This is a genomic window from Paenibacillus tritici (genome assembly GCF_013204885.1).
GTDB lineage: Bacteria > Bacillota > Bacilli > Paenibacillales > Paenibacillaceae > Paenibacillus_AQ > Paenibacillus_AQ tritici.
In genome coordinates this window covers 1-57,671 of the sequence record NZ_JABMKX010000020.1, presented here as the reverse complement: position 1 = coordinate 57,671, position 57,671 = coordinate 1, and the positions used below count along the sequence as shown (strand labels likewise).

The following is a 57,671-nucleotide window of genomic DNA, read 5'->3' as shown; positions in this document are numbered from 1 at the left end:
CAAGGGCAAAATAGCAACAGCGCTCAAAAGCGTGGATGCTGCAGCAGCGATCTGGCAGAAATTCCGCCCTTAATCTATTGTAATGAGATACGGCAGGGCTCATGCCGAGGGCAACTTCAGCTTATGAAAGGCGGGAACTTACATGAAAATGGTTATTCTCTTACTAAGTCTGCTGTCTCCCTTCATATCTGTACCGCCGCAAGATGAGACTATCCCTGCCGAACCTTATACTTCCGTGCAGCCCCCGGTAATGTTTGCCTTCGGGCATAACCTCAGTACCGATTCCTACATAAGCAGCTTCGATTCCTTGTCCGGCATCAGCTTATATATGCCGGAAGATTCGCTGCTGCGGACCAAAGGCACTCCGCTGCAGATTGCCCCCGATCCCTGGGCCGATTGCCTGGAGTATCAATATGCCGACGTCTCAGCGGGAGTCTGCGGCGGGGTTGTCCTCTATGTACATGCTTCACCCTCCCAGGCTGAGCAATATGGTCTGAAGCTCAATGACCGGCAGTTGAACCCGCAGACGATGAATGTGCAGGATATACTGGGGACTCCCGATTTTGAAGCCGAGGACGGCGATGTTTATATAAGAGGAACTGCTGCGCTCAAAATCTACCGCAATATGGATACTGGGGAATGGAACGGGCTCGATTTGTTTGACGGGAATTCCTTCTAGGGCTGTTTCAAGAGGGGCAGATCCGGTTAATGAATGCTCAGTCATCTTTCAACTGCTTTGCCCTCTTAAATTATAAGATCAAGGAGAGTGATTTCATGGATTCAACCGGTACACAGGCCTATGCCAAGCTGCTGGAGAATGGTGTTCAGGCCATAGAAGAAGTGAAACGGCTGCAGAGCAGCGGCTACACCAGAGATGATCTTTATGTGATCAGTCACGATGAAGACCGCGAAGGCCGTATCGTGGATGCTGCTGATGTCAATGAGGTCGGGTTAAGTGAAGAAGGGTTATTTGGCGCGATCGCGAATCTCTTCCGTTCCCGCGGCGATGCGCTGCGTTCCAAGATTACGTCGCTGGGCTTCAGCAGTGCAGAGGCGGCATTTTATGAGAAAGAGCTTGATTCAGGCAAGGTTCTGGTTATTGCCAAAAGAAACCCGCAGTAATTTCCGCTCAGCTTGTGTGAGCTCTATAGTCCAATAGCGTAACCTCCAGTCCCACTAGATGATAGTGGGGCTGGAGGTTACTTTGTTGAAGACGGGACCTGATTTGTTCCAATATCTAGTGAGTTGGTAACAGGCCGTTTAAATATCGTATGATAGATATATTAATTAGGTGAGGTGAGGAAGACTTGAGAATTCTAATCGTAGATGACAATCCTACCAATGTAATCATTATCCGTGAAATCCTCAAAAAAGAAGATTACCGAAACTTTATAACGGCTTCGTCCGCTAAAGATATGTTAAAACTGCTGGGTGTCAGTACAGAGGCTGGGGCAGAGCCGCCAAGGCCGTCCGATGTGGATCTGATTCTGCTTGATATGATGATGCCCGAGATGGATGGAATTGAAGCCTGCCGTGTGGTGCAGCAATACGAGCATCTCAAGGATATTCCTATCATTATGGTTACTGCCGTAGGAGACTCGAAGAAGCTTGCAGAGGCGCTGGATGCCGGAGCGGTCGATTATGTTACCAAACCGATTAACAAGGTCGAGCTGATGGCCCGTATCCGCCTGGCGCTGCGGCTCAAGCGCGAGAAGGACTGGCATAAGGAGCGGGATCAGCGTATCCAGGATGAATTGAAGCTGGCAGCCCTGGTACAGAATGCAGTGCTTAGTCTGCCGCTTACCGAGGACACCCTGGAGGTACATGCCATTTATCAGCCTTCCTTCGAGCTGGCCGGGGATCTGTATGCCTGGTATCCGCTCGGGGAAGGGCGTTATGCTGTTATCCTGCTGGATATGATGGGGCACGGCATTTCTTCCTCTTTATTTTGCATGTTCCTGGCCTCCGTCCTGAAGGATACCGTGACTACCTATGTTGAACCCGAGAAGGTAATTCAGGAGCTCAACAGGCGCTTTAACCAGCTATATATTGAGAAGCAGCTGGTCCAGTATTATTTCACGGCCATCTATCTGGTGATTGATACCCGGATGAAGCGGATTAACTATGTGAATGCCGGGCATCCGCCGGCACTGTTCTTTGAAGGAGAGGCTAAGACGCCCGTTCTGCTGGAGAGCAACTGCCACCCCGTTGGACTGTTTGACCGGATTGATATCCAGCAGCAGAGCCTGAGCTATGAAGAGGAAGGCCATTTGGTACTGTTTACGGATGGTCTCCTGGAGATGGTGGAGGGAGAGCAGGAGGACCAGCTGAGGTTCATGATCGGGCATCTGAATGCCACTCATGACTGGCAGGAAGAGGTTATGCGCGCTGCCTTCCTGAGCGAACCTGTCAATTCGGACCGTGATGATGATAAATGTCTGGTATGGATCTCTATGAAGAAAGGAACAGATAGGCAATGAAGATTAAGGCGAAACTGCTAATCGGGTTCAGTGCGATGCTGGCCATTATGCTGGCCCTTACCATGATCGGCTATGACAGGCTGCATTATATGAGCGGCCAGCTTGACAGCTACCAGGAGAGATACACCAAGGGACGCGCCTCCTCGGGGCTTCGCGGCGAAGTGAATGATATGGCCCGGATCTTGACGACCTCGATGCTTAACGCAGACACGGTGTCAGTGGAATCCCAGAAGGACCAAATTGAGAGTAAGGTTCTCAAGGCTGATGAGCATCTGGCGAACATTAAGAGCTCATTGAAGACTGCGGAGGAGCTGCAGATGTTATCACGCATCGAGAACTCCTATTCCGCTTATCTGAAATATCAGGATAAGGTCCTGGAGCTGCTGAGCGCAGGGTTCTTTCAGAATGCCAATTCCTACCGCAACACAGAAGGACAGGATATTCAGGACGAGGTGCTGAACAGTCTGAATGTCCTGTCAGATTACAATGCCTTCCGCATGACAGAAGAGACTGCCAATGCCCAGAGCGCTTCCGAAAGATCGATCCAAATGGTAACCCTGATTATGGTGCTGGGACTGCTGCTCGGGCTGGGTGTGATTCTGTGGGTGATCCCAAGTATCACGCGCGGCCTTAGCGTTGTCTCCATGATGATTACGAGCTTCGGCAACGGCAAAATGCGGGCCATCCGCCGGATCAAGGTGAAGTCCAAGGATGAGATTGGTGACGTAGCCCGGGTGTTCCAGCGGATGGCCGAAGATATCGAGCAGAAGCAGCAGCTCGAGCGGTCCTACGCCCAGGCCCAGAGCGATCAGGCCTGGCTGAATGCCAATATAGCCCGGGTCACGGAGCTGCTGCGCGGTGTCAGCTCGCTGGATCAGGTCTCCCAGACCTTTATCAGTGAATTCACTCCTGTGCTGGGAGCCCAGTATGGTGCCCTTTATCTGAAGAGTCAGGACAACCCGAACCTGCTGGTCAGCAGTGCATTCTATGCCGGTGAGGAAGGCGTTCATCCGAAGGAGAGCTTCGAGATCGGGCAGGGGCTGGTCGGCCAGGCCGCTTTGGATAAGCTGCCGATTAAGCTGACCGAGGCGCCGGATAACTATATTTCCGTGTCCTCGGGATTCGGGGAATCGCATCCGGGCTATATTTCTATCCATCCGCTGTTATTCGAGGATGAGCTGCTGGGTGTGGTTGAATTCGCTTCCTTCACCCCGTTCTCGGTGCTGCAGAATGAACTGCTGAATCAGCTGTCGAATAATCTGGGGATCATTCTGAACAATATCAGCCGCAGGCTTGTGGTTGAGGAATTGCTGCGGGAATCGCAGGCCCTCACCGAAGAATTACAGTGCCAGTCGGAGGAGCTGCAGACCCAGCAGGAGGAGCTGCGCCGTTCCAATGAGAATCTGGAGGAGCAGACAGATGCCCTGAAGCGCTCCGAGGAGCTGCTGCAGCGGCAGCAGGGAGAACTCGAGCACTACAACACAGAGCTGGTCTCCAAGACCCGTGCCCTGCAGGATCAGGTGCAGGAGGTTGAAGAGAAGAAGGATGAGATTGAACATGCCCGCGTCCAGCTTGAGAAGCAGGCGATGCAGCTTGCGGTGACCAGCAAATACAAATCCGAGTTCCTCGCCAACATGTCCCATGAGCTGCGGACCCCGCTTAACAGCCTGTTGATTCTTTCACAGCTCCTCACGGAGAATAAAGAAGGCAACCTGAGTGACAAGCAGGTAGAATTTGCCCATACCATCTACATGTCGGGTGCGGATCTGCTCAAGATGATTGATGAGATCCTAGATCTGTCCAAGGTGGATGCCGGCAAGATGGAGCTGAATCAAGAGGAGATTCCGCTGACAGAGCTGAAAACCTTCGTGAAGCAGAATTTCGCTCCGCTGGCCAGCCAAAAGGGGCTGTCTCTGCGCCTCTCGTTCGAAGAGCCGCTGCCTGACAATGTGTATACCGACGGCCACAGGCTGAAGCAGATCCTGCGTAATCTATTGTCCAACGCCTTCAAATTCACCAGCGAAGGTTATGTGGAATTCTCTGTCAGCCGTGCGGAGGGCAAATCTCTGCCCTCTTACCTGCCTCATGAATATGATTATATTGCGATATCAGTCAAAGACAGCGGAATTGGTATTCCGTCCGACAAGACCGATATTGTCTTCGAGGCCTTCCAGCAGGTTGACGGAACGACCAGCCGCAAATATGGCGGCACCGGGCTTGGGTTGTCGATCAGCCGCGAATTAGCCCGCTTAATGGGCGGAGCCATCGGACTGGAGTCCCGGGAAGGGCAAGGCAGCCAATTCACCTTGTACCTGCCAATCAAGGGGAACTTCAGCCTGCTGCCGGGAGCCATAGAAGCTGCGCCTGCCGGAGAGGCAGCGGCGCTTGAACAGTACAGGGAGGCGTTGCCATGGGAGGTGTCCGGAGATATCGCACCAACACCTCCGGTCCCTGTGATCGTCGAAGATGACCGTGAGTCACTGGAGAGCGGCGATAAGGTGCTGCTGATTATCGAAGATGATGAGAGCTTCGCCAAAATACTGCTGGGCATGGCCCGCGGGCGCGGCTTCAAAGCCCTGGTGGCCCTTCAGGGAGATATCGGCCTGCAAATGGCCAAGACCTATCTCCCGGACGCGATTATTCTCGACATTCAGCTGCCGGTCATCGACGGCTGGTCGATCCTCAGGGAACTGAAGAGCGCTTCCCACACCCGCCATATCCCTGTGCATGTGATTTCTGTGAATGACGAGATCAAGCAGGGGCTGATGATGGGGGCGATGGCTTATCTTAGAAAGCCTTCTTCCCGCGAAGCGCTGGACCGGGCCTTCTCGCAGATTGAGAATTATACGGCAAGCACCTTGAAGCATCTGCTGATCGTAGAGGATGACGACATTCAGCGCCGTTCCATCATGGAGCTTATCGGACATGATGATGTTGCTATTACCGCCGTTTCAACGGGCCATGAGGCTCTAAGCGAGCTGCGGAAGCAGAGGTATGACTGTATGGTCCTTGACCTCATGCTGGGTGATATGACCGGATTCGAGCTGCTGGACCAGATCCGTGATGATGAAGAGCTGAATGATCTGCCGATTATTATTTATACCGGTAAGGATCTGGACAGCAAAGAAGAAACACAACTCCGCAAATATGCAGAATCCATTATTATTAAGGATGTCCGCTCGCCGGAGCGGCTGCTGGATGAGACCACACTGTTCCTGCACCGGGTCGAAGCTAATCTGCCGGAGGATAAGCGTAAAATTCTGCAAAAGCTGCACAATAAGGAAGAGCTGTTCGACGGCAAGAAGATTCTGCTGGTCGATGACGATATCCGCAATGTCTTTGCCCTCTCCAGTGTGCTTGAAGGATACCAGATGGAAGTGAAGTTTGCCGAGAATGGCCGGGAGGCCATTGATATGCTTGTCGAGCGGAATGATTTCGATCTGGTGCTGATGGATATGATGATGCCGGAGATGGACGGGTATGAAGCCATGCGCCGTATCCGGCAGATGCCGCAGTACCAGAAATTGCCGATTATAGCCCTTACGGCCAAGGCGATGAAGGAGGACCGGGCGAAGTGTATTGAGGCCGGAGCCTCCGATTATATGAAGAAACCGATCAGTACGGATCAGCTTCTTTCGTTAATGCGGGTCTGGTTGTATTCGTAAGTGTGATTTCGGGGTAATAGCTATACAGTACCATTAAGACCTAGTCCTCAAAAAAGCATCAGGCAAGGGAGCATTGATAACCATGACAGCTATGGAACACGGATATGAGGAGCAGAGTACTCCGCCGGGAAGCAAACAGGAGCTTGAGCAGATTGAAATGGAACTGCTTCTTGACGGAGTGCACCGTCTATATGGGTATGACTTCAGAAATTATGCGCTGCCTTCCCTGAAACGGCGTATCTGGCATCATGTTCATGCTGAGAATGTGCCCACCATATCCGCGCTGCAGGAGAAAGTGCTGCATGACCGTGCCTGCTTCGAACGGTTTGTGTATAGCCTCTCGATTCCGGTGACGGAAATGTTCCGTGATCCCGGACTGTTCCTGACGTTCCGCCAGAAGGTGATTCCGCTCTTGCGGACCTATCCGTATATCAGGATCTGGCATGCAGGCTGTTCCACAGGCGAAGAGGTATACTCCATGGCTATCATGCTGCATGAGGAAGGTCTGTACGACAAGGCGAGGATCTATGCAACGGATATGAACGCCCGTTCTCTGCAGCAGGCCAAAGAAGGCGTGTACGAGATCGGCAAGATGAAGCAATATACGAAGAATTACCTTGAGGCAGGCGGCACGCGTGCTTTCTCGGAATATTATACAGCGAAGTATAATTCAGTGATTCTGCAGCCATACTTGCGCAAGAACATTATATTTGCCGAGCATAACCTGGCTACAGACACTTCATTTAATGAATTTAACGTTATTTTTTGCCGCAATGTAATGATCTACTTCAACGATGAGCTCCGCGATCATGTGCATGGGTTGTTCCATGAGAGCCTCAGCCGGTTCGGAGTGCTGGTCCTGGGTTCCAAGGAATCCATTCATTTCACACGGTACAGTGACAGCTATGAGCCTCTGGACAGGGTAGAAAAAATATACCGCAAGAATAAGTAGCGGGTAAGGAGGGGCCTATGGGGGTTCAGGAACCGATTCATATACTGCTGGTTGATGACCGTCCCGAGAATTTGCTGGCACTGGAAGCAGTGCTGGAGAGTCAGCATTATAAGCTTGTCAAAGCCAATTCTGGTGAAGAAGCACTGCGGTGCTTATTGAAATATGAGTTCGCCGTGATCGTTCTGGACGTTCAGATGCCGGGTATGGACGGTATCGAAACCGCCAAATTAATCAAAGCCAGAGAGAAAACCAAGGATATTCCGATCATTTTTATCTCTGCCAACAGCAAGGAGGCGGAGCATCTGTTCGCAGGTTATTCTGCCGGTGCCATTGATTATATGGTCAAACCCTTTATCCCGCAGATTCTGAAGTCCAAGATCGAAGGCTTTGTTAATTTGTATCTGACCAGCAAGAAGCAGCAGCTTCAAGCGATGCTCCTTCAGCAAAAGACACAGGAGCTTGAACGAATCAACGGGGAGCTGGTCAAGGCTAAGGAAGAGGCGGAGATTGCCGCCAACGCCAAAACCGAATTCCTTGCCATGATGAGTCATGAGATCCGTACACCGATGAACGGGGTAGTGGGCATGATTGATCTTCTGATGGAGACGGAGCTTGCTCCTGAGCAAAAGGAATATACGGAAATTATCCGTAAAAGTGCGGACACCCTGATTACGGTGATTAATGATATCCTTGATTTCACCAAGATGGAATCGGGCAAAATGGAAATGGAAGAACAGTTATTCGAGCTGCACACCACCATTCAGGAGGTTTTCAGCCTGTTTTCCGCCGAAGCCGGCAAAAAAAATCTGGAGCTGGCTTATTTCATCGACCAGAAGCTGCCCCGTCTTATCTATGGAGATATGGCCCGTCTGCGTCAGGTATTAATCAATCTGGTAGCCAATGCGGTGAAATTTACCAACCATGGCGGCGTATATTTAGTTGCGTCCAGTCTGCCTACCGCTGATAATAAACTGGTAGTGGAATTTACCGTGAAAGATACAGGCATTGGAATCTCACCGGAGAAATGTGACCGGCTGTTCCAGCCCTTCTCCCAGCTTGATTCATCTATGACCCGCAAATACGGGGGAACGGGACTCGGTCTCGCTATCTGCAAATCTCTGGTTGGCATGATGGGCGGAGATATCCGTGTGGAGTCGATGGAAGAGAAGGGGGCTACCTTTGTATTCACCATACAGGCTACTATGCCTGAGGATGAATTGGAGAGCAGCTGCCGGGAAGAGGACAGTACAGCGAAGGAGCCGGATGAGGAATGCCGGAGCAGAGTGCTTGTGGTGGATGACCATCCGATTAACCAGCGGCTGATGGTAAGTATGCTGGATAAGCTCGGGTATCATGCCGATGTTGCCGAGGATGGGCGCCAGGCCGTAGAGCTGGCCCGTCAATCACCGTATGATTTCATCTTCATGGATTTGCAGATGCCTGTGATGGATGGGCTTGAAGCCACTTCCCTAATCCGGGAGAACACTAGCGGCTCGCCTGACAAGACGGTGATTATAGCGATGACCGCCAATGTCATGGAAGGCATCCAGAACCGCTGCAGCGCTGCCGGGATGGACGGCTATATCAGCAAGCCGCTCAAGCTGAGCAGCATCAAACAAATTATCTCAAGATATTCAGGCCAGGATAACCCTGCTACCCAGCGGAATACCTCGCTTTTTAATGCCTGACCCAGTAATTCCCATGGCCGGAGAAGTCCTTTTCTTGTTTCAACAGTATACTATTAGGGTTATTGGTAAAGAAAACATTTATCAGGAGAGTTGTCTATGAATACACATAAAAGCGAAAAGTTCCACGCAAAAACCGAAACAGTAGGCACCGTATGCACCGTTTATCTGATTGGTGAGCTTGATTTATCTGTGGCTCCTGATTTCCGTTTGGTCATGGAACCTCTGGTGGGCGATACGGGGCTTGACCTTGTAATCAATCTTAAGGACCTGAGATACATTGACAGCACTGGTATCGGGATTTTGTTGTCGATCCTCAAAGCTAGACACGGAATGGACGTTAAATTTACCGTTGATGAAGTTCCTCCGCAAATACAGAAGCTGTTTGATATGACCGGTATTTCCAAATTTTTTGCCCCCCAAGAGAATTCCCACTAGGAAAGGATCGAACTAAGAATGAGTGATGACGTACAAAGAGTAGTTCTTCAGTTACCCGCCAGTGCAGAATATGTCGATATCGTCAGACTTAATTTATATGGCATTGCCTCCAAGATGGGTTTCACTTATGAGGACATTGAAGATATGAAGGTAGCGGTCTCGGAAGCTTGTAATAACTCCGTGCTGTATGCTTACGGGCAGGCAGACGGTGTGGTTGATGTAATCTTTGAGGTAGGATCAAGTGTCTTATCCATTACTGTCAAAGATGAGGGGGAGAGCTTTGACGGTTTGGATGCGTCCGGGGAACGTCTGACGCTTCATGACAAGGAGCTGAATGATGTTCAGGTAGGCGGACTCGGATTCTATCTAATGCAGGCGCTGATGGATGACGTTAGCGTCGTTAGTGAAGCAGGGAAAGGAACGGTCGTTACCCTGACTAAACGGCTCAATTTCAGCGAGGAGAAAGTATGAGTGACAAAGTGACTCCCCCAGAGTCCATGAATGAAGCAGTAAGCCTGATCTGGGAATACCAGCAGACGAAAGACAATGAAATTGCAACAGTGCTCATCCGCAAATATGAACCCATGGTGAAGATGGCTGCCGGCAAAATTGCCCGTAACCGTCCGGATCTCTATGAAGATCTGTATCAGGTGGGCCAAATGGCGCTGATCCGACTGCTGCAGCAATACGACATCAGCTTAGGAATTCCCTTCGAGCCTTACGCGATGAAAAGCATGATTGGACATATGAAAAACTTCCTGCGTGATAAGTCCTGGTACATACAGGTTCCGCGGCGGATTAAGGAAAAAGGTGCACTCGTTCAGCAGGCCATTGACGAACTGACCATTCGGCTCGAACGTTCTCCGGCGGTTGAAGAGATCGCCCATTACCTGGATCTGACCGTGGAAGAAACGGTGGAAGTACTGGCAGGCCGGGAATGTTATCATTATGTCTCCTTGGATTCACCGCTCTCCCAGGAAGAGAGCGGAGCTACGCTCGGTGAATTGATCAGCTCAGACGCCAATGACTATGAGACTGTGGAGAAGCGTATGGATCTCCAGCAGGCTCTGGGACAGCTGAAGGAGCAGGAGCAGCAGGTGCTGCTGCTGGCCTTCCAGGACGGGCAATCCCAGCGGGCGATCGCCCAGAAGCTGGGTGTCTCGCAGATGAGTGTCTCGCGCATTCAGAAGCGCGCCACCGAGAAGCTGAAGCAGATCATGGCTAATTCATCCTATTAAGGTTCAATGCCATTATATAATCAGGGCAAGCTCATTCCCTACCGGGAGTGAGCTTGCCCTATTTTGGTTCCAATGCAGCACAAATAGCAACATCCCTCCTACAGTCTATTCGGTAGGAGTAGGCTGCAGGAGGGATGCGCGGGAAATGGCATCAGCTGTTGGTATCAATATACTTTTTGATTTCTGCAAGATATTCCCCGATAACCGGCACATCGAGAAACAAACTGAGAATATAGCCAAGCAGACCGAGGATCACAAACGTACCCAAGGAAAGCCCGAGGCCTCTGGAGATCCCGGCCATAAGATTGGTAATGATCCGCTTCTTGGGGTCCGTATAATTCTCAAGGATGTCCTTGAATTCGGATTTCTCAAGCGAATCCGCGATCTTGTCGAGCCTCGCATTCAAGCGTTTGACCTCATGCCGCAGCTCGAAGGGATGCTCATCAACTTCATAAGCTTTGGTTCTGTTGTCCGCTTCTCCCATAAGGCGTACCTGCTTTCTGTAGCCTGAGACAGGCTGTATTAGAATATAAGACTGCATCAACGGTGGCATACATAAATAGAGAGCAGCCAGCTATGGAAGATCTGGCCGCTCTCTTGCTATCTATTCAGCCGGATACCCCAGAGCTTAATAGGAGGTTTTGTAAGCTGACTTAACGTCCTCTTTAGCGTCCTTAGCCTCATCAGCTACTTCTTTGGAAGCATCCTTCGCCTTGTCGGCTACCTCTTTGGAGGCATCCTTAGCTTCAACAGACACATCTTCAGAAGCATCTTTGACATGACCTGATATATCCTTTGAAGCGTCGCTTACGGTTTCGCCGATCTTTTTGCCCGTTTCCGACAGAGTGGCTGCAATTTGTTGTTTGCTGTCACTTACTGTAGTGAAGATGTCGGAGGCCTTGGCGGAGACAGTGCCAGCCAGATCGGTAGCTTTTTCACTGACGGTTGTAGCCAAACTCTTAGTCTTGTCAGTTACAGCTCCGGCCACTTCTCTGGTCTTATCCGTGGCAACGGTCAGCTTATCGGACAGATCACTGCGCATTTCCCGTCCAGGCTTCGGTGCGAATAACAATGCAGCCGCTGCTCCAAGCAGCCCCCCGATGAAAATCCCTTTAAGAAATGTGCCGCCGCTCTCAACCGGATATTCTTTCTCTGCTGTATTCATTATCAATCACTCCTCATTAGAATTGTCATTCACATTCAGGTTGGCCTGAAGTATCTTACTTCGTATATAAACGTTGGGCTATGAGCTGAAACAGTGGAGTAGCTTGGGAAAGATTGCCGGAGGATATGGGAGCATCCAGGTCAAAACGGGTCTTTTCTATACATATTTAAGAGAATTCGAGACTTTACAAAGTTGATTGATGAAGAAAAGAAGGGGGTAAGAGATAGTTAATTAAAGCGTCTACACACATCTCATATTAACAAGCACTCATTCCACATTAAGGATATGGATAGGTTTCCAACATCTATGGAGGTGCAAAATCATGATTAAAGTAGTTACAGCAGCTGAGCGACATACTTCGAATAGAGAATGGATACACAGTGAATTCAGCTTCTCCTTCGCCGATTACGATGATCCCAGCAATGCCCATTTCGGCGCACTGCTGGCTCATAACGACAATGAATTGAAGCCGGAGCAAGGAATGCATGAGCACCCGCATCATGATCTGGAGATTATCACCTATGTGATTTCCGGTGTGCTGAAGCATCAGGATGATCTGGGGAATCATGCAGATCTGCAGGCGGGCAGTGTACAGATGATGAGTGCAGGAACAGGGATTAACCATTCAGAGACGAATCCGTCGGCCCACACGAATGCCCGGTTCCTGCAGATCTGGCTCCTGCCCGACCGTCCCGGGAAGACGCCGAAATGGGATGCCCGCTTCTTCCCGCCAGAGCTTAAGCTCAACCACCTGCTGCCTGTCGCCTCGGGGGAAGGAACGCAAGGTGCGCTTCAATTGGGCGAGGATGTTAACATCTATTTGTCCCTTTTGCAGAAGAACCGGGAGCTGCGTTATCCGCAGCAGGAGGAGCGGCGCACCCACCTGTATGTGATCTCCGGGAACCTGGAGATCGCGTGCTCGGATGGTGTATTCCAGCTTCAGCAAGGGGATGCGGCGCGGATCCGCAAGAGCTGTGAGCTGACCCTTAAAGGCATAAGCAGCGAAGGCGATGCGGAATTCATCCTGATTGATCTTCCGTAAATACCGGGAGCAGAGCAGTCCTGAAGCAGAGAATGTACAGTACACAAAAGCCCTTCTTCTTCACCGTCCGCTTGCGGACAGGTGGAGAGAAGGGCTTTTTTAAAAGATAAGGATTTATTTCTTGCAGAAGCGGATACCGTTCTTGTGAAAGATGCCGTAGCCGGTTCTACTTGTACGGGCAGCTCTATTCTATTTTTTACGTAAACGTCCGAGCTCCGATACCAGTGCCTCCACCTGTGAGATACTGAGCCTGTCGCTGCCCATGGCAACCTCATACACATCCTGAATATCCTCGTATTGCTCCACCGAAAAAGCCGAGGCCTGCATCGCAGCGGCACTGGCCATTTTTAGCTTGTTTTTAATGCCTTCGATCATATATTCCACGTTCTCCTGGCTTGGTTTCGACAAATCCATTGGGTATCACCGTCCTCCCTTAGTCATAGTTCCAGTATTTTAACATGGTTGACCCGCAAAAGACCATTTTTTTGTCCGCATCCCGCAAACATGTTAAATTATAGGGAAACAATCCAGGCAGGTTAAGGAGGGGAGAAGGTCTTGGCCATTAGGGAAGAGGAGAGCAGAAAAAGACGTAAAATGGATGCCGTTGGGCTGGCTTCCTTCTTTCGGGAGATCGCAGAATTGTATTCCGCAGAGCAGTTGACCTTTCTCTGTATTGGAACGGACCGCTCTACAGGGGATGCTCTGGGACCCTTGACGGGAAGCCGTCTGCTGGAATACGGATTTCCGAATGTAACCGGAACGCTGCCATCGCCCTGTGATGCGGATAATCTGGTACAGCGGATAACGGAAATCCCGGAAGGGCAGATTATTATCGCTGTAGATGCGTGTCTGGGACCGCCTGCGGCACTGGGCTGTTATTTTGCGGCAGCTCAGCCGCTGCGTCCGGCACAATCTGTCGGGTTGCTGTTGCCGGCAGTAGGGAATTACAGCCTGGCAGCCATCGTTGATGTGAACAGTCCCCGTCCATACAGGACCCTGCAGACCACTCCGCTCTACCGGGTGATACTTATGGCTGACCAGATTGCCCAAGCTGCAGCACAGGGTTTCGGACTTACGGATTGAGAGCGTTTCAAATGTGCTGTTCTAGCTTATTAATATAGACGACTACATAAGAAAAGAGGGGGAAGCAGCCATGGAAAATGTTCGATGCGAAGGAAGCAACATTTGCTACAGTGATCAAGGCAAGGGTGAAGTAATAGTGCTGCTGCACGGATTCTGCGGGAGTGCTGAATACTGGGAGAAGGTTATTCCAGGCTTAACCGCCAATTACCGGGTCATTGCCCCTGATCTGCGAGGGCATGGGGCCTCGGATGCTCCGCTCGGGGCCTATACCATCGAGCAGATGGCCGATGATGTGCTGTCGCTGCTGAACGCCTTGGAGATTCCTGAATGCTATCTGTTAGGACATTCTCTGGGAGGCTATATTACCCTGTCGTTTGCCCAGCGTCATGCTTCCAGACTGAAGGGCTTCGGACTGATTCATTCCTCCGGCTATCCGGACAGTGAGGAAGCCAAGGAGAACCGGCTGAAGAGCGTCAGCATGATCCAGAACGATGGGATCTTTGCTTTTGTAGATCAGCTGGTGCCCGGACTCTTCGCTTCCGGAGCAGCGCCGCAGCTGCTGGAACGGGCCAAGGAGATCGGCTATAAGACCCCGCCGCAGGGCGCGGCAGGCGCCGCCATGGCTATGCGCGAGCGCCCGGACCGGCGTGATGTGATCTCGGCAACAGCGCTGCCTGTGCTGCTGGTGGCCGGAGCAGAGGATTCCAAGGTAACGCCAGAGCGGACCTTCACCTCGGATAACCGGAATATCACCAAGGCGACACTGCCGGGTGTAGGCCATATGAGTATGTATGAAGCGCCGGAGCAGCTGGCACAGATTATTAAGGATTTCGTGCACGCCCCTGTGCAGAAGTAATTCATATAAGCAGAAAGAGGCAGCACTTCCGCCATCGGGCGGGTGCTGTCTCTTTCTTTTTACCACACGGCGGCTTTATTGAAATTTACGGATAGCCGGAACACAGAGCACGAGAGCGACACAGGTCAGTCCCAGAGTGGAGAAAATAAGGATCGTCGGAACCCCGCCAATCAGGTCGGCCAGCCAGCCGACAAAGATGTAACCGGCCGGCAGCAGGGCGAAGGAGCCGAATAGATCCAGGCTGGCTACCCGTCCGAAGGCTTCCTTCGGGACCAGCTCCTGCAGGCTGATCTCCCAGATCAGGCCGAAGATCATCAGCCCGAAGCCTTCAAGGGCAAAGAAACCGATGGCTGCAGCAGGAGTACCCGCGAACGGCATGAGCAGCAGAGCCACACCACCCAGCATAGCACCGCTGTATGCCATAATGCCGCGGTTCTTCCATTTGGGCCGCAGTCCGAACAGCAAGCCTGCAATAATTGCGCCTACCCCGGAGAAAGTAACGGCAAGCCCGTAGACATAAGGAGGCCAGCCGTGATGGACCTTGAAGAGCCAGGGAAGCAGGACGGTGCTGATTCCCGCGTAGCAGATGTTGATGAAGCAGAAGGCCAGAATCGTAATCCACAGCCAGGGGTGGCTGCGCAGAACGGAGATCCCCTCGATGAAATCCTCTTTCCAGTTAGGAGTATCCTGGGCTTCAGTATCCGGCAGAACAGAGGCCGCGGCATCTGCGGCGGGTCTGGTCTGTAATTGGGCGATCAGCACTCTGCGCAGGTAGACAAGGCAGAACAGGGAGATCAGATAAGTGAAGGCATCCAGGCCGAACCCGACACCTGCGGACAGGTGAGTGATCAGCAGACCGCCCAGGGCGGGGCCGATCAGGCGTACGGACTGGGTAGTGATTTGGGTCAGCGAGTTCGCAGCCACGCGGATGTCGGGAGTGAATACTGTGGCCCGGACTGCAGCATAGGCAGGCTGGAATAGACCATCGAGCAGACCGTAGAAGGCTACCAGGATACAGAGCAGCGGAATGCTGAGTATTCCGGTCAGGGCTAAGACTGCTGTTATCATCATTACGGCAAAACGGGCAATATCCGCCAGCATCATAATCCGCACACGGTCGTAACGGTCCACGATATGTCCGGATACCGGAAGCATGATCACATTCGGCAGCATGTAAGCGGCCATGACCAGACCCATCGTGGTAGTTGATCCGGTCAGGGAATAGACGAGAACGGGCAGAATGACCATCGTCACTGAGCTGCCGAGGAATGAAATTAAATGTCCCAGCCACAGATAAGGGAAGGCGCGCGAGCGGACAAAAGGAGCAGCGAAACCCTGCAGCGGATTGTGCTTTTCCTGCCCGGAAGGGGCGGCGGTATTCATCTACTTCTGTACCTCCGAATCTGTATCCGGCTCAGTAGCAGGCTCTGCAGACTGCAGACGGCCCATCACGATTTCCACGCCATATTCGTCGCCGGCAGTAACTTTAGATTCCCAGGCGGTGATCAGCTCCATCATCTCCTGATGGAATTTCGCAAGCTCCCGGGGGGAAAGGGTGAGTCTGGTGATGAAATGCTCCACCTGGTCTTCTTGGCTGAAGTGAAAGCCGGTAAGCTGCTCCGAGCGGAACATAGTTCCCTTAGAGCGGTAGAATTTCTGAATGATGCCCCCCGCCGTTTCGGTGCGGACAAGCTCCAGAAGCCCGCCTTCATAGAGCTTGATGATGTGGTAGTGGATGTTCCCCGGTGTCTTGTTCAGCTTCCCGGCAACCTGTTTGGATGTGAGGGGTTCCCCCGACAGCGTATGCATGATCTTAATCCGCAAGGCACTTTCCAGCAGTTTATCCTGTTCCGGGGTTACCTTCAAAGGCTGGACGTTTTCTTCCAGTTGAGACTTGCTTGAAGCAGCAGCTTCCGGAGGGCTTTGCCCGGGGTCAGCAGGTTGTGGCATCACGTTTCCTCCTATAGTTCGATCTGTCTTACAGTACGATCTGTATTCCAGATCGGATATGTGTATTGTATGTGAGGCTGCTATTTTATGTCAAGAACAATCAGCAGCAGTGAACAGGAGTGTCTGCTGAGGAACGGGGTTGTGCACAGGTGGCGCAGGCAGGTGGAATGGTTTAAGATGATTTCAAAGGCGAAAGGGTGAGCAAACATGTTCCGGAGAGATTATATCGTGCGCATGATCGAGGATATGACGGCAATGGTAGCCAAGGTGCTGACCTTGAAGCAGGATAAAAAAACCACAGAAGCCCTGTGGGAAGTGGATGAGCTGCTGATGCGGCATTTTCGCCTGAATTCGCGTCTGCTCAATTCGCTGTCTGTAGAGGATATTATTGATATGTTTCGTCTCGGCGGGGTGCTGGAAGCGGATAAGCTGCAAGGGGTAGCCCGGCTGCTGAAAGAGGAAGGCGGAATCTACACGGCCAAAGGGGAGCAGGATCAGGCTTTGTTCAGGGCGATGCGCTCGCTCCACCTGTTTTTGTATGCGGATCTGCATGGTGCCGACCGGGAGCTGCTAAATATGACGGAAGAGATCAATGAGCTGCTGGAGGAAGTGGAGCCGTACCGCCTGCCGGCCAAAACAGAGCGGCTGCTGATGGCCTACCAGGAATCCATGGGACGGTATGCCAAAGCAGAGAACAGTCTGTACCGGCTCTGGGAGCATGGGGAGAATGTTGCAGAGGAGGGCAGGGAGCTGTACGGACGGCTGCTGCTGTTGAGTCCGGAGCAGTTAGCCGAGGGCGGTCTTCCTCTGGAGGAAGTGCAGCAGGGCGCGGAGGAATGGAGCAAGCTGACGGTTAGTGCTATAATATAACGATATTCAGGAGACACCGTGCTCTATTTTATAAACCCGAAAGTGGGATGTACCCAGTGGAAGCTTTGAAAGAATTGATCGAGCAAGTGATTACCGGCCGTACGCTGATTACAGCTACTTTAAGCCAGCTGCGCAGCAAGGGCGAGACCGCCTACAGTAAAGTACAGATCAAACCTGTTGAGTTAAAAGGGAAGCTGCATTATCAGTTTGCCTACTATATCGGCCCCAAGGTGGAACACCGCAACATTCCCGCAGAGAATGCCGCAGAAGAAATGCTGTCTTTGCTGCGGGAGACCTTCCGCCAAGGCCTGCTGTGTACCGCCAGTGCCGACTACCAGGTGCTGATCAGCAAAAAATACAAGGTGTCCATTCTGACCAAATCAGCCAGCAAACAGGAAGCTCCGGATCTGGCCCATAACCGCCGGAAGCAGTATGTACTGGACGAGGGCGAGCCGGTGCCGTTTCTGGTGGAGCTTGGCATTATGAACAGCGAAGGCAAGGTGCTGGCCAAGAAGTATGACAAGTTCCGCCAGATCAACCGGTTCCTGGAGATGGTCCAGGATGTGCTCGGCGATCTGCCGACAGGACGTCCGCTGACGATTGTTGATTTTGGCTGCGGCAAATCCTATTTGACCTTTGCCCTGTATCATTATCTGGCCGTCCGTGAGCAGCGGGAGCTGAATATAGTCGGTCTTGACCTGAAGGCGGACGTCATTGAGCATTGCGGTGCGCTCGCTGCCAAGCTGGGCTATGACCGTCTGCGTTTCCTGGTCGGTGACATCGCCGACTACAATGAACTCGATCAGGTCGACATGGTCGTAACTCTGCATGCCTGTGATACAGCAACAGATGCCGCTCTGGAGAAAGCGGTACGCTGGGGCGCATCGGTCATCCTCTCGGTGCCCTGCTGCCAGCATGAGTTGTTCGCGCAGGTGCAGAGTGATGTACTAAGTCCGCTGCTGTCACACGGCATCCTGAAGGAACGGTTCTCGGCCCTGGCTACGGATGCAATCCGGGCCAAGCTGCTGGACCTGATGGGCTACCGCAGCCAGCTGCTGGAATTCATCGACATGGAGCATACGCCGAAGAACATTCTGATACGTGCCGTGCGCAGCGACAGCGGCGACAACGCCGCCAAATGGCGCGAGTATACCGCTTTCCGCGATTTTCTTGGTGCCAAGCCTTATCTGGAGCGCGTCTGCTCTGATCTGCTGCCCGACGGGAAGACGGAGCTTAATTAACCAGCTTAATAGTTCAGTGTGTGACAGAACGGCTGCTCCCTATGGGGGCGGCTGTTTTTTTGTGTGAATGCTCAATGTGATGCTCAAATTAAAATCCTATTTAAAATTCTATTTGAAATCCTGCCTCAAATGCAGCATCTCCGTCATTACGCCGCCACCTGATCGGGATTGTTGCACAAAATGCAGCATTTCCTTCACTACGCCGCCCTCTGGTTGGGGTTGTTGCACAAAATGCAGCATTTCCACTCCCCTAAGCCGGTTTATGGAACTATTCTTGTATTTTGTGCAACAATCCATCTGGACACCCGGGTATATCTGAATCAAAGCTGCAATACTTGCAACATTTTGAATAGTCACGTTGACTTATCCTGCCTGACTACGAGTCCTTCTCTTAAGCGTTATCTCCCCCAATGTGTTTATCTCCCTTAAGCGTTTATTTCTCCAATCATAGACGCTTAAATGCGGTTTATATAGCCATTTTCTTTTGCATTGCTATAGATATGGGCAGACTGTAAGCAACAAGAGGAATAGGAGATTTAGGAATGCAGATCAATCGGTTTCGGCAATACGGGGGAATGGCGGTCACGCTGGGTTGCGGTTTGGCACTGATAGCAGCGGGGGCTGCGGCCTGTATGCTGCGGGGATTCTTTTTTGTAGGGGAAATGTATCTCTTCTTGACTGGATGGTATGCGCTGTGCGGAGTTCTTACCTTAGGAGGGCTTGTCCTCTATGCTGCCTCCAGCTGGGAAATGCGGAAGCTGAAGCTGAAGGGGAAGCTGGCAGGGAAGGGGGAGACCGTACGGGCACTGGCCGGAGGGAGTGTGAAGGGAGAGACTGGAGGTCCCGTAAAGAGGGGAATAGCTGAAGCTGAGAGGTTAGCCGGGAGTGGGCGGTTGGTGGCAGATCGTGCCGGGAGGGCCGCGATGACGCGGGCAGCAGTTGAGGCAGTGTCAGGGAGCGGGCGAGTGTTGGATGGCAGCGTGAGCAGAGTTAGGAGGTTAAAAGCGATTGTATGGTTGTTGCCGGGCTGCTGCATGGTCATCTGTATTCTATATGCAGTTCATGCTCTCCGTGGCCCCCTATCCTCGCAGGGAACATGGAATGAATTGCTGCGCTGGGGATTCTACGCCAGCTTTGCTCTATTCGCTGTACTTGCGGCGGGAACGCGTCGGGGAGGAGCTCTTCTTGCCGCGGTCTGGCATCTGCTGGGCCTCGTGATCAGCCTGTCTGCCTTATTGGCGGTATGTGGAGGACTACCGATTCCCTACTCTGTAGCCTACAGCCAGTCGCCGGAGGTCAGTGCTACCGGTGCCCGGCTGGCCGGGCTGCTCCAGTATCCGAATGCCTTTGGCGCGGTGATGGCTGTGTATCTGCTGGAAAGATTATTCGCTGCGGCGTATGGCTTCAGGCTGACGGGCCCTTCGGGAACCGTACGCAGAGAAGAGGGCACAGAGGGAGAGGACGGAGCATCCCGTGGAGCGGTAAGCAGAGTGGAGCAGGAGAACATAGCTAGCGGTGAAGCGGAGGGTGAAGCGGTAAGCAGCGCGGGTGAGACCGCTATAGCTGGCAGAGCGGAGCGCGCGTGGCGCCGGACCGCAGAGCTAATGCGGACAGCGGCGCGCCTGCTGCCGCTGTTCCCGTACGCCGCCGCGCTGCTGCTCAGCGAGTCGCGCGGCGCATGGCTGGCTGCGGCTGCCGCCGGTGCCGCAGCCCTTCTCTGGAAGCGGCAGCTGTTCGTGCCGCTTCTCATCACCGGCGCCGCGCCCGCGGCAGCGGCGGCGCTGCTCTACCGCCAGCTGGCCCGCTCCGGGCTGGCGGCAGAGCCAATGCCCGGCCTGCTGCTGCTGGCCGGGCTCTGGGCCGGCGCGTGGCTGGCCGGCCTATGGCTGCACCGCCGCGTCAGCCGCGCGGCGGGCAAGCACCCCGCCGCCCTGCTGGCGCTGGCGGCGGGGGCCTGGACGGCGGCGGGCAGCGCCGTCCTCCTGCTGGTACGCGCGCGGATTACCGGTTCGTCACCGACGGCTGACGCGCGCGCACTGTTCTACCGCGATGCCTGGAAGCTCGCGGCGGAGGCGCCCTGGCTGGGGCGCGGGGGTGAGACCTGGCGGCATTCGTACCTCGCCGCCCAGTCCCGCCCCTATGTAGGCAGCCAGGTGCACAGCGGCTATCTCGACATCCTGCTGAATCTGGGGATCGCAGGTCTGGCGGCCGTCCTCCTGCTGCTGCTGGCGGCAGGCTGGCTGGTAGTCAAGGCATCCCCGCGCCTGTTGCCGCCTCTGCTGGTTCTAATCCTGCATAGCGCAGTCGATTTCGACTGGAGTTATGGCCTGCTCTGGCTGCTGCTGTTCCTGCTGCCTGCACGGGCACTTGCAGAAGCAACAGGTAAGCCAGTCTACCCCGCTGATACGTTTGCTGCTGAACGGCCTGGTATGGAACCGGGAGTTCCAGATGCTTCTGTTTCATTCCAGGGCCGTTCCCTCAACCGGAATGCATATAACCTCTGCACACCCCTTGCCCGGCAACGAATGCTGCTGCAGCGGTCATGGACCTATGCAGGAATGACAGTTCTTTGCGGACTGGCCTTCATGTTCAGCAGCATTTCTTATCAGGGCTTTAGAGGAGAATCTTTGTACAAGCAGGCTATCCGCGCACATGGTCCCGCGTCACAACTAGCGCTGTTACAGCAATCGCTGAAGTGGAATCCCAGAGAGCCGATGACGGCTGTCACTTTATCACGGCTGCTCGGCCAGGAGCAGGGGATTGACCTGCTGCTGCACAGTTTGCAGTTCTCCCCGGGAGATGCAGCCCTTCACTGGGAGCTTGCCGCACGGTATTTGCAGGGCAGCGATCCGGGCGAGGCGCTGTACTGGGTCCGCCGCAGTTTGCAGGCGGATAAGTTCAATGCCGCCAAACGTCTGGCGGCATTGAAGGGCATGCTTAATCTGGGCGAGCGGAGCTTCGCGGAAGGGGACAGACACAGGGCGGCAGACAGCGCAACCGCCGGGCTGGAGCTGCTGCGGCAATACAGGCTGCTTGCCAGCCAGGAGTACAGCAGAGGGCAGCAGCATAATGACCGGAGCTTCGTAATCTATCCGCAAGCCGAAGCAGTATCCCTTCGGTTAAGGAGCCTGCAGCACTCACTAGAGATGAAGTTATGAGCAGGGCCTCAGGCCTTAATTCTCCGTGAGATCAGCCAAGAGTAACGGACACCCGTGAAGTAGTTGTCCCTGATCTTCGGCATGAACTTTCCGATCACGGACAGCAAGATTACAATCAGCGTGTCCTGCCATTTCCATTTGAAATCCTTCATCATGATTCACCCTCCGTGTCAGAGTGGGGTTCCCGTTTGCCCGTACCCGTCAATTCCAGAAACCAGCCGAGCACTCTTCAAGTACCGTGAAGCTCTAATGCTATTTCCCATAAGTAGAAGTCGTAAGCCTGCATATGCTAGAATAGGCTAGGAGAAGCTGGATACATAGAGCGGACGAGGCTTTGGATTCTGCCAGCAGAGTACCGGGCTGATTACGCAATACACGGGAGGAGAGCTGCAGTTGCATTTTATATCTGATATCATTTCGCAGTTGTTTGAATGGATTCAGTCCCTGGGTTACTTTGGGATTATGATCGGCCTGATGATCGAAGTCATTCCAAGTGAGATTGTGCTGGCTTTTGGCGGTTATTTGGTCTCCCAAGGCGATATTAATTATTTCGGCGCTGTTCTATTTGGTACAGTGGGGGGAGTCATTGCCCAGATCTTTGTCTATTGGATCGGCCGTTATGGCGGCAGGCCTGTGCTGGAGAAATACGGGAAGTATATTTTTATCTCCAAAAAACACATTGATCACTCCGAAGAATGGTTTCAAAAGTACGGGACCGGTGTAATCTTTACGGCCCGCTTTATTCCGGTTGTCCGCCATGCGATATCCGTTCCAGCCGGGATCTCCCGCATGCCGCTGGGTAAGTTCACTTTTTTGACTACACTTGCAGTGATTCCGTGGAGCGCATTGTTTGTATATCTGGGGTACACGCTCGGAGACAAGTGGAAGACCATTGATGAGGTCGCAGCCAAGTATACCCATGAGATTATTCTTGGCGCTATTGCGGTCATTGTTCTGTATTTCCTGTTCAAGTGGTACAAATCCAAGAAGAAGGGTAGTGCAGTATGAAGCAGAATGTAGCCTCCAAATTTGGCCAAGGCCTGACTCCGCGCCAGTTCGTGGAAGGCATGACGAAGAACCAGCAGGCCTTTGAATCCTGGTATGAGAAGTTCACCTGGGAAGACGAGAGTGACCGCGAATATTTCGAGAGCCTGAATCACCGGGATGATCTGCGTGTGCTGATTCTGGCTGCCGACTGGTGCGGAGATGTCGTCCGTAATGTCCCTGTTGTATTCCGGATTTTGGAGACGGCTGGCATGAAGACTGAAGTATTGATTCTGGAAGAAAACCTGGATCTGATGGACAACTTCCTGACCATGGGCGGACGTTCCGTGCCTGTTGTGATCTTTGCCGATACCGGCGGCTATGTGCTGGGCCATTGGGGACCGCGTCCCGAGCATGTGCAGTCACTGATGAGAGAATTCAAACGGGAGAACCCGGACCGTGAAGCTGCGGATTATGACAGCAAAATTACCGAAGTGCGCAAAGCTATGGGGCAAGCCTACGGAGAAGGAACGGAATCACACGCAGTTATTGTCAAAGAGCTGCGCAGCCTGATCTCCGGATTCTAATGCCGATGCTGAATATTCGTTCTTATAATCTGGGGGCACTCCAGACCAATGCTTATCTTCTAACAGGGGCAGATCCGGCTAAGGGTGTGATTATTGATCCGGGCGCGAACCCGGCCGCACTTCTCCGTGCTGCTGAAGGTATGGAGATAGAGGCGATTCTGCTGACCCATGCCCATTTCGACCATATTGCCGGGCTGGATGAGGTCCGCAAAGCCAAGAAATGCCCGGTATATCTTCATCCTTTGGAGAGCGAGTGGCTGGGCAGCCCGAAGCTGAACGGCTCGCTGATGTGGCCTGATACTACCCCGCCTGTCAGCACAGATCCGGCAGAATACGATCTGGCGGAAGGCCAGGTGCTGAACCTGCTCGGACTGACTTTCCGGGTGCTGCATACGCCCGGGCATTCCCCGGGAAGCGTCAGCTTTCTGTGCGGCAATGATTTATTTTCCGGCGATGTATTGTTCAAAATGGGAGTCGGACGTACCGATCTGCCGGGCGGCAGAGAGCGTGATCTGTTCGATTCGATCCGCGGCAAGCTGTACCGGCTGGATGAAGAAGTGAAAGTCTATCCCGGACATGGCCCGCGCACCTCAATCGGATATGAGAAGCTCCATAACCCTTACGTCCAAGTATAAGAATTTCTCTGAAACTGTACCGTCCTTGAGAGGAACGTGCAGTTTCCACTTGCTATGTAACGACATCTTCAGGCTTATCCTGACATAAACCGATAAAATAGAGATGGACAAGCGGATACAGAGTTGCTACAATATGGTTAATTAAATGTAACATTTACCTCGCGAAGCACGCAGGCTGTGGACTAATCCCGGTTTGCGTTCTTTTTTGTGTTTAGATATTTTAACTAAATTAGGGGGAAACATCATGAAGGAAGATATGCATTGCCAGCTGGACTATGGAGAATGGGAAGTGGCGGACCCGTGTGTAGCGGAGCGGAATGAAGTGTATGATACGGCAGGGAAGAGTGATAATAAGTACACCCTGTTCTGGAATTTCCCCCGGGGCAAGGGCAAGATTCAGCCGTGGAGACGCAAGCTATGGGAGCTGCAGAATCAGTCTGACCGTGAATGAACGATAACGACTACATAAACGTATTACAGCTGTGATAGAAGAAATCAGGGGAGGGGCTATGGGCGACGGGATGCTGGAGAAGATCAGCCAGGCGCAGCAGGGGGATGCTGCTGCGCTGGCCGTGCTGCTGCGTGAGCATTATCCCTTCCTGTACAAGTATCTAATTAAGGCGACCTTGGACCCTTTGCTTGCGGAAGAGATCGCCCAGGATACGATAGTCAGATGTATGGAGAAGATCAGGACTTACAATGGTTCGTCTGCTTTTTCTTCATGGCTGATTACGATTGCGAGCCGGCTGTATATCGACCGCAAGCGGCGCTGGAAGCGTGAGGCGAAGTGGCAGCAGGAGCAGGCACAGGAACAGGGCATCCGCAGAGTCCGCTGGAGATTTGAGAGCCGCAATCTGGAATGGAGTGATGTGCTTGACGCCTTGTCGCGTCTGTCCTCTGCCCAGAGAATGGCTGTACTGCTGAAGCATTATTACGGGTATGGTTACGATGAGATCGGCGAGATGCTGGAGATCCCTTCAGGAACGGTCAAATCCCGGGTAGCAGCCGGACTTGCCCACCTGCGGAAGGAGCTGAATGAGGATGAGGTTTAACAGTGATGAAGAACTGCTGAATAAGCTGTCAGCGGAGCTGGAGAATCTGGATATGCAATATGCCGATGTCTCCATTCCGTCATTGCCGGAGCTGGAGCAGCTTATTGCCGCTGAAGCTGTCGAGCGCCGCCGGCGCCGCCGTAAGGAACTGCTGCTGTTCCTTCTGCTTGCTCTTGTTCTGCTTGGTATCGTGATAGCTACGCTAAGCTCAGCCCCGGTGCTGTATTGGAGTCTGCAGGCGCTCTTTCTCCTGACAGCGCTTGGCAGCCTGGGAGCAAGGCGGCTGCGGCTGCGGCGGAAGGAGTCCTAAGCGTGAAGGAATTACAGGAAATACCTGTCTGGCTCTGGATGCTGTTAGCGGCTGTACTGCTGCTGCAGGGAACCTGGCTGTTCCGCGATGCTCAGGACAGAGGCAAGGGGAAGAGCGCCTGGCTCTGGGGAATATGGGGGCTTACAGGTGCGCCGGCTCCCACCGTTTGTTACCTGCTGTTTGTGGTCCGCCCAGATAGAAGGAAGCAGAAGGCAGCGGCGAACCGCTCCTGTAAGGAATAAATTTCCAGTTTAGAAGACTTTGTAAGAGAATAGCGGATTTTCAACAATTTTCAGAGTGTTTTCTGTGAACAATCCATTATCCTGACCTCCTGCGGCTGGACAGCTCTATCTTTTTTTAGTAGACTGTGGAAACAAGCAAAATCCAATTATAGATTTTAGTCAGGAGGTAGGACGATGCTGCGTTTAGGAGAGAAGATTGTCATTGTCGCGGACGCTTTTGAGCAGAGTCTTCCTATCGGAGACTATGGTTACCTTATAGCTTACGACCGCAATCCGGATAATGCGTTTGATTATGTCATTCGTGTTCCCGAGGCCAATAGAAATTTCTATGTTACAGCAGAGGATATTGAGGCCGAAGAACAATTGCTGGTACTAGAAGCTGAAAGAGCCACGCACGAAGCGCTGATAGATTATGCATTGTCAACGTACAATGAGAAGCTGTTCCATCATCTGATGAACGGCGAAGAAGTTGAGGTCGAAGAGATAGAGGCTGCATCCCCAGAGAGTTTGTCCCAGGCGGATTTCATCAAGCAGGTGAACCTTCGCGCTTGGATTTAAGTAAGAGCCGGCGAATGCCGGTTTTTTTTTGTCTCCTGACAAGCCAGGCGCGCTGTCTATAGTACACACCTTTGAGAACAAAATGACTATTAATTCAAACGATTATTACTATTTTGGTCCAGGGACGGGATGATAAGATCAGCACAGAGCAGGGCAGAATTGCTAGAAGCCGGGGGTGATAACAAGAGGCTGGTGCCGGAAGCTGCCATCTCTGCTGTATACGCTTTCAACCAGGTGCCGTCAGAATCGGCCCGGAGTGCGTCCTTGTAAAGTGTTTTCTTTGCGGTAGACGCTGGGCAATGTGCCGGTGACCTTTTTGAAGGCTTTGGTAAAGTAATTATAATCGGGAATGCCGACCTGCTCCGCAATTTCGTAAATCGGACTGTCGGTGTCACCCAGCAGCCTTTTGGCCATTTGGATACGGAGGCTACGGATATATTCCGCGATGCCCATGCCAAAGTTCTGCTCCGAGAGCTTGTAGAGATGGGATTTGCTGATGCTGAATGCTTTGCACAGAACGGGAACGGACAGCGGTTCCTGGATATGCTCTGTAATATAACCGTCGATCTTTTGTGCCAGCGTATCCTCCTTCAGCACCAGCATCCGGGATAGATACAGGTAGCTGGCGCTCATCTCCATGGTTTTGGCGTAAGCATCAATGACTTCCTTGGAGATGTATTTTTTGCGCTGGAAGGCGCTGTACAGTTTATTCATATCCACATTATAGGGGCTTATATTCTCACAGACCTTCTCCCATAACTCATCACGGGACCCGGTCTGCAGCAATTGGCCGAACATAATATATCCGATGACCTGATTGTCCGTTTGAATAGGAACCACCGTTTCGGTAAGTCCGGCATGGCATTGATAGGTGTACAGAGTCTTTTCCTTTTTCACTTGGGTGCAGGCTGCCTGGTCGCAGAGGATGCACTGGGCCTCCGCACGCGGATCGCTGCGGATGATGTGGCAATATGTCGAATGGCGGGTGGGATAAGCAGCCAGCTCAGTGAAGGAATTGTCGAAAATCACGGTGCGGATACCGGTCAATGTATAGAAATTGCGCAGCAATTCCTTGACGTCCGGCAGGTTGAACAACAAGCTCATGGTGCGGCCTCCTCTTCTTCCGGTGGATCTGCGTTACTGGCAACATTGTACTGTATTTGATATAGGACACACAAACCAAGAGAGACGGAGGTGCTTATTAATGCCGCTAGTCGATATGCCGTTAGAACAATTATTAACGTATGAGGGACGTAATCCCCGTCCGGCCAACTTCGAGGCTTATTGGGAACAAGCACTGCAAGAGATGAGAAATACGGATGCCCGTGTGGAACTGGTGAGAAGCGGGTTTCAGGTTCCGTTCGCCGAATGCTTCCATTTGTATTTCACGGGGACAGGCGGAGCGCGTATCCATGCGAAGCTGGTCAAGCCGAAGCATGTTGCAGGTCCGCACCCGGCGGTAGTGCAGTTCCATGGGTACGCCCACCATTCGGATGACTGGGCCGACAAGCTAATCTATGCTTCCTTGGGCTTTACTATAGCCACTTTGGATTGCAGAGGCCAGGGAGGACTGTCCGAAGATGTTGGCGGGGTCAAAGGAACCACACATAAAGGGCACCTGATTCGCGGACTGGATGATGCGCCCGAACGGCTGCTGTTCCGGCAGATCTATCTTGATGCGGCACAGCTCGCCGGAATTGTAATGGACATGCCGGAAGTGGATGCCGCCCGCGTCGGTGCAATCGGCGGATCGCAGGGAGGGGGGCTGGCGCTGGCCTGTGCGGCGCTTGAGCCGCGGATCAACCGGGCTGCACCCAGTGTTCCGTTCCTGTGTGATTATAAACGGGTATGGGAAATGGACCTGGCCCGAGATGCTTACGAGGAACTGCGGACGTTTTTCCGTCACCGCGATCCCCAGCACCTGCGGGAGGATGAGATTTTTGAACGGCTCGGCTATATTGATGTTCAACACCTGGCGGACCGGATCAGCGGTAAGGTGATGATGGGTGTGGGATTGCTGGATACGGTGTGTCCGCCTTCGACGCAATTCGCCGCCTACAACCGAATCCGCTGCGAGAAGAAACTGGAGATCTATCCCGACTTCATTCATGAACGGCTGCCGGGCTTCGAGGACAAAACCATACAATTTCTGCTTGAAATGTGAGAGGCTAACCGCCTCTCTTTATTATTGTTTAAGGGCCTGCTGCAGAGGTATGATGGGACTACAGGGGAGGCTTGTGGAAGGAGAGAGATGCTGTTGATCAGATATATGAGAACGCTTTCAATTTATCCCAAACTTGTTATGGCTTTCTTGCTTGTCATTATTCCGCTCTACCTGTGGGGGCTGGTCATGAATCAATCCGGACAGGAGGTTGTCCAGAAGCAAATCTCGGAATCCATGGCCAGCCGTGTCCACTTCTATCTGACTTCGCTGGAGACAGAGCTGACACGGCTGACGCGGCTGAAGCTGGAGTATGTCAATGACGATGATTTGCTCTTGCTGGCGACGGTTCCGAACCAGTTGAACGATTATGAACGGACCCGTGCCTTGTTATCCGCCAAGAGCAAATTATATTTGCTCAAAAGCTCCAGCCCGTTCGTGGAGAACGTTAAGCTGTATATTCCTTCCCTGGACCGAAGCATCAATGCCAACAATTTCGACAGTGCGATGCCGCCTGAAGAACTGGAGGACATTCTGAACCCGGCCCACATGAAATCACCGATCTTCGGCATGGGCGAGAAGCTGCTAATGAGTGGCGTCTATCCCGATGCGGTGTACGCCGGCCGGCCGCCTGTGCTGGCCATCGAAATTCAGCTGTCACGCCCGGAGATTCTCCGCTCACTCTCCAGCATGGCCGAGGGGGAGGGCGGCGGAGCTCTATGGATGGACACCGGCGGCCAGTGGCAGATTGCCTCCGGTGTGGAGGACTCGCTGCTGGCTGCGTTCGGGGAAGCTCTCCGCGGGGAGCTACTCAACGACAGTGGCGAGTCCGGCCAATACCGGCTGGAGTCGGCAGGCATTGACTATTTCGGAGCCAGTGAATTTTCACCGCTGCTGGGAACGACTTTGGCCGTGTTTGTCCCTGCGGAGACGGTGCTGGAGCCGCTGAACAAGCATCGCAACTGGATTTGGGGAGAGTCGCTGGTCGCTTTGCTGCTCGCCGTAGTGTTCTCTTACTGGATATACAGGTTTATTCATAAGCCGATGAGGCGGCTGATTACTTCCTTCCGGAGAGTGGAGATGGGTGATCTGAGTGTCAGGCTCTATCATGGCAATCAGGATGAATTCAATTATGTATATAACCACTTCAACCATATGCTGGAGCGGATTCAGGAGTTGATTCATGAGGTGTATGAGCAGCAGATCAGATCCCAGCAATCCGAGCTTAAGCAATTGCAATCGCAGATTAACCCCCATTTTTTCTACAACACCTTCTTCATTCTGCAGGGTCTCGTTCGTATGAGGGAACATGAAGTAGCCGAGCGGATGCTTCACCATCTCAGCGGCTATTTTCAATTTATTACACGTAGTGGAGCGGAGCAGGTCAGTCTGCTTGCAGAGATGAAGCACGCATGGTCTTATGTGGAGATTCAGAATATACGTTTCGCCGGTACGGTCACAGCCGAACTGGAGCCCATACCGCAGGGGTGGGAGGCTTCCATGGTGCCTCGGCTCATTGTCCAGCCATTAATTGAGAATGCTTATGCCCACGGGCTGGAGAACAAGCTGGCAGAAGGGATGCTGCGGGTAACCTTCCGGGAGGAAGGGGCGGACCGGCTGGTCATCGGGGTGGAAGACAACGGAGAATCGCTGGATGACGGAGAGCTGGATGCGCTGCGCAGAACACTGGCCCTTGCTGAAGAAGCGATGGAGATGACAGGAATCCTGAATGTGCACCGCCGGCTTCAGTTGAATTATGGTCCGGCGTTCGGAATTGAAGTATCACGCAGTGAACTGGGCGGATTGAAGGTGCTGCTGATGATAAGACGGGAAGAAGGGAGACAGCCATGATCAGACTGCTGATTGTCGATAATGAACGGTGGATTGTACGGAACCTGCTTGATCTGTTCGGGCACTGGGACAAGCTGGAGCTGGAGGTATACGGTGCGTATTCCGCTGCGGAGGCACTGGAGCAGCTGGGGAAGATGAAGTTCGATATTGTATTGTCCGATATCCGCATGCCGGGAATGGACGGGCTTGAGCTGCAGCAGGAAATCAGACGTTACTGGCCGTGGTGCAAAATTATTTTTTTGAGCGGATATAACGAATTTGATTATATACAGCAAGTCATGCGCGGCGGCGGGGTGGACTATCTGTTAAAGACAGAAGGCGAGGAAGCGATTCTTCGCGCTGTGGAGCAGGCCGCTGCGCAGCTATATGCGGCGGTGGAAGCAGAGGAGCTGATCGAGCGCGCGCACCGGCAGCTGCAGCTTGTCCGTCCGCTGCTGCTGGGTGATTATTTGCTGGAGCTGATGCAGGGGGATAGCCCGGGCGTAAGCCAGCTTGCACATAAATTCCAGGAGCTGGAATGCCCGCTGGATGCTGCCCGCGGCGTGCTGCTCACGATCGGGCGTGTGGACGATTGGCGGGACGAGCTTAGTGTAGCAGACAGGGAGCTGATGCTGTACGCTATCCGGAATATTGCCGAAGAATATTGGCTCCCCTCCGTGCGCTGCCTCAGTCTGCGTTATGAGAAGAACAAGCTGCTGTGGCTGCTGCAGCCTATGGCAGATGCTCCGGAGGACAGGGAGCGGGCGCTCCGGTTCATCCATGGGACGCTTGAGACGATCGCCATGAGCTGCAAGCGGCTGCTGAAGCTGCGGCTGTCGTTCTCGGCCGGTGCAGCATTTCGCCCCTGGGAGGAGGCGCCCCGGCAGTTCAGCACCCTGAAGGCGCTGCTGGGACGGGGACTTGGCATGGGCAAGGAGCTTGTCCTGATCGAACAGCGCAAGGAAGCCGGAGAAGAGGCGCAGCAGGCAGAGCTGCACAATCATGAAATTAGCAGCCAGTTGGGGAAGCTGGGAGCCATGGCGGCTTATTTGGACAACGGACAGCAGGAGCATTTTTTTCTCGAATTCGGCAAGCTGGCAGCGTTGGCCTCCCCTGCGCGCGGCACCGACAACCGGCTGAAGCTGGAGATCTACTATTCGCTCATGTGTTTGTTGCTGTCTTATATGAACCGCTGGGAACTGCATGAGGTCATCGGAGAGTCCATGGATTTGGACAAGCTTACAAGATATGAGGCCCACCCTTCCTGGGAGAGCGCGGAAGATTATTTATCGGCGCTGGCCATGCAGCTGTTTGAACAAAAGCAAGATGACCAGGTCTACCGCGAGCATGATTTGATTACCCGCGTCCGGTTATACGTAGAGCACCATTTGGCCGGCGATCTCTCACTGACCCGGATCGGTGATGTCGTCGGCTACAATCCGTATTACTTGACCCGGTTGTATAAGCGTTTAACGGGCCAGTCGTTGCCGGATTACGTGGCTTCCTCCCGGTTGGCGGAAGCCCAGAAGCTGCTGGAGGGCGGCAGTCTGATTGTGCAGGACATTTCGAAAGCGGTCGGCTTTATGACGGAGCAATCCTTCTACCGCTTTTTCAAGAAGGAGACCGGCATTACTCCCCAGGAATACAGAGAGCGGCATACCTTATCCAAATCGGATAATCAAAAGTGAAAATCGGCGAGTAGAGGGGCCAGGGGAAGCGAGCCTATAATAATGCTAAATAAGGCGAACTTTCACGAAGCTCCTCCAAGGTTGAAGGGGGATAAGAAGTGAAGGGAAAGAGATTGGCAGTCTTGACGTCTTACGGAATCGTTCTGTCGCTGCTGCTGAGCGCGAGCAGTCCCGGAACGGGCAGAATTCTGAACTCTGCGGAACATGAAGGCTATCCGTTTGGAAAATACGATCCGCCGATTCAGCTTCATATCGCTCGTCCGGTCGATCAGACCTGGACGTATCCCGGCGGTGACAGCATTGAAGATAATATCTGGTACCGGGAGTACCGCAGCCTGCTGGGCATCGAAATTGAACACGATTGGACCGCCCTGCCGGGCGAGTACAGCCGCAAGCTGAATGTCCTGATTGCCTTGGGCAGTCTGCCGGAGATGTTCTCCGTCTCCGCAGGCCAGCTCAAACAGCTGGCGGATGCGGATCAATTGGAAGATCTGACGGCGGTATACGAGCGCTTCGCTTCCGGCCGCACCAAAAAACTGCAGCTGGGAGACGGCGGTGCGGCCTTGGCTTCCGCCACGTTCAACGGCAAACTGCTGGCCATTCCCATCGTCAATGCTCCGATCTACGAAGCCAATCTGCTGTGGGTGCGTACGGACTGGCTGGACAAATTGGGTCTGCCTGAGCCCAAAACGCTGGAGGAGGTGTTTGCGATTGCCGATGCATTTACGGGGCAAGATCCCGACGGCAACAACCGGCAGGATACCTTTGGCCTGGCCATCAATAATTACCTGTATGGCGGCATTGCTTCGGTTACCGGATTCTTCAATGCTTATCACGCTTATCCGCAGACCTGGATCAAGGACGGGAACGGTCAAGTGATGTACGGTTCCATTCAGCCGGAGATGAAGCGTGCGCTGGGCAAGCTTCAGGAGATGTACAGGAGCGGACAGCTGGACCGGGAATTCGGTGTCAAGGACAGCGACCAGGTGGTGGAGGATATCGCCGCGAACAAGCTCGGCATGACGTTCGGCGCCAACTGGAATCCCTATGTATTCCTGGATGCGGTACGGCAAAACCCCGGAATGGAGTGGAAGCCGTATGCAGTACCTTCAGTGGATGGCGTGCCGGCCAAGGCCAGCGTAGGCTTCTCGGCAAGCGGATATGTCGTAGTGCGCAAAGGCTATCAGCACCCGGAGGCTGTGGTGAAAATGCTGAACCTGCACGAAGAGGTAGTTCACGGCGCAAGACGCGGCGAAGGCGAATTCATTACTGTGGAAGAAGCCGGCGGACGGATCAACACCTCCAGGCTGTCCTTTGTCCAATCCGGTGTATCCAATGAGGATGTGGCAGAGTCGTTGTCGTTACTGCGCGAGGCCATCAGGAACGAGGATGGAAGCCTGCTGAAGGATGCGCTCACCGAAACCGACAAATACGGGCCGACCCTTGATTACCTGACAACCGGGAATATGGACAATTGGGCCGTTGCCCATCAATACTTCGGGTTCGAGACGACCATGGACCACTATAGCGGCGACCGGCTGCTGATGACTGCCTTCGGCGGACAGACCCCTACGATGACAGAGAAGTGGGCCATGCTGGACAGACTCGAGAAGGAAACCTTCACCAAAATTATTATGGGGGCGGTTTCCATTGATGAATTCGATAGATTCGTAAAGGATTGGAACCGGCTTGGCGGTAAGGCGATCCTGGAAGAAATTAATGAACCGTATGGAGGAGAGTGAACGAGCAGCATGAGCAAATTATTCTACAAGCCTGAAGACGGCTGGCTGGCCGACGTTATCCCGTTCTATGAAGACGGCGAGTTCAAGCTGCTGTATCTGAAAGATTGGCGCGACAGGGAAGGACACGGTGAAGGCACGCCCTGGTTTCTGCTGGGGACCCGGGATTTCATTCACTACAAGGAATACGGAGAGGTTCTGCCGAGGGGCGCGGTATCCGAGCAGGATCTGTATATCTATACGGGATGCGTGCTGAAGAAAGACGGACTGTATCATATTTTCTATACCGGCAACAATTTTCATTATCCGGCAGAGGGCAAGGCGCAGCAGGCAGTGATGCATGCGGTCAGCAGCGATTTTGTACATTGGGAAAAACGGCCGGAGGATGCCTTCTATGCACCAACGGACGCCTACGAGGAGCATGACTGGCGTGATCCGTTTGTGTTCTGGAACGAGGAGGCGGGGGAATATTGGATGCTCCTTGCCGCCCGGCTGAAGAAGGGCCCCGCGGGTCGCCGCGGCTGCGTTGCCCTATGCGCCTCCAAGGATTTGACCAGCTGGGAGGTACGCGATCCGTTCTGGGCTCCCTACTTGTATACGACTCACGAATGCCCGGACCTGTTCCGGATGGGGGACTGGTGGTACCTTCTGTACTCGACATTCTCGGACCGTACGGTCACGCATTACCGGATGAGCCGCTCGCTGCAGGGGCCTTGGCTTGCGCCCGAGAACGATGCACTTGATACCCGGGCATTCTATGCCGCCAAGACTTGGACCGACGGTGAGCGGCGTTATGCATTCGGATGGAACCCGACGCGGGAAGGCGAGCATGACGGGGGCACCTGGCAATGGGGCGGACATCTGGTTGTGCATGAAGTCGTACAGGGCACGGATGGTGCGCTGCTTGTAAAAGTGCCGGATACCCTGAATGCTGCGTTTAATCAGGAAAGCGCTTTATCCTTCACCGAAGTGCTCGGACGCTGGAAGTTCAGCGGCAGCACGGCTGCGGTTACGGCAACCGATTCCTTCGCCGGTGCCTATGCGGGGCCATTACCGGACGGCGCCTGCAAGCTGGAGGCGACGATAACGTTCGCTCCCGGCACCCGGGGCTGCGGCATTATTCTGCGGACCGATCAGGAGTTCGGGCAGGGGTATATGATCCGGCTGGAGCCGGGCCGTAACCGGATTGTTGTGGACCAGTGGCCGAGGAAGGGAGATGTCCCCTACGCCGTCGGCATGGAGCGGCCGCTGCCATTGCTGCCGGGAACCGCCTGCTCGTTAAGCATATATCTGGAAGATCAGGTATGCGTAGTCTATGTGAACGAGGAGATTGCGTTAAGCACACGGCTGTATGATTTCCAGCAGGGAGGGACGGGGCTATTCGTGAGTGAGGGTAGTGCGGAATTCATGTTCAGGCAGTTTGCAATGTAGGTCCATTCCATTCCGGATGAAGAGAGGGGATAGGTAATGATCCATGTTGTCAGAAGAACAGTGATGGTATGTGTGGCGTGTATCCTTTGGTGTGGCAGTCTGCCGGGTCTTAGTTTTGCAGATACAGCTAATGTGAAGGTGACGATTGATTCCGGCACGGCCGCCATCGACTTCACCTATGGAACGATAAATCTGGCCCGCGGCAACGAAGGCAAGCTGACCGGTATCCGCCATCTGGCGCAGAACAATCTGTGGAATGATACGGCAGCTTCCACCGTTTCAGCGAAGAGAGGGCATGTCACCTATGAACATACCTGGGGGTCGGGCACTTCGCTGGCTGAGCTGGAAACGACGGTGGCCCGTAAATATGACGGTACCTTGACCGTCAGCCAGCATGCGCAGACAGAGCAGCCAGGCATATCGGGCGTGCAATGGGGATTCATTATCCCCGATACGTATGATCTGATTATTCCTGCACTGGGCGGGATCCGGCTCACTGCCGAATCACCGGACGCCGCCTATGGCTTCTCCCAGTTCACCTATCCCGATGTCTGGGAGGCGCAGATGTTTCTTGTGCAGGGGGCAGAGGGCGGACTGCTGGTTCATGCGGATGACAATGCCGATTTCTTCAAAACTTTGCATGTGAAGCATGAGAACGGCAGCTTCTATGTTGGAATAGAGACGCAATCGCCCGCTCCATTTCAGCAAACGACCAAGTCGGTCTCCACGGATTGGCGGCTTAAAGCCTACGCCGGTGACTGGGCAAAAGGATCGGCAATGTACCGGGAGTGGGCAGACGGCGCCTTCGGGTTAGCTGAATCTTCCGCGAAGGCACCGGATTGGGCCAAGGATATCGGATTCACGGTACTGACGGATCTGGAAGACCAGCCGATGCTGGAGGAGCTTGCACAGCGGGTAGATGCGGAGCGGACGCTGCTGGTTGTTCCCGGCTGGAGAGCGGACCCCTATGATGTGAATTTTCCCAATTATGAGCCGAAGCCGGATATCGCAGCCAGGATCGACGCTGCCCAGGCGCTGGGATTCCGAGTGATGCTGTATGTAAATATATTCGGAACATCATTTAACAACGAGAATTATACACAAATGCAGCCCTATCAGGTGAAGGATCCGTTCACCCTGGAGCGGAAGCGCTGGGAGTATACAGCAGGATCGGAACAGATTTCATTTGCCGTTATTAATCCGGCGGCGGAGGCGTGGCGGGAACTCTTCGTTAACAAGATGACTGCCCTGGTGAATGAGGTCGGACCGGACGCGCTGCACCTGGACCAGTCGCTGCTCATGTATAACGATGCCAACGGCCTGATTGACGGCAACAACATGATGCAAGGCAATATCGCCCTGCACCGCGAGCTTAGAGAAGCGCTGCCGGATATCGCCTTGGGCGGGGAGAGCTTGAATGAAATCACGACACGGTATGAGTCCTTTGCGCAGCGCCATGCCTATGGCATCTTCTCCGCGAGCGGAACGTGGGATGACAGCAAAATCAATCAGGTGGTTCCGGCCAGCTCAGCGATTTTTGCCCCGTATACGACTATTTACGGTCATCCAGATCATGCGAACCCGATCACGGAGGATTATTTCATGGCCTGGCATAAGGTCGTTCAGAACCGGCTCGGGGCCATTCCCATGCTCACAAGACCTAATCTGGGCCAGATCGCCAATCCTACCCCGCTGATGGAACAATTGCTGGATGAAGCGGGCTGGTACCAGAGCGCACAGCCTACAGCCGATTTCAGCAATATGTCAGATCCCACTCTGTTTGCTTTCAGGACAGCAAACGGCGGCAGTGCCAAATATGTACGCGATTCCTATGGCGAGAAGCTGACCGCCTACGACGGGAACCCTTCCGGCGGGGGCACCGACATCTTGCGTTATTTGTACGGGGCAGAGACCTATCCGTTGCCGGGAAGCATTCCGGGGTGGCTGCTCTATGACGAACAGAAGCTGTTCGGGCTGGACCCGGACAAAACGTATCTGTATTTGAACCAGGTCCGTGATCCCGAGGGATTCCATGTCTATGAGTGGCCGGAGGATGTGGCGCTAAAACGGCTGTCCAGCCGCTCCACCCACACCACCATCGTTATGGACGACAAGCTTCAGTCCGGGGATATAGATCTGCTGAATTACGAGGGACCGGTTAGAGCAGGAGAGGTTATGGGAGACGGTACCGTCCATACAACCGCTGCCCCGTTCCCTACCACGGGCGGATTCTCCTACTCCTTCCCCGGAGGAGGAACTGTGCAGCACTGGGGCGACCGGATCCTGGCCCATCCGCCTTACGCAGGGCAGTGGCAGGGCGGGCATACCTGGCTGGAATTTGATATCAGTCTGCCCGCAGCAGCGGCAGCGAGCTTTCAAGCCGGTGTGCAGCTGGGCTCCGAGCAGAATGTTGCGAGCAGTGACGGTGTCACCTTCAAGGTATCCGCTTGGGATAAGGCAGAAGCGCCTGGGGACCGTACGGTGCTGAGTGAAGAGCAGTTCAGCAGAAGCGCCTCACCTACAGCCATGGAGCTGGATTTGTCGGAATTAGCAGGCAAAGAAGTGACCCTCCGGCTGGAGACGCATCCCGGTGTGACGGTGGACAATGATTCTGCCGTATGGGTGGCACCTACGGTAGCCGTCGCAACTTACGGCGGCAACCGCAGCGTAAACTTCAAGGTGAACAGTCCGTTGCCCTTAACTGTGGTGCAATCCAGCTACGGAGCAGCCTCGTCTGTAAGTCTAGGTAACAATCACTACGAAATTACAGCACCTGCCTCGGGTACGGTGTATCTGATTCACAACGTGTCTGCTCCTGTGCAGCTGCCGTTATCGTTACCCGGAGCTCCATATCATTCGAGCCTGGTGTTCGAGGACGGAAGCGAAGGGCAAGCCCAGTCTCCGTTCGGCGGATTCCCGGGAAGCGGCGCTGTACTCGGCGTTGAGAAGCAGGGGCTGGATGCCCACCCGCCACAGCACGGGCAGACGCATATTGAATATGCCTTGAATTTGCCCGCAGACACGCAGGCTGTACTACAGGGATTCGCTGGCATTAAGGACGGATCGGATGACTCCCAGGGCGCCGGCTTCCGCATAGCGGTGAACGGAACGGTAAAGTGGTCGCAGGATATCATGCCGGGCGGGGCCTGGACTCCGTTCAGTATCCCGCTGGCCGAATATGCCGGAACTTCGGTCATCATCACCCTGATCACTGATTCTTTGGGCGACTACGGATATGACAGGGCCTTCTGGGGCCAGCCGGCTCTGATTGTGCAATAAAGAGATCATGCAGAAACCGAATATGAGGGGGAAGCAAAATCATGAGAAAAATTGCCGCTTTATCTATTAGTACCGTTCTTTTGGCCCTGACAGCCTGCAGCTCACCATCCAATACCAATACCCAAGACACTGCCAGCTCCAGTGCCGATCCGAAGCAACCCATTGACCTGCGGGTAGGCCGTTATTCCCTGCCCACCTGGGGGTATCCCGCAGGGGATGATTTTGCGAACAACATCTGGTACCGGCATTATGCTGACAAGTTCAATCTGAACGTCATACACGAATGGACAGCTCTGCAGAATGAATACAATGAGAAGCTGAACATCGTCATTGCCTCGGGATCAATTCCGGATATCGTCATCGAAGCCTCCACCAACCAGCTGGAGACCATGGTGAAGGCCGGTATGACAGCGGATCTGACCGATGTTTTCGAAGAGCATGCTTCTGATTTGACGAAGGAGATTCTCACCGGTGACGGCGGCCTTGCGATGGATTCGGCTACCTTTGACGGCAAGCTCATGGCTTTGCCTTACACGACCTCGGTCATCTATGAACCTAGTCTGCTGTGGGTGCGTCAGGACTGGCTGGATAAGCTGAACCTGCCTGTGCCGAAGACCATCGACGATGTGATTGCGGTGGCCAAGGCCTTCAAGGAACAGGACCCGGACGGCAACGGCATCGACGACACCGGCGGGCTGGCGTTCAGCAACTGGCTATTCGACGGGATTACCTCCACCACCGGATTCTTCAACGGCTACCATGCCTATCCGCAGAGCTGGCTCAAAGGAGATGACGGCAAGATCACCTACGGCAGCGTGCAGCCTGAAATGAAGAATGCCTTGGCTAAGCTCAGAGAAATGTATCAGGCCGGCCTGATTGATCCTGAGTTTGGCATGAAGGATACGACGAAGGTAACGGAGGAGGTCAGCGGCGGCAAATACGGCATCAGCTATGGACGCTGCTGGAACGTATACATGTACGGTACGGGCCTGGAGGGCCAGCCGGATATGGTCTGGACTCCACTGGCGGCTCCAAGCGCCGACGGCGAGGATGTATTTGCCAATGTAGGCACAACCGTGGTGAGTTACTATGCGGTGAACAAAGACTATAAGCATCCCGAAATTCTCGTCCAATTATTGAATGATTACAACGAGATGGCTTACGGTCCGAACCGGAATGATCCCGAGGTCAAGAAATTCTTTGCTTTCGAAAAAGGGCAGACCATTGTGGAACAGGGGCACTTGTCCCTGGCCCGGACCCTTACGACCGATGATGCTACCGTGAAATCTTTGGAATACCTGATCGAAGCCATCGAGAAGCGCGATCCCAGCAAGCTGGATCAGGCTCTGACCGAGACGGGCAAATACGAACCGAGCGTAGCTTATCTGGACGGCAAGGGGACCGGCTATATGGAGTATCACCAGGTCAAAGCCTTCAAAACGATTGTGGAGGGCTATGGCACGGATCATCTGATTCCCCAGGCTTATGGAGGCACCACGGAAACGATGCTGAACAAAATGGGCATTCTGGGCGATTATGAACGTGAAATTTTTACGAAGATCATCATGGGTGCGGAGCCTATTGACGCCTTCGATACCTTCGTATCCGAGTGGCACAAGCTGGGCGGCCAGCAGATTCTGGACGAGATCAACGCCAGCTTGTGATGAAAGGGGTAGCCTATTGTGAGAGCTTTGCACCTGAAGAGCCGCTTCAGACATGAATTACCGTACCATTTGTTTTTGATACCGGGAATTATACTGGCTGTTCTATTCTGCTATATCCCGATGATGGGGATTGTGATGGCCTTCCAGAACTTTAGCGTGTTCAAGGGCTGGCTTGCGGGTCCATGGGTCGGGATGGACAATTTCCAATATATTATTTCCATGCCCCGCTTCGGGCAAGTCATGTATAACACGATCTATATCTCGATTTTGAAAATTGTATTTTCATTGATTGTGCCTATCGTTGTTGCGCTGCTGCTGAACGAAATGCACGGCCAGAAGCTGAAACGGGTGCTGCAAACTGCGATGTACCTGCCTTATTTCTTGTCCTGGGTGGTGCTCGGCGGCATCATTCTGGATGTCCTCAGTCTGGAGGGGGTGATTAACAGCCTCATCCAGGCCTTTGGCGGAGAGCCGGTGGGCTTCCTGTCCAGCAACCGGCTGTTCCCCGGCGTACTGGTCACTACTGAAGTGTGGAAGAACTTTGGCTTCAATACGATTATCTATATGGCTGCGCTAACCTCCATCAATCCGGATTTATATGAAGCAGCCATGATTGACGGAGCCAGCCGCTGGCGGCAGATCTGGCATGTTACGCTGCCCGGCATTCGTCCTACGATCATTCTTCTGGCTACTCTCAGTCTGGGCAATGTGCTGAACGCCGGGTTCGAACAGGTATTCATGCTGCTCAATCCGCTGGTGGTCGATTCCGGCGATATCCTGGATACGCTGGTCTACCGGCTGGCCTTCAATCAGGCACAGTATAGCGTAGCGACAGCCGTAGGACTGTTTAAATCAATGGTGTCCGGAGTACTTATTTCAGTCTCCTATTATATGGCCTATAAGTTTGCCGATTACCGCATTTTTTGAAAGGGGGAGCAAGGGTGAAATACCGTTTGAACGGCAGCACCGTGTTCGCAGTATTCAACAAAGTGTTTCTCATTCTCTTGGGAATCCTCTGCATTGCGCCGATTGTCAATACGTTAGCCATTTCCTTCAGCTCCGCCTCGGCGGTGGCGATGGGGAAGGTACGGTTTTTTCCGTCGGACTTTTCACTGGACGCTTATAAATTTATCGCTACCCGTCCGGAATTTCTAAGATCCTTGGGCGTGGCTGTGATCCGGGTGCTTGTGGGCAGCGCCCTGCAGATGCTGGTTACCTTTATTTCAGCTTATCCCCTTTCCAGGGAGAACAGGGATTTCAGCATGCGGACGTTTTATGTATGGTTTTTCATGTTCACCATCCTGTTCAGTGGAGGCATCGTCCCCCTGTACATGCAGGTGAAATCCCTCCACATGCTGGATACCATGATGGTACTGGTTCTGCCGACAGCCCTGGCGGTCTTCAACATCGTTCTGATGATCAATTTCTTCAGAGGACTGCCCCGGGAACTGGATGAGTCCTTCCGCATAGATGGAGCCGGACACTGGACCATCCTGTGGCGGTTATATTTCCCGCTGTCGTTGCCTGCCTTTGCGACCATCCTGCTGCTGGCTATGGTAGGGCATTGGAATAGCTGGTTTGACGGAATGATCTTCATGAACCAGACCGAGAACTATCCGCTCGCCACCTATTTACGCTCCATTATTGTCAGCTTCGATTTCAGCAATGTGAGGTCTGAGGACGCCGCACTCCTGGCCAGCATCTCACCGCGCACGACCAAGAGCGCGCAGATCATTCTGGCCACGTTGCCCATCTTGTGCGTCTACCCTTTTTTACAGCGTTATTTCGTGTCTGGTCTCGTCCTGGGAAGCGTGAAGGGATAGTTCCAAAAACTATTTACAGTAGGAGAAATGGATTATGCAGAAAATTGCCAGTGGAATCTTTAAGCTGACCTTCGGAACACCCGAAGAATTTACACCGGTATCGGTATTGAAGCCCGTCACATGTCTCGAAGCGCTGAATGCGCTTGAAGATCATCCGCTTCCCTTTCTAAGGGAGGACATTCATTTTCAACCGCGCCAGGGCTCCGTATTGCTGGAGATTCCCTTGGAGCCGGAAGAGGAAGTATACGGTTTGGGCTTACAGCTTAAATCGTTCAGACAGAGCGGCAGCAAGAAGAAGCTGCGCACGAATTCCGACCCGTCCGCGGATCTGGGCGACTCCCATGCGCCGGTTCCCTTTTATGTAAGTACTGCCGGTTATGCCATTCTGGTGGATACGGCCCGGTACGCGACCTTTTTCAGCGGAGGGTGCAAGAGAGTTGGCAGCAGGCAGGATCTGGAAGGCTTCGAATCGGCAGGCACCGAGAAGGGGCACTGGGAAGTGAAAAAGGGAAGCGGCAATATGCTGGTGGATATCCCTGCGGCGCAAGGAGTAGATATTTATGTGTTTTGCGGCGGGGATATGAAGGACGCGGTCAGCCGCTATAATCTGTTCAGCGGCGGCGGGGCGTTACCTCCGATGTGGGGATTGGGTGTCATGTACCGCGCCGACTGGCATGCGGATCAGGAAGATGTCCTGCAGTTAGCCCGGCAAATCAGGGAAGATGAGATGCCCTGCGACATGTTTGGTCTGGAGCCCGGCTGGCAGACGAACGCCTACTCCTGTACTTATGTGTGGGACAGCAACAGATTTCCGGATGAAACAAGGCTGATCCAGGATCTGAATGATATGGGGTACCGGCTTAATCTGTGGGAACATGCTTATGTGCATCCTGATAGTCCTGTCTTCCCGGAGCTGAAGCCTTATTCGGCCGACAGCTATGTATGGGACGGTCTGGTGCCGGATTTCACCCAAGCTGAGGCCCGGAAAGCCTTCACGGACATCCACCAGCCCTTCATTGAGGCGGGGTTGTCAGGCTTCAAGCTGGATGAATGTGATAACGGCGATTATATCGGCAACTGGGGTTTTCCCGATTTCGCCCGTTTTCCGGGAGGGGCGGACGGGGAGCAGATGCACAGCTTGTTCGGCCAGCTCTATCAGCAAACGATGCTCGCCCCGTTCAAGGCAGCGGACCGCCGGACCTATGGACAGGTGCGCGCTTCCCAAGCGCTCGCGGCGCCCTATCCTTATGTACTGTACAGCGACCTCTACGACCATGAAGACTTCGTACGGGGGCTGGCCACAGCGTCCTTCTCAGGTCTGCTCTGGTCGCCGGAGGTCCGCCAGACAGCAACGAGGGAAGAGCTGCTGCGCCGGATTGGCGCTGTGATTTTCTCGCCTCTGGCGGTGCTTAACTGTTATATGATTCCTTCGCCGCCGTGGAAGCAATTCGATCATGACAAGAACCATGCCGGTGAATGGCTGGAGGATTGGCCGCAACTGGCGCAGCAATGCAGGAAGCTTCTGCAAATCCGAATGAGTCTGATTCCTTATCTGTATGCCGCATTTGGCAGATACCGTCAGCAGGGGGTACCGCCTATACGTCCCTTAGTGATGGATTACCCGGGTGACTCTGAGGTGCTGGATTGCTTCGACCAGTTCATGGTTGGAGAGGATCTTATGGCTGCTCCTGTTGTCTATGGTAACGGTGACACACGTAAGCTCTACCTGCCTCAAGGCCGCTGGTACGAACGATTGACCGGAGAGTGGCTGAACGGCGGACAATGGATCACCCGCCAGGTTGCTGAGGATGAAGTTCCTCTGTATATCAGACAGGGCGCGCTAATTCCTTGGGCAGAGCCCGTTCTATGTGTCCGGGACGATACCGTTTTTAATATAGAGCCTGTTCTGTACGGCGCGGAAGCAGGGGAATGTTCGCTTTTATGTGATGATGCAGTCAGCTATTCCATGATTTCTGAGAGCCTGCCTTTTGCCACAATTAAGGTGACCCAGGAAGGCGGCCTGAGCATAGAAGAACAAGACATAATCTCTGAGCGCTATAGGTTAGCCGGTGTGAAATACGTCCCGGATGGGGAGAGGGGCTGAACCGGGGACATGGCCGTCGATCTCATAGGCCTAGATATCGGGTCAACAGGAACGAAATGTCTGATCATGGCTCCAACGGGTGAGGTGCTGGCCCAGGCATACAAGGAATACCCCATGGAATCGCCGGAAAACGGCTGTTATGAGCTGAGTCCGCAGCGGGTGTGGGAAGCGGTTCAAGCTGTGATCAGTTCCGCAATGATTAAGTATGACCGACCGCCTGCCATGCTTGCCGGACTGTCCGTTTCTTCCTTTGGGGAGGCTGCCGTTCTGCTCGACAGCGCGGGCTGCGTGCTTGGAAACAGCCTGCTGTATATTGACAAGCGGGGAAGCGAGCAACTGGAGGTTTTGGTGGAACACATCGGAGAAGAGAACATCATTGGCAAGACGGGCCTTCATCCCCATCCAATGTACACCCTCTCCAAATTGATGTGGTACCGGGAAGAGCGGCCGGACATTTATGAGCAGCTTCATACCTTTCTGCCGTTTGGATCATTTATTCTCAACAAGCTGGGTGCAGGACCCGTGATCGACTATTCGCTGGCGTCCAGAACGATGGCCTTTGACGTTCACCGGCTTGAGTGGGATGAGGAGATTATCCGGGTGTCAGGCTTAAGGAGCGGGATATTTCCCCAGGCGCTGGAGCTTGGATCACGGCTCGGCCGGATTTCACCCGCAGCGGCTGAGGCGCTGGGGCTGCCTGCCCACCTTCAGCTGGTGCTCGGCGGACATGACCAGGTATGCGCCGCCATTGGCGCGGGAGTCACGGAAGAAGGCTCGGCCGTAGACGGCATTGGCACCGTAGAGTGCATCACGCCGGTCTTCCATAAAATGCAGGTCAATGATAAGGCGCTTGCACTCAGTAAGCTGGCGCTGGTTCCTTATATCCAGGGGAGTTATACCACCTATGCTTTTAATTTCACCGGTGGTTCACTATTGAAGTGGTACAGGGACCAGTTCGGTTATGAAGAGAAATGTGCGGCAGATGAGTCCGGCCGAAGTGTCTATGAGATTATGGGCGAGAGCGCCGGAGAAGGTCCCACGGACATTTTGGTACTGCCGCATTTTGCCGGCTCAGGCACACCTTACATGAATCCGGCTGCGGTTGGGGTCATCGCGGGCTTGAATTTCAACACCACGAAGGGTGAACTGTACAGAGCCTTGATGGAGGGCGTCACCTATGAGATGAGGCTCAATCTGGATTGTCTGGAGCAAGCGGGTATGCGTATCAGGGAACTAAAAGCCTGCGGCGGCGGTGCCAAGTCCGCCCTGTGGCTGCAAATCAAGGCGGACATCATGAACAGGGCCGTCATCGCCCTTGATATCGAAGAGGCGGGTATTCTCGGAGCGGTTATTCTGGCCGGGGTGGCGCTGGGAGTGTTCCCTTCCTATGCAGAAGCTGCCCGCCGTTTGGTGAAGGTGGGCACGACCTTCTATCCCCGCCCGGAGAACCGCAGGCACTATGATGAGAATTACGCCAAATATAAACGGCTGTATCAAGCAGTGAATAACGTCATGTCGAACCCATAGGAGATGCTGAAGAATGCCATTAGTGACCCTGAAAGAGTTAATGAAGGATGCCGAAGCCAAGCGTTATGCCGTCGGCGCGTACAATGTGATTAATTTGGAGATGATCCGGGGAATCATTGCCGGGGCCGAGGAGGCGCGCTCACCGGTCATTCTGTCCTTTGCGGAAGTGCATATTCCGCTGGTTCCGCTGGAGGTGATCGCTCCCATTATACTGGCGGCTGCGAGGCAAGCGCGGATTCCCGTTGCAGTACACCTGGACCACGGCCAGGATCACGAAATTCTGATCCGGGCGATGCAGCTCGGCTTCTCGTCGGTGATGTTCGACGGTGCGCATCTGCCGTTGGAGGAGAATATCCGCCAGACCAATGAGATCAGCAAAATCGCCAAGGCGCTCGGAGTTTCCGTAGAAGCCGAGCTTGGCAAGATTCTGCGTCCGGAGGGCGGCGGAGCGGAGGAAGAGATCGAAGAATATGATCCGGACGATGTATACACCAATCCCCAAGAGGCACAGACCTTTATTGCACATACCGATGTCGATGCGCTCGCCGTTGCTTACGGGACCGCGCACGGTGTCTATCTGACAGAACCGGTTCTGGATTTTGAGCGGTTGAAGCTCATCAAAGAGCTTACCGGCCTGCCGCTGGTGATGCATGGCGGGTCTGGACTGGATGAAGCCGCCTATATCACCTCCATACAGTGCGGCATCCGCAAGCTTAACTATTATTCCAATATGGCGCATGAAGTGGCCAATACCCTCCAGGCGAAATTGGCGGCCAACAGCGCGCAGCAGCACAAAAGCTATTATCATGACATTTCCAGATGGGCTATGGAAGCAGTGCAGCAGGATATTGTTCGTACGATGAGAATTTTCGGGAGTGCCGGACAAGCCTGAGGCTTTCCCCGGGTGCAGGAGGAATAGTGGTATGACAAGACTTTATGGCAGAGAATGGACCCGTCGTGAGCTGGAAGCCAGAGTTGGGAGAATAGAGCAGCTTGCGGGAGTGCAGCCCTTTGTAATGAGAGAAGGGCCGGAGGCCGGTCAGGAAGTGTTCCGTGTGCGGACCGGCTCTGGCCTCTCCTATTGGGTGCATCCCGGCAAGGGAATGGATATCTCTTTGGCTGAATTCTGCGGCATTCCGGTTAGCTGGTCTGCCGCCAACGGCGATCCCCATGCCGCTTATTTCAGGGATGAGGGGAATCACTGGCTACACACGGCTTCCGGCGGGTTGCTGATGACTTGCGGATTGTCGCAGGCAGGTGCGGCCGGCCGGGACGAATACGGAGCTTATGGATTGCATGGGCAGATCCATCATACGCCTGCACGCCAAGCTTCGTATCAGGCGGAATGGCAAGGCAATGAATATGAGTTCCGCCTGCGGGGAGTCATAGAGGAGACGTCCATTTTTGGACATAAGCTGCGTTTGACCCGCACCATTACAAGCAGGCTTGGAGAGAACAGTCTGCTGCTTAACGATTGCGTGGAGAATGCAGGCTTTACACCGGCCCCGCATCTGATGCTGTATCATTTCAACTTTGGATTTCCGCTGCTTGCGGAGGATACCCGGATCGTATTGCCGGAGAGCAGCTGTGCTCCGCGTGATGATGATATGGAGATATCACGGATAGATGAATGGCAGGCGCCGGATCATCGTTTTAAGGAGCAAGTGTACTACCATGAGCCATTGGAACGGCAAACGTACATCTGCGCTCAAATCAGCAGCCCTTCTTTTCCTGTACCCGGCTTATCCTCTTCATCGGGAGGCCTGACGGTAGAGCTGAAGTGGGATCAGCGGACGCTGCCCAGATTGGTGCAGTGGAGAATGCCCGGAGCAGGCGAACATGTGCTGGGACTCGAGCCGTCCAATTGCTGGACCCGGGGGAGAGCGGAGGAGCGCGGAGCGCATTCTTTGAAGCTGCTGGAGCCTGGAGAAGCCGTTCATTACGAGATTGAATTGAAATTCAAAACGAGCTGAACTAACGGAGGAATTTGATATGCTGCAAGCTAAGCCATATGTATTCTGGTTTGTAACAGGAAGCCAAGGTTTGTACGGAGAGGATGTACTTGAGCAGGTGGAGGAGAATTCCAGGAAAATGGTCGAGGAGCTAAACCGCGAAGGAGGCCTTCCATATCCGATTGAGTTCCGCGAAACAGTCACGGCTCCGGAAGCGATTCTGCGAGTGTGCCTTGAAGCCAATTCCAGCGGGACCTGCGCGGGGGTGATCACATGGATGCACACCTTCTCTCCGGCCAAAATGTGGATCTCGGGGCTAACCCAGCTGCGCAAGCCGCTGCTCCATCTCCATACCCAATACAATGTCGAGATTCCCTGGGACAGTATCGACATGGAGTTTATGAACTTGAATCAGGCGGCGCACGGTGACCGTGAGTTCGGGTTCATCGGCGCCCGCCTGCGCATGGCCCGGAAGATTATTGCAGGTCACTGGAAGGATGAAGAGGTGCGTGCAAGAATCGGAGGGTGGATGAAGACGGCGGCGGGCTATACCGGGAGCCAGACAATGAGAATCGCCAGATTCGGCGACAATATGCGTGATGTCGCGGTGACGGAAGGCGATAAGGTGGAGGCGCAAATCAAGCTGGGGTGGACGGTCAACGGTTATCCGGCCGGTGATCTGGCTGAACGGGTTCGGAGTGTAAGTGATGCCAAGCTGCGTAGGCTGATGGATGAATACGCCGAATTGTATGATTTTACAGATCAGGGTCGCGCCGATGGCGCTGAACGGGAAGCTATTCGTGAACAGGCGCGGATGGAGATTGCGCTGAGCGAGTTTTTGGAGGAGGGCGGATATACAGCGTTCGTGACCAGCTTCCAGGACCTGCATGGACTGAAGCAATTGCCGGGGCTGGCGGCTCAGCGGCTGATGGCGGCAGGCTACGGCTTCGGCGGTGAGGGAGACTGGAAGACGGCCGCGCTGGTACGGATGATGAAGATTATGGCCGGCAATCAAGGGACCTCTTTCATGGAGGATTATACGTATCATCTGCAAAAGGGCAATGAAATGGTGCTGGGCTCCCATATGCTGGAGATCTGCCCGTCCCTGGCTGCGGACAGACCAAGGATTGAAGTGCATCCCTTGTTTGTCGGCGGCAAGGAAGCTCCGGCGCGTCTAATATTTAACGGCGCAAGCGGCACAGGAATCAATGCCACCCTGGTGGATATGGGCGACCGGTTCCGCCTGATCGTCAATGAAGTGAATGCCGTACAGAATGAACATAGAATGCCTCATCTGCCGGTAGCGCGGCTCCTCTGGCAGCCGGAGCCGTCCTTGACCCGTGCATCGGAAGCATGGATTCTGGCCGGGGGTGCACATCACTTCGCCTTTTCCTTCCATACAACAAGTGAACAGCTCCGGGATTGGGCGCGTATGGCAGGGGTCGAGTGCCTTGTCATCGACACCTCCAGCACCCTGATTTCACTTGAGAATGAGCTGCGCTGGAATGACCTGTATTACCGGATGAATCATTAGCCGGATTAAGCTTAAGCACTCAAGACCCGCTTCCTGCCACAATCAGCAGGTGCGGGTCTTTTGCTGTATATATCTCCCTCCATCGACAAGCGCATTGAATTGTAAGGCCGTCTACCCTATAATTAAAAACGTTATCCGGGCGCTTTAGCCCTTTAAACAGGAGGGATATTCATTATGAGCATCACCGTCAAAGATGTGCAGCATGTGGCCAAGCTGGCCCGACTGCAATTAAGCCCGGAAGAAGAGGCTACCTTCACCGAACAAATGAATGCTATTTTACAATATGCCGAGAAATTGAATGAGCTGGATACCGAGAATGTAGAGCCGACCACCCATGTGCTGCAAGTCAGCAATGTGATGCGTGACGATGCGGTGAAGGAGAGCCTGACCCAAGAGGAAGCGCTGCTTAACGCACCGGAACATGAAGACGGACACTTCAAGGTTCCCGCTGTTCTGGAATAACCATACCCTGAGAGGAGGAAGCAAGTTGAGCCTGTTTCATTATCGACTACCTGAAGTACATAACATGCTGCATAGTAAAGAGGTCTCGGTCCGTGAACTGACTGAAGAATCCCTGTCCGTCATTGCGGAACGTGACAGCAAGGTTCATGCTTTTTTGACACTGAATGAAGAGGGTGCCCGTGATCAGGCACGTGCGCTTGATGACAAGCTGGCGTCCGGAGCTGCGCGTGGTCTGTTATTCGGATTGCCTGCCGGCATCAAGGATAATATTGTGACCAAAGGTCTGCGCACTACCTGTGCCAGCCAGTTCCTTAATAACTTCCAGCCGATTTATGATGCGACCGTAGTCTCCAAGCTGCGCCAGGCCGATGCCGTAACCATGGGTAAGCTGAACATGGACGAGTTCGCCATGGGCGGGTCCAATGAGAATTCCAGCTTCGGGGCGGTGCGTAATCCGTGGGATCTGGAACGTGTTCCCGGCGGGTCGAGCGGTGGTTCGGCAGCGGCGGTTGCGGCCGGAGAAGTGTTCTTCACCCTTGGCTCCGACACTGGCGGTTCGATCCGCCAGCCGGCTTCCTACTGCGGAGTGGTCGGTCTTAAACCTACCTATGGCCTGGTCTCCCGTTACGGTCTGGTAGCTTTTGCCTCCTCCCTGGATCAGATCGGTCCGATTACCCGCAACGTTGAGGATTCCGCGTATGTACTGCAGGCGATTGCAGGTTATGATGCCCAGGATTCCACCTCGGCCAAGGTCAGCATACCTGATTATCTGAGTTCGCTCACCGGTGATATTTCCGGTCTGCGTATAGCTGTGCCGAAGGAATACATCGGCGAAGGCGTAGACGCATCGGTCCGTGAATCCGTGCTGTCAGCGCTTAAAGTGCTGGAGAGTCTCGGCGCCGTGTGGGAAGAGGTTTCGCTTCCGCATACAGAATATGCCGTAGCTGCTTATTATCTCCTGTCGTCTTCCGAGGCTTCATCCAACCTTGCCCGTTTTGACGGTGTCCGTTACGGGACGCGTGTGGATGATGGAGGCGGTTTGCTGGATCTGTACCATAACTCCCGCAGTCAAGGCTTCGGTCCAGAAGTCAAACGCCGGATTATGCTCGGCACCTATGCGCTCAGCTCCGGATACTACGATGCTTATTATTTGAAGGCCCAGAAGGTACGCACCCTGATTAAGCAGGATTTTGATGAAGTGTTCAAGAAATATGATGTCGTGATCGGCCCGACTGCGCCTACGACAGCCTTTAAGCTGGGCTCGCAGACCGAAGATCCGCTGACCATGTACCTGAATGATATCCTGACCATTCCTGTCAGTCTGGCCGGTATTCCTGCCATCAGCATCCCTTGCGGCTTCGCAGAAGGCCTGCCTGTCGGCCTGCAGATTATCGGCAAGGAGTTTGACGAGAGTACGGTACTGCGCGTTGCGCATGCCTTTGAACAGCATACAGAGCATCACAAGGCCCGTCCGCAAATGTAGCTTTTATATTAAGATGCACTTAAGTTTTGAACTTGAAGCTACATCGTCACTGCGGTGAACATTTGGACTTCCGGCCGCTGTTGTCCCCAGATTTCTTGATTTAAACCGCTCTACGCGGGTGAAATCCGGTGACAAAGGCGGTCGCTACCGCTCCTACAGTTCCAAATTTCCCCTCCGTTTCTTTTGCTTTTTGTTTATTTCTTTAGTGCTTCTTATATAATTTGAGTATATGCCCACAAAACTTTTAAGGGATGAGATTATCTATGTCTAAATATGAAACGGTCATCGGGCTTGAAGTTCATGTGGAGCTTCATACCAAGTCCAAAATCTTCTGCGGCTGCTCCACAGAATTCGGTGCTCCGCCTAATACCCATACCTGTCCGGTCTGTCTCGGCCACCCCGGTGTGCTGCCGGTGCTTAATCGCCAAGCGGTAGAGTACGCGATGAAAGCGGCGATGGCTCTGAACTGTACCATCGGCGATGTCAGCAAATTCGACCGCAAAAACTATTTCTACCCCGATTCCCCGAAGGCCTACCAGATTTCGCAATTTGATCAGCCTATCGGCCTGAACGGCTGGATTGATATTGAAGTGAATGGAGAGACCAAACGGATCGGCATCACCCGTCTTCATCTGGAGGAAGATGCAGGCAAGCTGACTCATGTGGATGGAGGATTTGCTTCACTGGTTGACTTCAACCGGGTGGGGACCCCACTTATTGAGATTGTCTCTGAGCCTGATCTGCGTTCGCCTGAGGAGGCGCGTGCTTATCTGGAGAAGATCCGCGCCATCATGCAGTATTGCGATGTATCCGATGTGAAGATGGAAGAAGGCTCGATGCGTTGTGACGCCAATATTAGCCTGCGGCCGGAAGGGCAGGAGGAATTCGGGATCCGGGCGGAGCTGAAGAATATGAACTCCTTCCGCGGGGTACTCCGCGGGCTGGAGTACGAACAGTTCCGTCAGGGAGAGATTCTGGATGACGGCGGGATCGTTGTGCAGGAGACCCGCCGCTGGGATGAAGCTGGGGGCAAGACCTTGTCTATGCGCGGTAAGGAAGAAGCGCATGACTACCGTTATTTCCCGGACCCGGATCTTATCGTGCTGCATATCAGTGATTCCTGGAAGGAACAGATCCGTGCGACCATTCCGGAGCTTCCGGATGCCCGGCAGGCCCGTTACAGCGAAGAATTTGGCCTGACTGCCTATGATGCGGGAGTGCTTACCTCATCCAAGCCGCTTGCCGACTTCTTTGAAGGCAGTCTGGCCTATACACAGGATGCCAAGGCTGTCGCCAACTGGATGATGGGAGACCTGCTGGGATATTTGAACAGCAATAATCTGGAATTATCCCAGGTGAAGATTACGCCGCAGGGACTGGGCGAGATGATCGGCCTGATCGCAGGCGGAACCATCAGCAGCAAAATTGCCAAAACCGTGTTCAAAGAAATGCTGGAGAGCGGCAAGCTGCCTGCAGTTATCGTTGAAGAAAAGGGTCTAGTGCAGATCAGTGATGAAGGTGCGATTAAGACAATCGTGCAGGAAGTGGTCGCTGCTAATCCGCAATCTGTCGAAGACTACAAGGCCGGCAAGAAACAAGCGATCGGCTTCCTTGTAGGACAGGTCATGAAGGCAAGCAAAGGGAAAGCGAACCCGGGTCTTGTGAACACACTGCTTGCAGAAGTGCTGAACAGCTAGAATGGGTAATAGATTATAGAATCTTGGGCACAGGGCTTGTCGGCAACGGCAGGCCCCTGTGCAGTATATAAGGGGATTGTACGGATGGATACAATAGTGAAGTTGAATCTGCAGGATGAGATCACGCTGGATGAGCTATGGAGCCTTCAGCATAAGGCATACCGCCTGGAGGCGGAGATGATCGGGTTCCGTGACATTCCGCCGCTGCTGGAGACCAGAGACATGCTCAGCCGGGTTACAGAGGATTTCTATGGCTGCCTTGATGATACGGAGGAGCTGCTGGGCGCTATTGCAGTAATTGAAGAGTCTCCCGGCAAGCTCACGGTTACCCGGATGATGGTTAGCCCTGATCATTTCCGCCAAGGTGTGGCGGGCAGGCTGCTGGAATTCATCTTCGCCCGTTACGCAGAGATAGAGCAGTTTATTGTGTCTACGGGGAAGCTGAATCTTCCGGCAGTAACGCTCTATACCAAGCATGGGTTCATTCCTGTTGGAATTGAAGAGGTGGCTCCGGGAGTAGAGCTGGTGGAATTCCACCGGGCAGGCAGGCTGAAATGACAAGTACGAACCGTTCAGAAAGGAGGAGTACCGAGGATGAATTCCGGTTATCAGGAACATGAGGATTGTCCCGTGCAGGATGAAGAGAGAGAGACTGGCTTACCGCAGGCTGAAGCTGACGAAGAATGGAAAGCTCCTTATATACCGCCCCGTCCCAAGCGCCGTCCCCGCAAACGGAAATTTATAACCGGCCTGCTGGCTGCTGTACTTCCCGGCACGGGACATCTCTATCTCGGGCTGCTCCGCAAAGGGATTTCTTTCATTTTTCTGCTGCTGTTGGATATCGTGGCGCTGCTGTATTTCTCGTCTATAGGCATGCAAATCAATGTACCGCTGCTGATTCTGCTGGCGCTGCTGATCCCGGCAATGTACTTCTATAATGTGTTTGATGCGCTACAGGCAGCAGACCGTATTCTGCGGTTTCCTGAAGAGCAAGACCTTGAAGAACCTGATGCTATGAATGCCGCGGCAACAGCCAGGCGCCGGGTGAGGATCAGCGAGCCGGGAATTTCCTTTGGGCTCATGCTGCTTGTCGGCGGAGCGCTGCTGTTTCTCTTCCAGCAGAGGCCGCCCTGGCTTCAATTATTCATTGAGAATTCTGCGGGTGCTGCTGTGGCAACTCTGCTAATCGTCCTGGGGCTGCTTATGGGCATAAGAGAGATCGCCAAGAACTCTACCGCGCGTCTAAGCAAGGAGCGGAGGAAACGGCGGATTGGCAGATATACTGCATCAGTCACGCTGGTTGCTGTCGGAGTTCTCCTCCTCCTTGACTGGCTTAACGGGACAGACCATATGATGATGCTGCTGAAATGGTGGCCTCTTGTACCCGTATTATGGGGAGTAGAGTATCTGCTGATCTACGTGTTCTCCCGCCGGCAACAGAGCGTCACGGCCGGCAGAGCCCGGATGGATGTGCGGGGATTGTTCTCTGCTGTAATACTGGCTGCCTGTGTATTCATCGTGACCGAGCAGGAGCACTATCTGCACCTGTGGAACAAGGTGAGTCTTAATCTGACTGCGGCGGCAGTCGATTACGGGGAAGCGCAAGGAAGCAGCTACGAGAAGGCCCCGCTGATCGTTCCGGTTGAGCTGAATACTTCCAAAGTCAGTATCGATGCGATTAACGGAGATATTCTCATTCACCGGGCGGCTGTCGAGGATATCGAGATTACTGCGACAGTATGGGTAGACCAGCTGGACGGGGTACTGGCCGAGTCTATAGCAGACCAGTCCTTTGTCGAAGTGACAGAGGGGACCACCATCAAGATCACTCCCCAGAGCAAGGCCTACGGTGAATCCGGCAAACGCCAGCCGCGAATCAACCTCGATATTTCTCTGCCGGAAGACCGCCGGTTTGACCTGAGTGTCCGCACAATGAACGGCGGTATTACACTGCAGAATGTTGAAGCCATTGCAGACATTTCACTGGAGACCGGGAACGGGGAACTGATCCTGCACCGTATTTACGGCAATGTCAAAGGCAAAACCCTGAACGGTGCCGTGCGCGCCAGAGACGTCCTCGGCAATGTTGAACTGGGGACAAGCGGCGGCGATATGGGGGCCTGGGACGTTAGAGGCGCTCTGAAGCTGTCAACGGCGGTCGGCAACATCACGGCATATGACAGCGGAGATACGGTGGAGGTGTCCACGAAGAACGGCAATGTGGAGGTGTCAGGGGCGAGAGCCAAGCTGCATGCCGAATCAATGAACGGCCGGATCAATATCCGTTCCGGAGATTTCGGGGGGGACTGGGATATTTACAGTGCCGTGGGGGATATTGAGCTGTTCCTGCCGCTTACGGGTAATTATACGGTGGAGGGCTCCAGCGGCTACGGGGATATCGTTACAGATCTGCCAGGGCTCGTAATTGACAAAAAAGTCCTCTCCGGCCAAATTGGCACCGGCGAATATAAGCTGCGGGTGGACGGAAACAGCAATTTAAATGTGAGCAAATATTGAATTAAGGAATTTTTATTATATAATAATAAATATAATGTAATCACCTCATTGACAACGTTGAAAGCACAGTCTTACAATTACATTAGAATTATTATTAAGTTGTTTAATTAAAGGCGGTGGCACGGATGGGTAGTGGCGTACAGCATGCATTGGAGCAATTGAAGACAACCGGTGTCCGTATTACGCCTCAGCGTCATGCGATTCTAACGTATCTGATGGAAGCGATGAATCATCCTACGGCAGACGATATTTACCGAGCACTTGAGCCTCAGTTTCCAAGTATGAGTGTGGCAACTGTGTACAACAATCTTAAGATGTTCATGGAAGCGGGTATGGTCCGCGAGCTGACCTACGGTGACAATTCCAGCCGTTTCGATGCCAATGTGTCTGATCATTATCATGTCATCTGCCAGGATTGCGGCAAGATTGAGGATTTCAGTTATTCCTCTCTCCATGAAGTAGAGCATCAGGCCGAGTTGGCCACAGGCTTCAAGATTCATGGATTACGTATGGAACTGTATGGTGTGTGTAAATGCTGCGGCGAGAAGCGGCACTGAAATGCAAGTTTATCTATAAGCGTGTAGAGTCCGAATGCGGATTTTACACGTTTTTTTGTTACATTAAGACAAACCTTCCAAGAGATTGGCGCAACCAATAAGACCCGCATGGCGTATACTTAACAGAAGCGTTGCCTGCTTTAAAAATTCAATATATTGTTTGGAGGACCTATTTTGGACAGAAGACAGAGACAAGGACGCGTCAAAAAGCGTGGAAGTCTTTTTCGCCGCTTACTGGGACTTGTCATTATAGCCGCTGCAGCCTTTTGGGTTGTTTATTATGTACTGCCGAACCGCCAGCATCTGGACCCTGACTGGGAGGGGCTGGACAAGCCGATTTTTGTGAAAGGACAGCTTACGGGTTACTCCGCTTCAGGTACCGGTGATAGTATGCTGTTACCTCTGCCTTTTTTACAGGAATACGTAGACCCTTCTATCCGTTATGAAGACAAGAGCAAATCTGTAATTCTCTCGACGGACAGCAGTCTCCTGTATATGCAGGAGGAATCAACAGCAGCAAGTCTAAACAATGAACCACTGCAGCTTCGCCTTGCTCCTGAGGTTAAGGATAAAGTGACCTACCTCCCGGTAGACACGCTGGAGAATTTGTACGGCTTCGAGATCAACGAGGATACGGCTACCGGTGCGGTACTGCTGATGACTGCAGGAGAATCGGTGCCGCTTGGCAAAGTGAAGGGTGAGGAAGGCGGAAAGACCAAAGCTCTGCGCACTGAAGCCTCCGTACATGCACCCATTCTTGCGGACATGGCTCCTGGAGCCGTCGTAAGGATCTGGAACACAGACACCAAGGACTGGGTATATGTTCAGCTTGACAACGGTTATGCAGGCTATGTCCAAGCGGATGATATTACCGCAGACGGCATGAAAACAGTAGAGAAACAGCCCGCAGCGCCTACACGCGCCGAGCGCAGCTGGAAGGGCAAGCCTGTTAACATGTTCTGGGAAGCCGTGTACGAACGCAAGCCGAATCCGGCCAAATTTGCTGATTTGCCGGGAGTTAACGTAGTTAGCCCTACCTGGTTCAGCATTATTGATGTGAACGGCAATGTACGTAGCCAGGCTGACCGTTCCTATGTGGATTGGGCGCATAATCAGGGGATGGAGGTATGGGGACTGCTGAGCAACAGCTTTGAACCCGACTTGACTACTGAAGCCTTATCCACGTATGACAAACGGATGAACACTATTGTGCAGATGCTAAAGTATGCGGACCTGTACAATCTGGACGGTATTAATATTGATTTTGAGAATGTGTACACCAAGGATGGACCGAATGTTACCCAGTTCATGCGGGAACTGAAGCCGATGGCCCAGAGCCGGAATCTGATTGTTTCTATTGATGTAACGCCAAAATCCAAAAGCGAGATGTGGTCCCTGTTCCTTGACCGCCGGGCGCTTGGTGCCGTATCTGACTTCCTGGTCGTAATGGCTTATGACGAACACTGGGCAGCCAGCCCGGTCGCAGGTTCTGTTGCTTCACTCCCCTGGGTTAAGAGTTCTATGAGCCGGATTATTGAAGAAGATGAAGTGCCGGCAGAGAAGCTGATTCTGGGAGTGCCGCTCTATACGCGTATCTGGACCGAAGCCACTGTGAAGGGGAAGACCAAGGTTAGCTCCAAGGCTGTTAGCATGAATGCCGTCAAGGAAATCCTTGCCGAGAAGAAGCTGACACCGGTATTCGATAAGGAAGCGGGACAGAATTACGTGGAGTATAAGGAAGAAGGGGTTCTCCGCAAAATCTGGATCGAGGACAAAACCTCACTCACGGCAAGGGTTGAGCTTGCCAGATCCTTGAAGCTTGGCGGCGTAGCTGCCTGGAACCGGAGCTTCGCCAGTCCGGAGGCTTGGGAAGCATTGAAGGCAATCATTAAATAAAGTTACTCTATTCTAAAAAAGGGGCTGTCCCAAAAGTAGATTTTCTACGGCGAAAGACCGTCCTCTTCATTCTTAATGCTACAAAAAGTGAGCAGAGCAGCGATTCTCCCGTTATTGGAGGATCGCTGCTCTGCGT

General features: G+C 53.4%; 53 protein-coding genes (1 of these 53 running past the window's edge). 45 read left to right on the top strand and 8 right to left on the bottom strand.

Annotated features, from left to right (window positions below):
- The 10 genes from HQN87_RS27225 to HQN87_RS27180 form a co-directional block, all read left to right on the top strand.
- On the top strand, positions 1 to 73 hold the 3' end of the coding sequence (locus tag HQN87_RS27225) for a DUF948 domain-containing protein (RefSeq protein ID WP_173139731.1). 434 nt of this gene lie to the left of the window's left edge; the window shows 73 of its 507 coding nt (coding positions 435-507); its start codon lies beyond the left edge, outside the window; the stop codon is at positions 71 to 73.
- 69 nt (positions 74 to 142) lie between these two features.
- Positions 143 to 679: a hypothetical protein gene (locus HQN87_RS27220; protein ID WP_173139729.1), complete on the top strand. Its 537-nt coding sequence runs from the start codon at positions 143 to 145 to the stop codon at positions 677 to 679.
- Positions 680 to 774: 95 nt separating this feature from the next.
- Positions 775 to 1,122 carry a YflT domain-containing protein gene (locus HQN87_RS27215; protein WP_173139727.1) on the top strand — a complete coding sequence of 116 codons (348 nt, stop codon included), beginning with the start codon at positions 775 to 777 and terminating at the stop codon, positions 1,120 to 1,122.
- Positions 1,123 to 1,307: 185 nt separating this feature from the next.
- The gene (locus HQN87_RS27210; RefSeq protein ID WP_173139725.1) at positions 1,308 to 2,480 is read left to right on the top strand and encodes a SpoIIE family protein phosphatase; all 1,173 of its coding nucleotides are present in this window, start codon (positions 1,308 to 1,310) and stop codon (positions 2,478 to 2,480) included.
- Positions 2,477 to 6,145, top strand: coding sequence for a response regulator (locus tag HQN87_RS27205; protein WP_173139723.1), 3,669 nt, complete (start codon positions 2,477 to 2,479; stop codon positions 6,143 to 6,145). Before HQN87_RS27210 ends, HQN87_RS27205 begins: the two co-directional genes overlap by 4 nt.
- Positions 6,146 to 6,227: 82 nt before the next feature.
- Complete coding sequence (locus tag HQN87_RS27200; RefSeq protein ID WP_173139721.1) at positions 6,228 to 7,097, top strand: CheR family methyltransferase; 870 nt, start codon at positions 6,228 to 6,230, stop codon at positions 7,095 to 7,097.
- 17 nt (positions 7,098 to 7,114) lie between these two features.
- The gene (locus HQN87_RS27195; RefSeq protein ID WP_173139719.1) at positions 7,115 to 8,785 is read left to right on the top strand and encodes a hybrid sensor histidine kinase/response regulator; all 1,671 of its coding nucleotides are present in this window, start codon (positions 7,115 to 7,117) and stop codon (positions 8,783 to 8,785) included.
- Positions 8,786 to 8,881: 96 nt separating this feature from the next.
- On the top strand, positions 8,882 to 9,220 hold the full coding sequence (locus tag HQN87_RS27190) for an STAS domain-containing protein (RefSeq protein WP_173139717.1): 339 nt from the start codon (positions 8,882 to 8,884) through the stop codon (positions 9,218 to 9,220).
- 18 nt (positions 9,221 to 9,238) lie between these two features.
- Positions 9,239 to 9,691, top strand: coding sequence for an anti-sigma B factor RsbW (rsbW, locus tag HQN87_RS27185; protein WP_173139715.1), 453 nt, complete (start codon positions 9,239 to 9,241; stop codon positions 9,689 to 9,691).
- Positions 9,688 to 10,458: a sigma-70 family RNA polymerase sigma factor gene (locus HQN87_RS27180; protein ID WP_173139713.1), complete on the top strand. Its 771-nt coding sequence runs from the start codon at positions 9,688 to 9,690 to the stop codon at positions 10,456 to 10,458. Before rsbW ends, HQN87_RS27180 begins: the two co-directional genes overlap by 4 nt.
- 151 nt (positions 10,459 to 10,609) lie before the next feature.
- Here HQN87_RS27180 and HQN87_RS27175 read toward each other — a convergent pair whose 3' ends face one another.
- Together HQN87_RS27175 and HQN87_RS27170 are read right to left on the bottom strand one after the other, a co-directional pair.
- Positions 10,610 to 10,942 carry a DUF5665 domain-containing protein gene (locus HQN87_RS27175; RefSeq protein ID WP_173139711.1) on the bottom strand — a complete coding sequence of 111 codons (333 nt, stop codon included), beginning with the start codon at positions 10,940 to 10,942 and terminating at the stop codon, positions 10,610 to 10,612.
- A 144-nt stretch (positions 10,943 to 11,086) separates the two neighbouring features.
- A complete protein-coding gene (locus HQN87_RS27170) occupies positions 11,087 to 11,623 on the bottom strand; it encodes a YtxH domain-containing protein (protein WP_173139709.1) in 537 nt (178 codons plus the stop codon).
- A 322-nt stretch (positions 11,624 to 11,945) separates the two neighbouring features.
- Between HQN87_RS27170 and HQN87_RS27165 the strand changes: the two genes are divergently transcribed.
- Positions 11,946 to 12,665 (top strand): pirin family protein, encoded by a 720-nt coding sequence (locus tag HQN87_RS27165; RefSeq protein ID WP_173139707.1) that lies wholly within the window; start codon positions 11,946 to 11,948, stop codon positions 12,663 to 12,665.
- Between the two features lie 189 nt (positions 12,666 to 12,854).
- Here HQN87_RS27165 and HQN87_RS27160 read toward each other — a convergent pair whose 3' ends face one another.
- Complete coding sequence (locus HQN87_RS27160) at positions 12,855 to 13,079, bottom strand: DUF1128 domain-containing protein (protein WP_173139705.1); 225 nt, start codon at positions 13,077 to 13,079, stop codon at positions 12,855 to 12,857.
- A gap of 141 nt (positions 13,080 to 13,220) precedes the next feature.
- On the opposite strand from HQN87_RS27160, the gene yyaC reads away from it, so the two are divergent.
- Positions 13,221 to 13,748: a spore protease YyaC gene (yyaC, locus tag HQN87_RS27155; protein ID WP_246553075.1), complete on the top strand. Its 528-nt coding sequence runs from the start codon at positions 13,221 to 13,223 to the stop codon at positions 13,746 to 13,748.
- 70 nt (positions 13,749 to 13,818) lie between these two features.
- A complete protein-coding gene (locus HQN87_RS27150) occupies positions 13,819 to 14,604 on the top strand; it encodes an alpha/beta fold hydrolase (RefSeq protein ID WP_173139703.1) in 786 nt (261 codons plus the stop codon).
- 75 nt (positions 14,605 to 14,679) lie between these two features.
- On the opposite strand, the gene HQN87_RS27145 is transcribed toward HQN87_RS27150, so the two are convergent.
- Positions 14,680 to 15,987, bottom strand: a complete 1,308-nt coding sequence (locus HQN87_RS27145) for an MFS transporter (RefSeq protein WP_173139701.1) — start codon at positions 15,985 to 15,987, stop codon at positions 14,680 to 14,682.
- On the bottom strand, positions 15,988 to 16,554 hold the full coding sequence (locus tag HQN87_RS27140) for a winged helix-turn-helix domain-containing protein (protein ID WP_173139699.1): 567 nt from the start codon (positions 16,552 to 16,554) through the stop codon (positions 15,988 to 15,990).
- Between the two features lie 207 nt (positions 16,555 to 16,761).
- On the opposite strand from HQN87_RS27140, the gene HQN87_RS27135 reads away from it, so the two are divergent.
- Both HQN87_RS27135 and HQN87_RS27130 read left to right on the top strand, forming a co-directional pair.
- Complete coding sequence (locus tag HQN87_RS27135) at positions 16,762 to 17,424, top strand: DUF6483 family protein (protein WP_173139697.1); 663 nt, start codon at positions 16,762 to 16,764, stop codon at positions 17,422 to 17,424.
- A gap of 47 nt (positions 17,425 to 17,471) precedes the next feature.
- Complete coding sequence (locus HQN87_RS27130) at positions 17,472 to 18,665, top strand: class I SAM-dependent methyltransferase (RefSeq protein ID WP_173139695.1); 1,194 nt, start codon at positions 17,472 to 17,474, stop codon at positions 18,663 to 18,665.
- A 108-nt stretch (positions 18,666 to 18,773) separates the two neighbouring features.
- Here the strand turns inward: HQN87_RS27130 and HQN87_RS27125 are convergent, their stop codons facing one another.
- Positions 18,774 to 19,022, bottom strand: a complete 249-nt coding sequence (locus tag HQN87_RS27125; protein ID WP_173139693.1) for a hypothetical protein — start codon at positions 19,020 to 19,022, stop codon at positions 18,774 to 18,776.
- Between the two features lie 185 nt (positions 19,023 to 19,207).
- On the opposite strand from HQN87_RS27125, the gene HQN87_RS27120 reads away from it, so the two are divergent.
- Positions 19,208 to 21,823 (top strand): O-antigen ligase family protein, encoded by a 2,616-nt coding sequence (locus HQN87_RS27120; protein WP_254075693.1) that lies wholly within the window; start codon positions 19,208 to 19,210, stop codon positions 21,821 to 21,823.
- Positions 21,824 to 21,831: 8 nt separating this feature from the next.
- Here HQN87_RS27120 and HQN87_RS27115 read toward each other — a convergent pair whose 3' ends face one another.
- On the bottom strand, positions 21,832 to 21,978 hold the full coding sequence (locus tag HQN87_RS27115) for a hypothetical protein (RefSeq protein WP_173139691.1): 147 nt from the start codon (positions 21,976 to 21,978) through the stop codon (positions 21,832 to 21,834).
- 238 nt (positions 21,979 to 22,216) lie between these two features.
- On the opposite strand from HQN87_RS27115, the gene uptA reads away from it, so the two are divergent.
- The 8 genes from uptA to HQN87_RS27075 all read left to right on the top strand — a co-directional run bounded on the left by uptA (position 22,217) and on the right by HQN87_RS27075 (position 26,191).
- Entirely contained in the window at positions 22,217 to 22,831 is a 615-nt protein-coding gene (gene uptA / locus HQN87_RS27110) for an undecaprenyl phosphate transporter UptA (RefSeq protein WP_173139689.1), read from the top strand.
- Entirely contained in the window at positions 22,828 to 23,394 is a 567-nt protein-coding gene (locus HQN87_RS27105; RefSeq protein ID WP_173139687.1) for a thioredoxin family protein, read from the top strand. The genes uptA and HQN87_RS27105 overlap by 4 nt, the downstream gene beginning before the upstream one ends.
- 5 nt (positions 23,395 to 23,399) lie before the next feature.
- The gene (locus HQN87_RS27100) at positions 23,400 to 24,029 is read left to right on the top strand and encodes an MBL fold metallo-hydrolase (RefSeq protein ID WP_173139685.1); all 630 of its coding nucleotides are present in this window, start codon (positions 23,400 to 23,402) and stop codon (positions 24,027 to 24,029) included.
- Positions 24,030 to 24,273: 244 nt separating this feature from the next.
- A complete protein-coding gene (locus HQN87_RS27095) occupies positions 24,274 to 24,480 on the top strand; it encodes a hypothetical protein (RefSeq protein WP_173139683.1) in 207 nt (68 codons plus the stop codon).
- Between the two features lie 58 nt (positions 24,481 to 24,538).
- Positions 24,539 to 25,081, top strand: a complete 543-nt coding sequence (sigY, locus tag HQN87_RS27090; RefSeq protein WP_173139681.1) for an RNA polymerase sigma factor SigY — start codon at positions 24,539 to 24,541, stop codon at positions 25,079 to 25,081.
- Complete coding sequence (locus tag HQN87_RS27085) at positions 25,071 to 25,391, top strand: DUF5345 family protein (protein ID WP_173139678.1); 321 nt, start codon at positions 25,071 to 25,073, stop codon at positions 25,389 to 25,391. Before sigY ends, HQN87_RS27085 begins: the two co-directional genes overlap by 11 nt.
- 2 nt (positions 25,392 to 25,393) lie before the next feature.
- Complete coding sequence (locus HQN87_RS27080) at positions 25,394 to 25,633, top strand: hypothetical protein (protein ID WP_367272820.1); 240 nt, start codon at positions 25,394 to 25,396, stop codon at positions 25,631 to 25,633.
- A gap of 174 nt (positions 25,634 to 25,807) precedes the next feature.
- The gene (locus tag HQN87_RS27075; protein ID WP_173139676.1) at positions 25,808 to 26,191 is read left to right on the top strand and encodes an ATPase; all 384 of its coding nucleotides are present in this window, start codon (positions 25,808 to 25,810) and stop codon (positions 26,189 to 26,191) included.
- 240 nt (positions 26,192 to 26,431) lie between these two features.
- Here HQN87_RS27075 and HQN87_RS27070 read toward each other — a convergent pair whose 3' ends face one another.
- Positions 26,432 to 27,295, bottom strand: a complete 864-nt coding sequence (locus tag HQN87_RS27070) for a PocR ligand-binding domain-containing protein (RefSeq protein ID WP_173139674.1) — start codon at positions 27,293 to 27,295, stop codon at positions 26,432 to 26,434.
- 100 nt (positions 27,296 to 27,395) lie between these two features.
- On the opposite strand from HQN87_RS27070, the gene HQN87_RS27065 reads away from it, so the two are divergent.
- From HQN87_RS27065 to HQN87_RS26965, 21 genes are all read left to right on the top strand, one after another.
- Positions 27,396 to 28,355 (top strand): acetylxylan esterase, encoded by a 960-nt coding sequence (locus HQN87_RS27065; RefSeq protein WP_173139672.1) that lies wholly within the window; start codon positions 27,396 to 27,398, stop codon positions 28,353 to 28,355.
- A gap of 138 nt (positions 28,356 to 28,493) precedes the next feature.
- Positions 28,494 to 30,203, top strand: coding sequence for a sensor histidine kinase (locus HQN87_RS27060; protein ID WP_173139670.1), 1,710 nt, complete (start codon positions 28,494 to 28,496; stop codon positions 30,201 to 30,203).
- Entirely contained in the window at positions 30,200 to 31,870 is a 1,671-nt protein-coding gene (locus tag HQN87_RS27055; protein ID WP_173139667.1) for a response regulator, read from the top strand. Before HQN87_RS27060 ends, HQN87_RS27055 begins: the two co-directional genes overlap by 4 nt.
- Positions 31,871 to 31,968: 98 nt before the next feature.
- Positions 31,969 to 33,612, top strand: a complete 1,644-nt coding sequence (locus tag HQN87_RS27050) for an extracellular solute-binding protein (RefSeq protein ID WP_173139665.1) — start codon at positions 31,969 to 31,971, stop codon at positions 33,610 to 33,612.
- A gap of 9 nt (positions 33,613 to 33,621) precedes the next feature.
- Positions 33,622 to 35,040, top strand: coding sequence for a family 43 glycosylhydrolase (locus HQN87_RS27045; protein ID WP_173139663.1), 1,419 nt, complete (start codon positions 33,622 to 33,624; stop codon positions 35,038 to 35,040).
- 36 nt (positions 35,041 to 35,076) lie between these two features.
- Complete coding sequence (locus HQN87_RS27040; RefSeq protein WP_173139661.1) at positions 35,077 to 38,319, top strand: DUF6259 domain-containing protein; 3,243 nt, start codon at positions 35,077 to 35,079, stop codon at positions 38,317 to 38,319.
- A 41-nt stretch (positions 38,320 to 38,360) separates the two neighbouring features.
- Positions 38,361 to 39,983, top strand: a complete 1,623-nt coding sequence (locus tag HQN87_RS27035; protein ID WP_173139659.1) for an extracellular solute-binding protein — start codon at positions 38,361 to 38,363, stop codon at positions 39,981 to 39,983.
- An 18-nt stretch (positions 39,984 to 40,001) separates the two neighbouring features.
- A complete protein-coding gene (locus HQN87_RS27030) occupies positions 40,002 to 40,910 on the top strand; it encodes an ABC transporter permease (RefSeq protein WP_367272819.1) in 909 nt (302 codons plus the stop codon).
- Positions 40,911 to 40,924: 14 nt separating this feature from the next.
- Positions 40,925 to 41,806: a carbohydrate ABC transporter permease gene (locus HQN87_RS27025; protein WP_042139988.1), complete on the top strand. Its 882-nt coding sequence runs from the start codon at positions 40,925 to 40,927 to the stop codon at positions 41,804 to 41,806.
- A gap of 34 nt (positions 41,807 to 41,840) precedes the next feature.
- A complete protein-coding gene (locus HQN87_RS27020) occupies positions 41,841 to 43,910 on the top strand; it encodes a TIM-barrel domain-containing protein (RefSeq protein WP_173139656.1) in 2,070 nt (689 codons plus the stop codon).
- 9 nt (positions 43,911 to 43,919) lie between these two features.
- A complete protein-coding gene (locus tag HQN87_RS27015) occupies positions 43,920 to 45,437 on the top strand; it encodes an FGGY-family carbohydrate kinase (RefSeq protein WP_173139654.1) in 1,518 nt (505 codons plus the stop codon).
- A 13-nt stretch (positions 45,438 to 45,450) separates the two neighbouring features.
- Positions 45,451 to 46,329 carry a class II fructose-bisphosphate aldolase gene (locus tag HQN87_RS27010; protein ID WP_173139652.1) on the top strand — a complete coding sequence of 293 codons (879 nt, stop codon included), beginning with the start codon at positions 45,451 to 45,453 and terminating at the stop codon, positions 46,327 to 46,329.
- A 31-nt stretch (positions 46,330 to 46,360) separates the two neighbouring features.
- On the top strand, positions 46,361 to 47,410 hold the full coding sequence (locus HQN87_RS27005; protein WP_173139650.1) for an aldose 1-epimerase family protein: 1,050 nt from the start codon (positions 46,361 to 46,363) through the stop codon (positions 47,408 to 47,410).
- 19 nt (positions 47,411 to 47,429) lie between these two features.
- Complete coding sequence (gene araA, locus HQN87_RS27000) at positions 47,430 to 48,923, top strand: L-arabinose isomerase (protein WP_173139648.1); 1,494 nt, start codon at positions 47,430 to 47,432, stop codon at positions 48,921 to 48,923.
- Positions 48,924 to 49,097: 174 nt separating this feature from the next.
- The gene (gene gatC / locus HQN87_RS26995) at positions 49,098 to 49,385 is read left to right on the top strand and encodes an Asp-tRNA(Asn)/Glu-tRNA(Gln) amidotransferase subunit GatC (protein WP_173139646.1); all 288 of its coding nucleotides are present in this window, start codon (positions 49,098 to 49,100) and stop codon (positions 49,383 to 49,385) included.
- Positions 49,386 to 49,410: 25 nt separating this feature from the next.
- Positions 49,411 to 50,868 carry an Asp-tRNA(Asn)/Glu-tRNA(Gln) amidotransferase subunit GatA gene (gatA, locus tag HQN87_RS26990; RefSeq protein ID WP_173139644.1) on the top strand — a complete coding sequence of 486 codons (1,458 nt, stop codon included), beginning with the start codon at positions 49,411 to 49,413 and terminating at the stop codon, positions 50,866 to 50,868.
- A gap of 251 nt (positions 50,869 to 51,119) precedes the next feature.
- Positions 51,120 to 52,565: an Asp-tRNA(Asn)/Glu-tRNA(Gln) amidotransferase subunit GatB gene (gatB, locus tag HQN87_RS26985; RefSeq protein ID WP_173139642.1), complete on the top strand. Its 1,446-nt coding sequence runs from the start codon at positions 51,120 to 51,122 to the stop codon at positions 52,563 to 52,565.
- A gap of 84 nt (positions 52,566 to 52,649) precedes the next feature.
- Entirely contained in the window at positions 52,650 to 53,123 is a 474-nt protein-coding gene (locus HQN87_RS26980) for a GNAT family N-acetyltransferase (protein WP_173139640.1), read from the top strand.
- A 36-nt stretch (positions 53,124 to 53,159) separates the two neighbouring features.
- Complete coding sequence (locus HQN87_RS26975) at positions 53,160 to 55,082, top strand: DUF4097 family beta strand repeat-containing protein (RefSeq protein ID WP_254075691.1); 1,923 nt, start codon at positions 53,160 to 53,162, stop codon at positions 55,080 to 55,082.
- A 125-nt stretch (positions 55,083 to 55,207) separates the two neighbouring features.
- Complete coding sequence (locus tag HQN87_RS26970; RefSeq protein WP_173139638.1) at positions 55,208 to 55,639, top strand: Fur family transcriptional regulator; 432 nt, start codon at positions 55,208 to 55,210, stop codon at positions 55,637 to 55,639.
- Positions 55,640 to 55,813: 174 nt separating this feature from the next.
- A complete protein-coding gene (locus HQN87_RS26965) occupies positions 55,814 to 57,535 on the top strand; it encodes a glycosyl hydrolase family 18 protein (RefSeq protein WP_173139636.1) in 1,722 nt (573 codons plus the stop codon).
- The last annotated feature ends 136 nt before the right edge of the window (positions 57,536 to 57,671 follow it).

Bases quoted from the DNA above. Each gene is read 5' to 3' on its own strand.
- HQN87_RS27220 (WP_173139729.1), top strand. From the start codon at position 143: ATGAAAATGGTTATTCTCTTACTAAGTCTGCTGTCTCCCTTCATATCT.
- HQN87_RS27215 (WP_173139727.1), top strand. From the start codon at position 775: ATGGATTCAACCGGTACACAGGCCTATGCCAAGCTGCTGGAGAATGGT.
- HQN87_RS27205 (WP_173139723.1), top strand. From the start codon at position 2,477: ATGAAGATTAAGGCGAAACTGCTAATCGGGTTCAGTGCGATGCTGGCC.
- HQN87_RS27200 (WP_173139721.1), top strand. From the start codon at position 6,228: ATGACAGCTATGGAACACGGATATGAGGAGCAGAGTACTCCGCCGGGA.
- HQN87_RS27195 (WP_173139719.1), top strand. From the start codon at position 7,115: ATGGGGGTTCAGGAACCGATTCATATACTGCTGGTTGATGACCGTCCC.
- HQN87_RS27190 (WP_173139717.1), top strand. From the start codon at position 8,882: ATGAATACACATAAAAGCGAAAAGTTCCACGCAAAAACCGAAACAGTA.
- rsbW (WP_173139715.1), top strand. From the start codon at position 9,239: ATGAGTGATGACGTACAAAGAGTAGTTCTTCAGTTACCCGCCAGTGCA.
- HQN87_RS27180 (WP_173139713.1), top strand. From the start codon at position 9,688: ATGAGTGACAAAGTGACTCCCCCAGAGTCCATGAATGAAGCAGTAAGC.
- HQN87_RS27175 (WP_173139711.1), bottom strand. From the start codon at position 10,942: ATGGGAGAAGCGGACAACAGAACCAAAGCTTATGAAGTTGATGAGCAT.
- HQN87_RS27170 (WP_173139709.1), bottom strand. From the start codon at position 11,623: ATGAATACAGCAGAGAAAGAATATCCGGTTGAGAGCGGCGGCACATTT.
- HQN87_RS27165 (WP_173139707.1), top strand. From the start codon at position 11,946: ATGATTAAAGTAGTTACAGCAGCTGAGCGACATACTTCGAATAGAGAA.
- HQN87_RS27160 (WP_173139705.1), bottom strand. From the start codon at position 13,079: ATGGATTTGTCGAAACCAAGCCAGGAGAACGTGGAATATATGATCGAA.
- HQN87_RS27150 (WP_173139703.1), top strand. From the start codon at position 13,819: ATGGAAAATGTTCGATGCGAAGGAAGCAACATTTGCTACAGTGATCAA.
- HQN87_RS27145 (WP_173139701.1), bottom strand. From the start codon at position 15,987: ATGAATACCGCCGCCCCTTCCGGGCAGGAAAAGCACAATCCGCTGCAG.
- HQN87_RS27140 (WP_173139699.1), bottom strand. From the start codon at position 16,554: ATGCCACAACCTGCTGACCCCGGGCAAAGCCCTCCGGAAGCTGCTGCT.
- HQN87_RS27135 (WP_173139697.1), top strand. From the start codon at position 16,762: ATGTTCCGGAGAGATTATATCGTGCGCATGATCGAGGATATGACGGCA.
- HQN87_RS27130 (WP_173139695.1), top strand. From the start codon at position 17,472: ATGTACCCAGTGGAAGCTTTGAAAGAATTGATCGAGCAAGTGATTACC.
- HQN87_RS27120 (WP_254075693.1), top strand. From the start codon at position 19,208: ATGCAGATCAATCGGTTTCGGCAATACGGGGGAATGGCGGTCACGCTG.
- HQN87_RS27115 (WP_173139691.1), bottom strand. From the start codon at position 21,978: ATGATGAAGGATTTCAAATGGAAATGGCAGGACACGCTGATTGTAATC.
- HQN87_RS27105 (WP_173139687.1), top strand. From the start codon at position 22,828: ATGAAGCAGAATGTAGCCTCCAAATTTGGCCAAGGCCTGACTCCGCGC.
- HQN87_RS27100 (WP_173139685.1), top strand. From the start codon at position 23,400: ATGCTGAATATTCGTTCTTATAATCTGGGGGCACTCCAGACCAATGCT.
- HQN87_RS27095 (WP_173139683.1), top strand. From the start codon at position 24,274: ATGAAGGAAGATATGCATTGCCAGCTGGACTATGGAGAATGGGAAGTG.
- sigY (WP_173139681.1), top strand. From the start codon at position 24,539: ATGGGCGACGGGATGCTGGAGAAGATCAGCCAGGCGCAGCAGGGGGAT.
- HQN87_RS27085 (WP_173139678.1), top strand. From the start codon at position 25,071: ATGAGGTTTAACAGTGATGAAGAACTGCTGAATAAGCTGTCAGCGGAG.
- HQN87_RS27075 (WP_173139676.1), top strand. From the start codon at position 25,808: ATGCTGCGTTTAGGAGAGAAGATTGTCATTGTCGCGGACGCTTTTGAG.
- HQN87_RS27070 (WP_173139674.1), bottom strand. From the start codon at position 27,295: ATGAGCTTGTTGTTCAACCTGCCGGACGTCAAGGAATTGCTGCGCAAT.
- HQN87_RS27065 (WP_173139672.1), top strand. From the start codon at position 27,396: ATGCCGCTAGTCGATATGCCGTTAGAACAATTATTAACGTATGAGGGA.
- HQN87_RS27060 (WP_173139670.1), top strand. From the start codon at position 28,494: ATGGCTTTCTTGCTTGTCATTATTCCGCTCTACCTGTGGGGGCTGGTC.
- HQN87_RS27055 (WP_173139667.1), top strand. From the start codon at position 30,200: ATGATCAGACTGCTGATTGTCGATAATGAACGGTGGATTGTACGGAAC.
- HQN87_RS27045 (WP_173139663.1), top strand. From the start codon at position 33,622: ATGAGCAAATTATTCTACAAGCCTGAAGACGGCTGGCTGGCCGACGTT.
- HQN87_RS27040 (WP_173139661.1), top strand. From the start codon at position 35,077: ATGATCCATGTTGTCAGAAGAACAGTGATGGTATGTGTGGCGTGTATC.
- HQN87_RS27035 (WP_173139659.1), top strand. From the start codon at position 38,361: ATGAGAAAAATTGCCGCTTTATCTATTAGTACCGTTCTTTTGGCCCTG.
- HQN87_RS27020 (WP_173139656.1), top strand. From the start codon at position 41,841: ATGCAGAAAATTGCCAGTGGAATCTTTAAGCTGACCTTCGGAACACCC.
- HQN87_RS27015 (WP_173139654.1), top strand. From the start codon at position 43,920: ATGGCCGTCGATCTCATAGGCCTAGATATCGGGTCAACAGGAACGAAA.
- HQN87_RS27010 (WP_173139652.1), top strand. From the start codon at position 45,451: ATGCCATTAGTGACCCTGAAAGAGTTAATGAAGGATGCCGAAGCCAAG.
- HQN87_RS27005 (WP_173139650.1), top strand. From the start codon at position 46,361: ATGACAAGACTTTATGGCAGAGAATGGACCCGTCGTGAGCTGGAAGCC.
- araA (WP_173139648.1), top strand. From the start codon at position 47,430: ATGCTGCAAGCTAAGCCATATGTATTCTGGTTTGTAACAGGAAGCCAA.
- gatC (WP_173139646.1), top strand. From the start codon at position 49,098: ATGAGCATCACCGTCAAAGATGTGCAGCATGTGGCCAAGCTGGCCCGA.
- gatB (WP_173139642.1), top strand. From the start codon at position 51,120: ATGAGATTATCTATGTCTAAATATGAAACGGTCATCGGGCTTGAAGTT.
- HQN87_RS26980 (WP_173139640.1), top strand. From the start codon at position 52,650: ATGGATACAATAGTGAAGTTGAATCTGCAGGATGAGATCACGCTGGAT.
- HQN87_RS26975 (WP_254075691.1), top strand. From the start codon at position 53,160: ATGAATTCCGGTTATCAGGAACATGAGGATTGTCCCGTGCAGGATGAA.
- HQN87_RS26970 (WP_173139638.1), top strand. From the start codon at position 55,208: ATGGGTAGTGGCGTACAGCATGCATTGGAGCAATTGAAGACAACCGGT.